A 57030-nucleotide genomic window follows, 5' to 3' on the forward strand; every position below is an offset into this window, starting at 1 on the left:
CCGGGGGGGGCGTCGCCCGCGCCCCGCGGGGGGGGGGGGGGGGGGGGGGGGGTTTTGGGGGGGGGGGGGGGGGGCCCCCCCCCCCAGGAACGGGAATGGGCAGGGACGGCGAGGGCGCGAAACCCTCGGCTCAGCCCTCCGTCAGGCCCTCCACCAGCGTGTCCGCGGCCCGGTACGGGTCGAGTTCCCCCGCCACGATCCGCTCCGCGAGCGCGCTGAGGCGACGGTCGCCGTGCAGGTCGCCGATGCGCTGGCGCAGGGCGGTGACGGCGATCGTCTCGACCTCCTGGGAGGCCCGGGCCAGGCGCCGCTCGCCGAGCACACCGTGCTCCTCCATCCAAGCCCGGTGCTTCTCCAGCGCCTCGACGACCTCGTCGATCCCCTCGCCGCGGGCGGCAACCGTCTTGACGATCGGCGGCCGCCAGTCGCCCGGACCGCGGGATTCGCCCAGCCCGAGCATGTGGTTCAGCTCACGCGCCGTCGCGTCGGCGCCGTCCCGGTCGGCCTTGTTGACCACATACACATCGCCGATCTCCAGGATTCCGGCCTTGGCCGCCTGGATCCCGTCGCCCATCCCGGGGGCGAGCAGCACGACCGAGGTGTCCGCCTGGGACGCGATCTCGACCTCGGACTGGCCGACACCCACCGTCTCCACCAGCACCACATCGCAGCCCGCCGCGTCCAGGACGCGGATCGCCTGCGGCGCGGCCCACGCGAGCCCGCCCAGATGGCCGCGCGTCGCCATCGAGCGGATGTACACCCCGGGGTCGGACGCGTGCTCGGACATGCGCACGCGGTCGCCGAGCAGCGCGCCGCCGGAGAACGGCGAGGAGGGGTCGACGGCCAGCACTCCGACGCGCTTGCCCTGCCGCCGGTACGCCGTCACCAGCGCCGAGGTCGACGTCGACTTGCCGACGCCCGGCGACCCCGTCAGCCCCACCACATACGCGTTGCCGGCCAACGGCGCCAGCGCCGCCATGACCTCACGGAGCTGCGGTGCCGCCCCCTCCACCAGGGAGATCAGCCGGGCCACGGCCCGCGGCCGCCCTTCCCTGGCCTGGGCCACCAGCGAGGAGACGTCCTGCATCACAGCTCCGTTCAGTCGAGATTCCGCAAGTGGGGAACGCGTGTCAGGCCTTGGGTACCCGCACGATCAGCGCGTCACCCTGACCGCCGCCACCGCACAGCGCGGCCGCGCCCACACCGCCGCCGCGCCGCTTCAGCTCAAGGGCGAGGTGCAGCACGAGACGTGCGCCCGACATGCCGATCGGGTGACCCAGGGCAATGGCGCCCCCGTTGACGTTCACCTTTTCCGTGGACACCCCGAGGTCCTTCATTGACTGCACGGCGACCGCCGCGAAGGCCTCGTTGATCTCGATCAGGTCGAGGTCCTCGACCTCCAGGCCCTCCTTCTTGAGGGCGTGCACGATCGCGTTCGAGGGCTGCGACTGCAGAGAGTTGTCCGGGCCCGCCACATTCCCGTGCGCGCCGATCTCGGCGATCCACTCCAGGCCCAGTTCCAGCGCCTTGGCCTTGCTCATCACGACCACGGCGGCCGCGCCGTCCGAGATCTGCGACGAGGTGCCGGCGGTGATCGTGCCGTCCCTGGTGAAGGCGGGGCGCAGCTTGCCGAGCGACTCGACCGTCGTCTCGGCGCGGATGCCCTCGTCCTTGCTGAAGACGACGGGCTCGCCCTTGCGCTGCGGAATCTCGATCGGCGTGATCTCCGCCTCGAAGATGCCGTTCTTCTGGGCGGCGGCCGCACGCTGGTGCGAGAGGGCCGCCACCTCGTCCTGCTCCGGACGGGCGAGGCCGAGCCGCACGTTGTGCTTCTCCGTCGATTCGCCCATGGCGATGTTCTCGAAAGCGTCCGTCAGACCGTCGTACGCCATGGCGTCGAGCATCTCGATCGCCCCGTACTTGTAGCCCTCACGGGACTTGGGGAGCAGGTGCGGCGCGTTCGTCATCGACTCCTGGCCACCGGCGACCACGACATCGAATTCGCCCGCTCGGATCAGCTGGTCGGCGAGCGCGATCGCGTCCAGGCCCGACAGACACACCTTGTTGATGGTGAGCGCCGGGACACTCATCGGGATGCCCGCCTTGACCGCGGCCTGGCGTGCCGGGATCTGCCCTGCCCCGGCTTGGAGCACCTGGCCCATGATCACGTACTGCACCTGGTCGCCACCGATCCCCGCACGGTCGAGGGCGGCCTTGATCGCGAAGCCTCCTAGGTCGGCTCCGGAGAAGGACTTCAGGGAGCCGAGCAACCGCCCCATCGGGGTGCGGGCACCCGCGACGATCACGGAAGTCGTGCTGTTCGTTCCAGACATGAGGTGCGATCCCCTTCCAGCTTGCACAGCTGAGGAGTGAACGAGGGTTTACTTGAATGTACTGAGCGGTAGGCCACCCGTCATCCGGCCGCGAGTGTGATCGCGCGCACGTTGCGTAACCACCTCCGGAGCGCTGCACTGAATCCATGCTGACGCGAATCGACCACATTGGGATCGCCTGTTTCGACCTCGACAAGACCGTCGAGTTCTACCGGGCCACGTACGGCTTCGAAATCTTCCACTCCGAGGTCAACGAGGAGCAGGGCGTACGCGAGGCCATGCTCAAGATCAACGAGACGTCCGACGGCGGCGCCTCCTACCTCCAGCTGCTCGAACCCACTCGCGAGGACTCCACCGTCGCGAAGTGGCTGGCCAAGAACGGTGAGGGCGTCCACCACATCGCCTTCGGCACGGCGGACGTCGACGCCGACGCCGCCGACATCAAGGACAAGGGCGTACGCGTGCTCTACGACGAGCCCCGGCGCGGGTCCATGGGCTCCCGAATCACGTTCCTGCATCCAAAGGATTGCCATGGAGTCCTGACAGAACTGGTCACTTCGGCTGCTGTTGAGTCACCTGAGCACTGACCTCCGTATATCTGGGCCGGTAGGGTTGGGGGCGGTCGTCTCCTTTTATCGGGGACGGCCGAGGTCCTGCCGCATTCCAACGAGCAGGACCGAGGGCCGGGGTCCAGGTTTCGGGGGACGAGCGTCGGGGCAGCAGCCCATGCTCCGCCGTTGATCTGACACCATTCCCCCGGGGGCCCCGTTCGGCGGATGGACGGAGCTCGTTTGGAGAGACTTGCGACCAGGGGACGGATGGGACCGCGCAGTGCGGGGCTACGAACGCCAGGAGCGAGAGCCGGCGGCTGACGTCGACCACCTCTCTCGGTTCGAGGCCGAGATGGAACGGCTGAAGACCGAGCGGGAGAAGGCCGTCCAGCACGCCGAGGACCTCGGCTATCAGGTCGAGGTGCTGCGCGCCAAGCTGCACGAGGCGCGGCGCAGTCTGGCGACCCGTCCTGCCTACGACGGCGGCGACATCGGGTACCAGGCCGAGCAGCTGCTCCGCAATGCCCAGATCCAGGCCGACCAGCTGCGCGCGGACGCCGAGCGCGAGCTGAGCCAGGCCCGCGCGCAGACCCAGCGGATCCTGCAGGAGCACGCCGAGCAGGCCGCGCGCCTGCAGGCGGAGCTGCACCAGGAAGCGGTCTCGCGCCGACAGCAGCTCGACCAGGAGCTGGCCGAGCGCCGGCAGACCGTCGAGTCGCACGTCAACGAGAACGTGGCCTGGGCGGAACAGCTGCGCGCCCGTACCGAGTCGCAGGCCCGCCGTCTCCTGGAGGAGTCGCGCGCCGAGGCCGACCAGGCACTGGCCGCCGCCCGCGCGGAGGCCGAGCGGGTCGCCGCCGAGGCGCGGCAGCGGCTCACCACCGACGCCGAGGCGGCCCGCGCGGAGGCCGAGCAGTTGCTGCGCCGGGCCCGCACGGACGCCGAGCGGCTGCTGAACGCGGCGTCCACCCAGGCCCAGGAGGCCACCGACCACGCCGAGCAGCTGCGCAGCTCCACGGCGACCGAGTCGGACGCCGCCCGCCGCCAGGCGACCGAACTGAGCCGGGCCGCCGAGCAGCGTATGACCGAGGCGGAGGCGGCGCTGCGCGAGGCGCGGACCGAGGCCGACAAGGTCGTCGCGGAGGCGAAGGAGACCGCGGCCAAGGCCCTCTCCAGCGCGGAGTCGGCGAACGAGCAGCGCACGCGTACGGCGAAGGAGCAGGTCGCCCGGCTGGTCAGCGAGGCCACCAAGGAGGCCGAGGCCACCAAGTCCGAGGCCGAACAGGTCGTCGCGGAGGCGCGCACCAAGGCCGAGAAGATCATCGCGGAGGCCGAGGAGAACGCCCGCAGCCTCACCGCCGAGGAGACCGCGTCCCAGCTCTCCAAGGCGGCCCGTACCGCCGAGGACGTGCTCAACAAGGCGTCCGAGGAAGCCAAGACGACCACCAAGGCCGCCGCCGAGGAGGCCGAGCGGATCCGCACCGAGGCGGAGGCCGAGGCCGACCGGCTGCGCGCCGAGGCGCACGACATCGCCGAGCAGCTCAAGGGCACGGCGAAGGACGACACCAAGGAGTACCGCGCCAAGACGGTCGAGCTGCAGGAGGAGGCGCGCCGACTGCGCGGCGAGGCCGAGCAGCTGCGGGCCGACGCGGTCTCCGAGGGCGAGCGCATCCGCGCCGAGGCCCGCCGCGAGGCCGTCCAGCAGATCGAGGAGGCGGCCAAGACCGCCGAGGACCTGCTCGCCAAGGCGAAGGCCGACGCGGACGAGCTGCGTACGGCGGCCACGACGGACAGCGAGAAGGTCCGCACCGAGGCCATCGAGCGCGCCACCACGCTGCGCCGGCAGGCCGAGGAGACCCTGGAGCGCACCCGCGCCGAGGCCGAGCGGCATCGGGCGGAGGCGGTCGAGCAGTCCGAGGAGATCAAGGCGGACGCCGAGCGCGCGGCCGAGCTGCTGCGCGAGGAGACCGAGCGCGCCCTGGCGGCTCGCCAGGCCGAGGCCGCCGAGGAACTGACCCGTCGCCACTCGGAGGCCGAGGAGCGCCTGGCCGCCGCCGAGCAGGCGCTGACGGACGCGCGCGCGGAGGCCGAGCGGATCCGCCGCGAGGCCGCCGAGGAGACGGACCGGCTGCGCACGGAGGCCGCCGAACGGATCCGCACGCTCCAGGCACAGGCCGAGGCCGAGGCCGAGCGGCTGCGCAACGAAGCGGCCGCGGACGCGTCCACCTCACGCGCCGAGGGCGAGGCCATCGCCGTACGACTGCGTTCGGAGGCCGCGGCGGAGGCCGAGCGGCTGAAGTCGGAGGCCCAGGACAGCGCCGATCGCGTACGGGCGGAGGCGCAGGCCGCGGCCGAGCGGCTGGCGACGGAGGGCGCCGAGACCCTGGCCGCCGCGCAGGAGGAGGCCGCCCGGCGCCGCCGCGAGGCCGAGGAACTTCTCGGCTCCGCGCGCCAGGAGGCCGACCAGGAGCGTGAGCGGGCCCGCGAACAGAGCGAGGAGCTGCTGGCTTCCGCGCGCAACCGCGTCGACGAGGCGCAGGCCGAGGCCGTACGCCTGGTCGAGGAGGCCGACCGGCGGGCGACCGAGATGGTCTCCAACGCCGAGCAGACCGCGCAGCAGGTGCGCGACTCCGTGGCCGGGCTGCACGAGCAGGCCCAGGAGGAGATCGCGGGTCTGCGCAGCGCCGCCGAGCACGTGGCGGACCGTACGCGGACCGAGGCGCAGGAGGAGGCGGACCGGGTCCGCGCCGACGCGTACGCGGAGCGGGAGCGGGCGTCCGAGGACGCGGGGCGCATCCGGCGGGAGGCGGCCGCGGAGACGGAGGCCGCCAAGTCGCTCGCGGAGCGCACGGTTTCCGAGGCCATCGCCGAGTCCGAGCGGCTGCGCTCGGACGCCGCCGAGCACGCCCAGCGCGTCCGCACCGAGGCGTCCGACACCATCGCGAATGCCGAGCAGGATGCCTCGCGGACCCGCGCGGACGCCCGGGAGGACGCCAACCGGATCCGTTCGGACGCGGCCACGCAGGCGGACACCCTCATCACCGAGACGGCGGCGGAGGCCGAGCGGCTCACGAACGAGACCGCCGCCGCGGCCGAGCGCGTACGGGCCGAGTCCGTGGCCAAGGCCGAGCAGCTCATCTCGGACGCGACCGGAGACGCGGAGCGACTGCGGGCCGAGGCCGCCGAGACGGTCGGTTCCGCGCAGCAGCACGCCGAGCGGATCCGCACCGAGGCGGAGCGCGTCAAGGCAGAGGCGGCGGCGGAGGCCGAGCGGCTCACCTCGTCGGCGCGCGAGGAGGCCGAGCGCACGCTGGACGAGGCGCGCCAGGAGTCCAACAAGCGGCGCTCCGAGGCGGCCGAGCAGGTCGACACCCTCATCTCGGAGACCGCGTCCGAGGCGGACAAGCTGCTCTCCGAGGCGCAGCAGAGCGCGCAGAAGACGACGGCGGAAGCCGAGTCGCAGGCCGACACGATGGTCGGTGCGGCGCGCAACGAGGCCGAGCGACTGGTCTCCGAGGCGACCGTGGAGGGCAACTCGCTGGTGGAGCGGGCCCGTACGGACGCGGACGAGCTGCTGGTCGGCGCGCGCCGGGACGCGACGGCGATAAGGGAGCGTGCGGAGGAGCTGCGCGACCGCATCACCACGGAGATCGAGGAGCTGCACGCCCGGGCCCGCCGCGAGTCGGCCGAGGCGATGAAGACGGCCGGCGAGCGCTGCGACGCGCTCGTGAAGGCGGCCGAGGACCAGCTCGCCGAGGCCGAGGCGAAGGCGAAGGACCTGGTGTCGGAGGCCAACTCCGAGGCGAGCAAGGTACGTATCGCCGCGGTCAAGAAGGCGGAGGGGCTCCTCAAGGAGGCCGAGCAGAAGAAGACCTCGCTCGTCGCCGAGGCCGAGAAGATCAGGTCCGAGGCGATCCAGGAGGCGAAGGCCGCGGTCGAGGAGGGCAAGCGCGACCTGGAGGTCCTGGTGCGCCGCCGCGAGGACATCAACGCGGAGATCTCCCGTGTCCAGGACGTCCTGGAGGCGTTGGAGTCGTTTGAGGCCCCGTCCGGCAACAAGGACGGTGGGGTCAAGGCGGGCGCCGCCGCGGGCGCAACTCGTTCGGGTGGCAAGTCAGCAGAGGGCTAGCCAGAAGCACCGATTCCATGCTTTGCAGGGACCTTTGGCACAGGCTCTGGCAAGCCCTCCGACAGTTAGCCACCCAAAAGGAGTGTCATTCTCCAGATCAAACACGTATCCGCTCGATGACACACCGCTTTGACCCCTAGGATTCCCCCTATCACCTCACCGGTCTCATTCGACAGGAACCCCATGAGCGACACTTCCCCCTACGGCTTCGAGCTTGTGCGGCGTGGGTACGACCGCGCTCAGGTGGACGAACGCATCTCGAAGCTCGTCTCCGACCGTGACAGCGCTCTGGCCCGTATCACTGCTCTGGAAAAGCGCATCGAGGAGCTCCATCTCGAGACGCAGAACGCCCAGGCCCAGGTCAGCGACGCCGAGCCGTCGTACGCGGGTCTCGGCGCACGCGTCGAGAAGATCCTCCGCCTCGCCGAGGAGGAGGCGAAGGACCTGCGCGAGGAGGCCCGTCGCGCGGCCGAGCAGCACCGCGAGCTCGCCGAGTCGGCGGCCCAGCAGGTGCGCAACGACGCAGAATCGTTCGCTGCGGACCGCAAGGCCAAGGCGGAGGACGAGGGCGTCCGGATCGTCGAGAAGGCCAAGAGCGACGCCTCGCAGCTGCGCTCCGAGGCGCAGAAGGACGCGCAGTCCAAGCGCGAGGAGGCGGACGCCCTCTTCGAGGAGACCCGTGCCAAGGCCGCTCAGGCCGCCGCCGACTTCGAGACGAACCTCGCCAAGCGCCGCGAGCAGTCCGAGCGCGACCTGGCCTCGCGGCAGGCCAAGGCCGAGAAGCGCCTCGCGGAGATCGAGCACCGCGCGGAGCAGCTCCGCCTGGAGGCCGAGAAGCTGCGCACCGACGCCGAGCGCCGCGCCCGCCAGACGGTCGAGACGGCTCAGCGCCAGGCCGAGGACATCGTGGCCGACGCGAACGCCAAGGCCGACCGCATCCGTTCGGAATCCGAGCGCGAGCTCGCGGCCCTCACCAACCGCCGCGACTCGATCAACGCCCAGCTCACGAACGTCCGCGAGATGCTCGCGACGCTCACGGGCGCCGCGGTGGCCGCCGCCGGCACGCCGGCCGAGGACGAGCCGATCTCCCGTGGGGTTCCGGCCCAGCAGTCCCGGTAATCACCGAGCACCGTCAAAGGCCCGCACCCTCCGCCGGGGGCGCGGGCCTTTGTCGTGCCCTACAGGGCGCGCGGGGTTGGGACATCGTGCGGCCGCGTAGGTGCGACCAGCCACAGCGGCGCAGCAGCCGGCCCTGGCTGACGAGCGGCTCAACCCCCTGCTCAAGTGGCACAGCCAAACCGCCCGACTTAGCGTGGCCGCATGATTGAGCTCGAGGGGCTGACCAAGCGGTATGGCGAGAAGGTGGCGGTGAACAACCTCACCTTCGCGGTCAGACCCGGCATCGTGACCGGCTTCCTCGGCCCCAACGGCGCCGGAAAGTCCACGACGATGCGGATGATGCTCGGGCTCGACCACCCGACCGCGGGCGATGTCCGGATCGACGGTCAGCACTACAACCATCTGAGGGAGCCGCTCAAATACATCGGTGCCCTGCTGGACGCCAAGGCCATGCACGGCGGCCGCAGCGCGTTCAACCACCTCCTCTGCCTCGCCCAGAGCAACGGCATCCCCAAGGCACGCGTCCACGAGGTCCTCGACACGGTGGGGCTCACCCCGGTGGCGAACAAGAAGGCCAAAGGGTTCTCACTCGGCATGGGCCAGCGGCTCGGCATCGCGGGCGCGCTGCTCGGCGACCCGCGGATCCTGATGTTCGACGAGCCGGTCAACGGTCTGGACCCCGAGGGCATCCACTGGATCCGCAACCTCATGAAGTCGCTCGCCGCGCAGGGCCGTACGGTCTTCGTCTCCTCCCACCTCATGAGCGAGATGGCGCTGACCGCCGACCACCTCGTCGTCATCGGCCAGGGCAGACTCCTCGCCGACACCTCGATGGCCGACTTCATCCAGCAGAACTCGCGGTCGTACGTCCGTATCCGCTCTCCCCAGCGCGAGCGGCTCCTCGATGTGTTGCACGGCGCCGGGATCACCGTCGTCGAGACGGGCAGCGGCACCCTCGATGTGGACGGCGGCAAGCCGGAGCACATCGGCGAGCTGGCTGCCCAGCACCAGATCGTGCTGCACGAGCTCAGTCCGCAACAGGCCTCCCTGGAGGAGGCCTTCATGCAGCTGACCGCGGAGTCGGTGGAGTACCACGCGCACGCCGACACCCCGCACACACCGACCCCGCGGCCGGCCCCGCAATGGGGCGGCGACTGGAAGAGGGGCTGATCATGGCGGCCACCCAGGTTCTCAAGTCGGAGTGGACCAAGATCCGGTCCGTCGCGTCCACCGTCTGGACGCTCAGTCTCGCGGCGGTCGTCACGATCGCCCTCGGCATCCTGATCTCGCTGCTGTCGAAGAACGAGTTCGACAACATGCCCGTGCGGGAGCGGCTCTCCTTCGACCCGACATTCATCAGCTTCGCGGGCATGACCCTCGGTCAGCTCGCGATGATCGTATTCGGGGTGCTGGTCGTGGGCAACGAGTACAGCACCGGCATGATCCGCACCTCACTCGCCGCGGTCCCGCAGCGCGGCACGTTCCTGTTCAGCAAGATCGCGGTGGCGACGGGCCTCGCCCTCGTCGTCGGCATGATCACCAGCTTCGTCGCCTTCTTCCTGGGCCAGGCGGTACTCGGCGCGCACAAGGCGTCCATCGGCGACCCGGGCGTGCTGCGCGCGGTGATCGGTGGCGGGCTCTACATGACGCTCATCGCCGTCTTCTCGATGGGCGTCGCGGCGATGCTGCGCAGTCCGATGCTCTCGCTGGGCATCCTGATGCCGTTCTTCTTCCTGATCTCCAACATCCTGGGAGCCGTCTCCGCGACCAAGAAGGTCGGCCGCTACCTGCCCGACCAGGCCGGCAGCAAGATCATGCGGGTCGTGACCCCGATCGGCGACGACACTCCGTACGGACCCTGGGGCGGTCTCGCGATCATGGTGCTGTGGGTGGCCGCGGCGCTCATCGGCGGTTATGCGCTGCTGAAGAAACGGGACGCCTGACATCGCTCGAAAGGCGGAACGCACGACATCGCTCAAGACCCCGGACGTGTGAGCTCACCGTCGTCGGGCGGCAGCCGCTGGATCAGCCCGTCGAAGTCCGTCCAGCCCTCCCAGCGCCATACGTCATTGTCCAGGTCCGGCTGGAGCGGCACGAAACGGCCGAGCTCGAAGTCGCCGCCCTCCAGGTCGAACCAGCGCTCGTCGGCGACCTCGGTGCCGAGACCCACGGTGCGCGCGGTCAGCCGCACGAGCAGCTTCACGCCATACGACCCGGACAGGTCCTTGCCCTGGATGCGCCGGAACGGCAGCTCGGCCACCGGTGCCTCGACCGGTATCCACACGGTGAAGGGTGCCCCGCGCTCGACCGCGAGCCAGGACCGCTCGTCGGCCGGCTCGCCCTTCGCGTCCAGTACCTTCAGCCACTGCTTGTAGATGACGAGGCTGCCGTCGTGCGGTGAGCGTTCCAGGTAGCGCAGATGGGCTCGGGCGCGCAGGTCCACGACCGACAGATTGTCGAAGCGGTTGTAGAAGCGAACAGCGATGATCGCGTCCTCGCTGTTCGCGTGCAGCCGGGAGTAGCCAGGGAAGTCCGCGGTCCAGGCCTGCGAGATGCTGGCCCGCTGCCGCCAGACGAAAGGCCGCAGCGCGAACATCTTGATCAGGACGATGCCCAGGAGCACCGCGGGCACCAGTGAGCCGGTGACCGAGGCGAGGGTGGCGAGCAGCTGGTGCGCGGTGCTGTCCGGTTCGGGTTCGAGGTTGTCCGTGCCGACGCAGGCGCGCAGCACGGTGAGGCTGAGGTCGAAGAGCCGCTCCTCGTTCGAGAACCGCTCGGCCATCGACCGCGGCGAGTGCTCGGTCAGCGTCCAGGCGGTCGCGATGACCAGCGAGAGTCCGGCCAGCGCGCCGAGCGTCATCAGGAGCAGGGCGTGGACGGTGCGTCCGGCGATCCACCAGCGAACGGACGTACGGAAGCGCGGATGCGCCCGGCTCCTCCGCGGCTGCCTCAGTAAATCCAACTCGCCACCCCCGTAACCGACTTCGCTCCCACTCGTACAATGGGACGGCATGATTCCCGGTGTCCGTTCCGGCCAACCCCGTCCAGACGGGGAGACCAGGCCCAGCCCCGGGTACATCTCGCGTGGAAGGCTCAGACACTCCCCAGCCCGTATCGCGCGACCACCCCCGAAGGGCGTCACCGTGACGACGAAGGACCGAAGCCTTGAGGCACTGGGCCTGGACGACGTGCCCGCCAAGAAACCGCTCACCTATCCCGGCCGTCCCACCACCGAGCCCTCCCTGCTGACCGGCGGCGAGCTGCTCCAGCTCGACGTACGGCCGCTCAGGCTCGGCGAGTGGTACGTGGAGGAGCAGGAGGCGCAGCAGCGGCTCGACGAAGCGCTCGCCGACCTCGGCCAGGTGGTCACCGGGCGCCGTCACCCGGTCATCGCGGTCGGCTCGAACGCCTCCCCCGGGCAGGTCGCCCACAAGCTGACCCGGCTCGGCATCCCGGCGACGGTGCCGATGGTGCCGGTGCGCGTGCAGGGCATCGGGGTCGGCTGCTCGGGGCACATCAGCCCGGCGGGCTATGTGGCAGGGACGCCGTACGTCGACCGGGGCGCCGAGACCACGCTCGTGGTGACCTGGCTGGATTCGACGCAGTTGAAGGCGGTCGACGACACCGAGTTCCCCGACTACCGGCGGGCGATACTCCCGGGCGACACGTTCGCGATGACCATGCCCTCCGGGGAGCGGCTCGGCGGCGCGTACATCTACTTCAGCGCGCACGGCGTGCTGGCCGACCCGGTCACGGGACAGCCCCGCCCCGGGGGCGGCGACCAGTCCGAGCTGCTCGCCTCGCTGCTCGCCGACTCCGCGCGGCTGCGCGAGCTGCTCGGCCCCGACCCGGCCAGCTGGGTGCGGCGCGCCGGGGGCGAGCGGTCACTGCGCGAGCGGGGCACGCTGGTCTTCGGCGAGGAGGGCTGGGTGCTGCCCCAGACCGACTTCCTGCCGTACGTCGACGAATCGGCGGAGCTGCGGCTGTACGACGACCTGCCGCCGCTGGACGACTCGTTGCCGTATCGGGTGTGAGGGTTCCGTTTCCGGCCTGACCAGGCGCGACGGGTACCTGACAAAGGCAGCAGTGCGGGTAAGAGTTCTTACCCGATCTCTCCCCCCGTATGACCTGCGCTGTTTTACTTTCTCTTGAGTGGAACCGTCAGCGCCCCGATATCCTCCTAACCCTTACGGGGGCGTGCGCCCCGACGTCCTGAACCTTTCGATGGGTGCGGAGCATGATCGAGGCAGTCGGCCTGACGAAGCGCTACGGCGACAAGACAGCCGTGTACAACCTTTCCTTCCAGGTGCGGCCGGGCGCCGTCACCGGCTTCCTCGGGCCCAACGGCTCGGGCAAGTCGACCACGATGCGGATGATCCTCGGTCTGGACAACCCCACCTCGGGGCAGGTGACCATCGGCGGCTTCCCCTACCGCAAGCTGCCGAACGCGCCCCGCCAGGTCGGCGCGCTCCTCGACGCCAAGGCCGTGCACGGTGGCCGGCACGCCCGCAACCACCTGCTGTGCCTCGCCCAGCTGTCGGGCATCCCGGCCCGCCGCGTGGACGAGGTGCTCGGTGTCGTCGGCCTCCAGGACGTGGCCAGGAAGCGCTCGAAGGGTTTCTCACTCGGCATGGGCCAGCGGCTCGGCATCGCCGCCGCGCTCCTCGGCGACCCGCAGGTGCTGCTCTTCGACGAGCCGGTCAACGGCCTCGACCCCGAGGGCATCCTCTGGGTCCGCAACCTGATGAAGTCGCTCGCGGCGGAGGGCCGTACGGTCTTCGTCTCCTCGCACCTGATGAGCGAGATGGCGCTGACCGCCGACCACCTGATCGTGATCGGCCGCGGCCAGCTGCTCGCCGACATGAACATCAAGGACTTCATTTCGCACAACTCGGCCGACTTCGCCCGGGTCCGCACCCCGGACACCGAGCCGCAGCAGCGCGAGAAGCTCACCGCCGCGCTGACCGAGGCGGGCGGCCAGGTGCTGCCCGAGCAGGACGGCGCGCTGCGCGTCACCGGCCTCCCGCTCCCCCGCATCAGCGACCTCGCGCACTCCGCCGACGTCCGGCTGTGGGAGCTGTCGCCGCACCAGGCCTCGCTGGAGGAGGCGTACATGCGGATGACGCAGGGCGCCGTCGACTACCGCTCGACCATCGACCAGAAGGCCGGGCTCCAGCAGGAGCTGCCGCCCGGTGCCGTGCCGCCGCAGCAGATGCCGGTGGCGGGTCAGGGCCAGCCGGGCTGGTACGCACCGCCGCCGCCCCAGCAGGGCGGGCAGCCGTTCGCGATGCCGCAGGCACAGCCGGGCCCGTACGGCGCTCCCGGCGCCCCCGCCGCGGGTCAGCCGGGCCCGTACGGGTCTCCGGTCGCCCCGGCCGCTCCTGGTACCGCGGACGCCAACCCGTACGCCCAGGCGGCGCCCCAGGCCCCCGCGCAGCCCGCCCAGGCTCCGGCGCAGCCGCCCGCCGCGCCCGCCGCCGCACCCGCCGACCCCGACCTGACCAAGCCCGAGGACGCCCGATGAGCACGCCCCAGCCCCCGATGCCGCAGCAGGCCGTCGTTGCCCCCAACTGGCAGGCGGCGCCCGGCACTTCGTACACCTCGCCGATTCCGATCACCCGCACCCACCTCGGTCACGCGCTCACCTCCGAGTGGACGAAGATCAAGTCGGTGCGCTCCACGATGTGGACGCTCGGCATCTTCCTGCTTCTTGTGATCGGCATCGGCTTCCTGGTCGCCGCGCAGACCACGAACGAAGACTTCAGCGACGTCCCGTACACCATCCCGGCCTTCTTCGGCCTGATGCTCGGGCAGATCTGCCTGATCACGCTGGGCGTCCTGGTGGTCTCCTCCGAGTACGGCACGGGCATGATCCGTACGACGTTCACGGCCTCGCCGCAGCGGCACCGGGTGCTGGCCGCGAAGCTGATCATCTTCTTCGCGGTGGCTTTCGTCGTGTCGGCCTTCGCGATCGGCCTGGTCGGCCTGATGACCTCGGGGATGCACGGCGGCTCCTCGAACGTCTCGTGGGGCGGCACGGTGCTCATGGGCGCGCTGTATGTCTCGCTGCTCGGTGTCCTCGCGCTCGCGGTGGGCTCGATGCTGCGCCACTCGGCCGGCGCGATCACCACGATGCTCGGCGTCGTGCTGGTGCCCGCGATCATGCCCGCGTTCCTGATGATGTCCGACAGCATGCGCACGATCGGCGAGAAGATGCAGGAGTACAACGCTCCCAACGCCCTCGCGCGGATCTTCCGGCTGGACACGGAGAGCGGGCACGGGGGCGCGCAGCTCGGTCTGCTCGCCGGTGTGACGGCGGCGGCGATCGCCGGCGCCTTCGTGCTGCTGGAGCGCCGGGACGTCTGACCTCCACCGGATCGATTTCTGAAGTCGCCCAGGACCTGGGCGCGTTGACCGCCTAGAACCTGGGCGCGTTACGGGACCGCTGCACCCGCGAGGTGCGGCGGTCCTTCGCGTTCCAGCAGGCCTTGTGCCAGTGGCGGCGGTCGTCGACGCCCGAGTGCTCCGGCCAGGCCACCACGTGCGGGACACCGGAGGGGATCATCTGGTCGCAGCCGGGGCAGCGGTAGGTCTTGCCCTCGGCGCTCGCGCCCGCCACATGGCGCACGCTCCACTCCTCGCCCTGCCAGCTCTCCGTGGACTGCCAGCCGCCGTAACGGCCCGAACGGTCCTCGTCCGCGCTCGGACCGGACGAGCCGGCACCCTTCGGACGGTTGCGACGCGGGGACACAGGACACCTCACGGAGCTATACAGGGAGCAGGGGCCATCTCCAGCCTACGCGGCGCGCACAGGGGTACGCGTACTCCACCAACCCGCACAGAACGCCCACCGGGTGGCCCATTTCGCAGACAATCCGCAAATCTCTCCGCCAGGCCGTGACTTCGGCACGTGTCATGCGGTTATGCGGGGTGGGGGAGCTCCGTGTCGGAGCCGAGGAAGCAGGAAGCGCGATGCACGTAGGAAGTTTTGTACTGGCGGCCCAGTTCCCGGGACAGGGCCAGGGGGAGACGCTCCACCGGGCGGTGCGGTCCGCCGAGGTCGCCGAGGAGGCCGGGCTCGACTCGGTTTGGCTGGCCGAGCACCACTTCGTGCCGTACGGCACATGCCCGTCGGCCGTCACGCTCGCCGCGTTCCTGCTCGGCCGCACCAGCCGCATCCGGGTCGGCACGGCGGTCAGCGTCCTGCCCACCGTCCACCCCGTGGCGCTCGGCGAGCAGGCCGCACTGCTGCATCTGACGTCCGCCGGACGGTTCTCGCTGGGCGTCGGGCGCGGTGGCCCCTGGGTCGACCTGGAGGTCTTCGGTTCAGGACTGGAGGCGTACGAGAAAGGGTTCCCGGAATCACTCGATCTACTGGTGCGCTGGCTGCGCGAGCCGTCCGTGCGGGGCACCTCGGAGCGGTTCAGCTTCCGTGAAGTCCCCGTCGTCCCCCGGCCGTCGGAGGCGCTGAGCGGCGCCCCCGGGCCCGAGGTCGTCGTCGCCTGCACCTCACCGGCGAGCGTACGGCTCGCCGCCGAGCGCGGGCTGCCGATGCTCCTCGGGATGCATGTCGGGGACGAGGAGAAGGCCGAAATGGTCGCGCTGTGGCGGCAGTACGCGCGCGCGGCCGGGCATCCGGCGGACTCGATCTTCGCGGCGGCCCATGTGTCCGCCGGCGTCTGCCAGATCGCCGACCGTCGCACCGACGCCGTCGAGATGCTCCTCAAAGCGATGCCCGGCTGGCTCAAGCAGGGGCTGGACGCCCATGTGACGGTCGACGGCCGCGCCCGCTCGATGCGCGACCCACTGGAGTACACCGAACTGCTCTGCGGGCTGCACCCGGTGGGCACCCCCCGGCTGTGCGCCGACCGGCTGGCGGCGACCTCGGAGCGGACCGGCATCTCACGCTTCGCCCTGCTCGTCGAGGGATCGGGGGACCTGGCGGCGACGGAGGAAAACGTACGACGTCTCGGGTCCGAGGTGCTGCCGCACCTCAGGTGACCCGACGCCGCTCGCCCAACGGGCCGTACAGCCCGTTCAACAGGCCGCCCAGCCCCTCCCCCGGGCCGGACGCGCGGGGAGCTTGCCGCCCCGGTACAGATGCACCTCCCGCGTACGGAGCGGCAAGCAATGCGGCATCACGCGTCAGCAGTCCCGGAACTCCGGGGACTGGTTCAGCAGCTGACTGCGGACCGAGGTGAAGCGTGCCAGCGTGTCGTCCACTGAGGCGTCCAGCGGGAACACCGCCACCCGGTGGCAGTTCTGAAAGGCCAGCCGCACTCCGAAGTGCCGCTGCAGCGCGCCGCGTATCGCGTCACTCGCGAGCGCACGCAGCAGCTGGCCACGTGCCTGCTCGTCCGGCGGGGGCGTCTGGTTGTCGGCGAAGTTGCCGCCGTCCACCTTCAGCTGGGCCACCAGGGAGCTGATCATCTCCCACGCGTAGGGCAGGGAGGTCCGGACGCAGTCGACGAAGTCAGCTTCGTCGACCTCGCCTCGCTCGGCCTGTTCGAGTAGGGCCGGTGAGACGTCGAGCGACATGGGTTCTCCTCTCGCACCCCCAGACCTCGGGGGTTGCCGGACAGGGATAGGGAGTTCGCGATATCGAACACGCTGAGTACACGCATCGCGACCTCCCGTTTATACGGTAAGCAACGGGCGGTGACGGCACCAGGAGAATGCGTACATAGCGAACTCCTAGTAGGCACACAATCAGCCACGACCGAACAGGCTTCTACCAGGAAGAAAGGGGCGGGACCAAAGGGCCCTCGGTTGCGGGTGGTGGTGGGAGACGAAGGAGTAAAAGGGGCGAACCGGAGGTTCTCGGTTGAGGGTGGTGGTGGGTGACGGGTGGGAGAATCGCGTGCACCACCGCCCGTCGAGTAGCGTTGCCGACCATGCGTCTCGTCATTGCCCGCTGTTCCGTGGACTACGCGGGCCGGCTCACCGCCCATCTCCCGTCGGCCCCCCGTCTCATCCTCGTGAAGGCGGACGGCAGCGTCTCGATCCACGCGGACGACCGGGCCTACAAGCCCCTCAACTGGATGTCGCCGCCCTGCACGCTGAAGGAGGGTTCCGGCGACGAGGAGGGCGTCTGGACCGTCATCAACAAGGCGGGCGAGAAGCTCATCATCACGATGGAGGAGATCCTCCACGATTCCTCGCACGAATTGGGCGTGGATCCCGGCCTGATCAAGGACGGCGTGGAAGCACACCTTCAGGAGCTCCTCGCGGACCGCATCGAGACGCTCGGCGAGGGCTACTCGCTCATCCGCCGCGAGTACATGACGGCCATCGGCCCGGTCGACATCCTGTGCCGGGACGCCGACGGGCAGACCGTCGCGGTGGAGATCAAGCGGCGCGGTGAGATCGACGGCGTGGAGCAACTCACACGCTATCTGGAGCTGTTGAACCGCGACCCGCACCTCGCCCCCGTTCGCGGCATCTTCGCCGCCCAGGAGATCAAGCCCCAGGCCCGCGTCCTCGCCACCGACCGCGGCATCGGCTGCGCGGTCCTGGACTACAACGCGCTGCGCGGGATCGAGGACGACAAGCTGCGGTTGTTCTGACCGTACGTACGACGACAGCACAGGGCCGGGTCCGCATCATCGGACCCGGCCCTCTTGCGCCGTACGGTCAGATCACCGCGCCGCTCGGCGACGTGGCCGCGCTGCTGCCGGCAGGCACGCTGCTCTGCGGTGCACTGGCGGTGGTGCTCGCCGGGGCACTGCTCGAGGCGGGACCGCTCGCCGAGTCCGAGGTGGACGGCGCCGTCGGAGTGGTGGGCGTCGGCGTCTCGGAAGGCGTGTCCGACGGGGTCGGGGTGGGCGACGTCGAGGTGGTCGGCGGCTTCGACGACGGCGGCTTGGACGAGGACGGCGGCTTCGAAGGCGACTTGGACGGCGACTTCGACGGCGTACCCGAACTGTGCGTCCCGCTCGGATCGTCGGACGGCTCACCGCTGCCCGTGTCCGAAGGCGTCGGATCGTCCGACGTCCCGTACGTGCCGTCGGGCCCCGGATCCGTGGGCGTCGCCACGACCCCCGTGTCGGAGTCGCTGCCCTTCTTCGCCTTGTCCGCGCCCAGGCTGTCCTCGTCGCTGCCCTGGCTGGCCGAGGGATTGACGCCGACCTTCTCGGACGGGGTGTCGCTGTTGTGGTCCGAGGTCGCGCCGAGCGTCACCACGGTGCCGAGCACGGCGGCGAGCAGCGCGCCCGCGCCCGCGGCCACCAGATTGCGCCGGGTACCGCTCACCAAGCGGCCCGCGACGCCCGACCGCTTCGGCGCCGGGCGGCCGGGATCGGCCCGATGGGTGACCAGCGTGGAGGGCTCACCGGGCGGTTCGGCCATCGTGAAGGCGGCCGGCACGCCACCGGGCGGCGATGCCGACTCCTCGTACCGGGCGCCGGACACCTCCTCCCCCGCGGTGGACCCGAAGCCGGGTGTGTCACCGGAGCGGTCGGCGACCAGCGCGAGGGCGCGGCGGCCCGCGACCGTCCCGCGCTTGTCGGCGAGGGCGCCGCGCAGCCCGATGGAGGCCTCCAGCTCGGCGCGGGCCCGGTCCAGCTGGCCGCCGCAGAGCGCGAGGATGCCCAACTCGTGGTGGAAGTAGGCCTGTTCGCCGACCGCGCCGGAGAGCCGGGAGGCCTCGGCGCCGGAGCGCAGGGCGCGCTCCCAGGCGCTCCAGTGCAGGCCCGCGGCGAACGCGGGCGCGGCCGTGCGGGCGAGCCGCACGGCGATGCTCTCGACCTCGTCGCCGAGCGGTGCCGTGGTGAGCGGGACCAGCACGGTGAGCGCGGCGAGCAGCGCGTCGGCCTCGGCGCAGACGCGCTCCGGGGTGACCGAGGGGTGCCCGGCCCACCAGGTGTAGTGCTGGGCCGCGGCGCGGGCCTGCTCCTCGATGTCGTCCGCGTATCCGGCGGCTTCCAGCTGCGCCTGCACTCCGGCGGCGAGCCGGTAGCGCGAGCCGACCGGGGAGACCAGCGCGCAGCTCGCCAGTTCGGCGAGTGCGGCGTCGGCGTGGGTGTCGCCCACGAGGGCGGGCAGGTGCGCCTGGTGCGGCACCTCGCCGCCGAGCGCGACGGCGAACCGCAGCGTGGCGCGGGCCGAGTCGCTCAGCCGGGAGGCGAGCAGCGCGGCGGGCGCGGCCCCTTCGGCGAGCGAGGGCAGCGGTACCTCGTGGCCGTCCTCCGCGTCGAAGGGCGCGTCGACCGGCACTTGCTGGAAGACGCCGAACTCGTCGACGGCGCCTTCGCTGGCCCGCAGCTGGTCGCGCTGCCGCAGCAGCGCCCCGGCCTGCATGAAGCGCAGGGGCAGGCCCTCGGACTCGAACCAGAGGTCACCCGCCCAGTTCGACTCGTCCTCGGTCAGGACGCGTCCGACGGCACGCTCCAGGAGTTCGAGGCCCCCGCTGCGGTCGAGCCCGCCCAGGAACACCTCTTCGAGGAGGGAGTCGGCGGACGGCGCGGGGACGTCGGGCGTCGCGCTGATCAGGAAGGCGCACTCGGGGGTGGCGTCGAGCAGCTCGTCGAGCGCGCTGCCGCCGAACTCCACGTCGTCGAGAACGACGACCGCGCCGATCTCGTGGACGAGACGGTGCAGTTCGTCCCGTTCCGGGCGGTGCAGGGGTGCGTCGTAGACGGCGGCGAACAGGTCGTGCAGCAGATCGCTCGCCGTGCGCCGGTAGCCGGAGAGGCGTACGACGCCGTCGGGAGCGAGGTCCGCGCAGTCCTCGGCGACCGCGTCGAGCAGGCTGGTGCGGCCCGAGCCGGAGGGCCCGGTGAGGCGCACCGAGCGCCCACGCGCGAGGAGGCGCACGAGCCGCTCACGCTCCTCCTGGCGCTCCAGGAGCGGCAGCCGGGGCTGTGCCGGACCCGGCGGGACGGGCGGCTGGGCCGCGCGGGCCAGCTCGACGCGCTCGGCGGCGCTGAACTTCGCCGGCGGTCGCGGCCGCTCGTGCGGCGGGCAGTTCTCGATCTCGCTGCCGTCGACAGGGTTGACGGTGAGCAGGAAGTCGCCCGAGACGAGCTGAACCGTGCGGGCGAGCGTGGGCGAATGCTGGCCCAGGTCGGTGGTGAGCGGGTCGCGCGGCGGGCGCGAGCGAGGCGCCTGGCCGTCGTCGTCATGGCCGTACTCTTCGGGTCCCCGGTTGTTCGGGTCCATGTTCCAAGCCCCCCAAAAGCGTCGTGTGCCGAGCCCCTCCCGGCCTTGCTGCACACCGCGCTGTCGCTTCTGGTCCGGTGCCCGCTCGTAGGGTTTCGGGTGGCGGGCAGCCGAACCCTAAACCTTCGCACAGTATCTACGAACGGGCGGGGTACCGCGCCGTCCGAGACGTCACAGCTTCGTGAGGATTGTGCGCGTGGTGCGTTTCGCACGCCGGTCAGGACGCGTGTACGAGGTCTCACTCCCGAGGCGGTGACACGCCCCCGGTGACTCAGACCCGGGGCAGGGAGTCCACCCCGATGCCGCCCTCGATCGCCAGGATCCGGTGCAGCCGGGTGGCGACCAGCAGGCGCTGCATCTGCGGTGGCACGCCGCGCAGCACGAGCCGTCGGCCGCACCGCCCGGCCCGTCGGTGGGCCCCCATGATGACACCGAGCCCGGTGGCGTCCCAGGAGTCCAGTTCGGACAGGTCCAGCACCAGGTCGCCGACTCCGTCGTCGACGGCCGAGTGCAGGACGGTACGGGCGTCCGCCGCGCTGCGTACGTCGAGGCGGCCCCCGACGACCAGCTCGGCGTGGTCGCCCCTGATGAACATATGCGCTCCCCGAGAGTGCGTTTCGTACTCCGCGTGTGTCTGTTCGCGTTCGCGTCTGTCTGTTGTGCACGGTCTGACTGCCTGAAGGCCGCAGAGGTTGCCGTCTGTAAGCGAACCGATACCGAATTCACCTCATGGGGTGACACTCCAGAGGCGCGTGCGGTTTCCGTGCCAGGTGCGGCGCCCGTGTCGGGGCGCCGCAGAAACCTTCTCAGTGCTTGTAGAAGCCCTGCCCGCTCTTGCGTCCGATGTCACCGGCGTCAACCATCCGGCGCATCAGCTCCGGTGGGGCGAACTTCTCGTCCTGGGTCTCGGTGTAGATGTTGCTGGTGGCGTGCAGCAGGATGTCGACGCCCGTCAGGTCGGCGGTGGACAGGGGGCCCATCGCGTGGCCGAAGCCCAGCTTGCAGGCGAGGTCGATGTCCTCGGCGGTGGCCACGCCCGACTCGTACAGCTTCGTCGCCTCGACGACGAGCGCCGAGATGAGACGGGTCGTCACAAATCCGGCGACGTCGCGGTTGACGACGATGCAGGTCTTGCCGACGGACTCGGCGAACGCGCGCGCGGTGGCGAGCGTTTCGTCGCTCGTCTTGTAGCCGCGCACCAGCTCGACGAGTTGCATCATCGGCACCGGCGAGAAGAAGTGCACGCCGACGACCCGCTCGGGGTGCTCGGTGGCTGCCGCGATCTTGGTGATCGGAATGGCGGAGGTGTTGGAGGCGAGCACGGTGTCGTCGCGGACGATCTTGTCGAGCGTCCGGAAGATCTCGTGCTTGATCTCGAGCTTTTCGAAGACGGCCTCGACGACGACGTCGGCGTCGGCGGCCGCGTCCAGGTCGGTGGTGGCGGTGATGCGCGCGAGCGCCGCGTCCGCGTCCGCGGCTTCCAGCCTGCCCTTGCTCACGAACTTGTCGTACGAAGCCCTGATGCCGTCGAGGCCACGGGTCAGCGCCTCGCCGGTGACATCGCGCAGGACGACGTCCCAGCCCGCCTGGGCGGAGACCTGAGCGATACCGGACCCCATGAGTCCGGCTCCGATGACCGCGAGCTTCCCTGCCACTCCGACTCCCCTTAACACGCCGTTTAAGTTGCCTCTTCGGCGGACCTTAGCGCTCGGGCGTGCCTGTGTGACCGGTAAGTAATGCGCGTCACGTCTCAACTGACGGACATCACACCGGCACGGGTCATTGCACCGCTCGGACTGCGTAGTTGAGGACCTTCTCGCTCAGCAGCTCCTCCATGTCGTCGAGGAGCACAAGTACTTCACGTGACACTTCGTCCGGATTGCGACCGGCCATCATCTCTCGTCCGATGACGGACATGACGGTCTGGTGCACCCAGTTGATCTGGCCCGCGATCAGGCCGGGCAGCGGGTCGCCGGCGGGCGCGCCGGTCTCCTCGCGCAGCGCGTCCTCCAGATTGTCGACGACTTCCTGGGCGATCGCCCACAGCCGCGAGCGCAGCGCGGGGGCCTCATGGATGACCTGCATGAAGCGGGCATAACCGGTCATCAGGCCGAGCCGGGGCGACACCGCCTCGGCCTCGTCGCGCAGTTCGCGCAGTACGGCGACGGCGGCCGACTCCCCCTTCTCGCGGCCGCGCACCCAGCGGGCGAGCCGGTCGACGACCCCCTTGGAACGGTCGAGGAAGAGATCCTCCTTGGCCGGGAAGTAGTTGTAGACGGTGTTCACGGAGACGTTCGCGGCGTCCGCGACCTCCGCGACCGTCACCGCGTCGAAGCCGCGCTCCAGGAACAGGCCCGTGGCGACATCGGAGATGTACTGCCTGGTCTGCCTCTTCTTCCGCTCCCTGAGTCCCTCAGCCATGCCCGCATCGTAACTTTCGCTGGACCTTCTGAAATTTTGGAGTCATTGCAAAATTTCAGGGACTCTGTTTTTCTGAGGACATGGCAATCATCAGTGCGGCCGGTCTGGCCCATACCTTCCGGACGAAGCGCGGCCCGGTGGAGGCGGTGCGCGGTATCGACCTCACCGTGCGGCCGGGCGAGATCCTCGGCTTCCTCGGCCCGAACGGCGCGGGCAAGACGACCACGCTCCGGATGCTCACCACGCTGCTGCCACCCACCGGCGGCGCGGCCACGGTCGCGGGCTGCGACCTGGCCACCGACCCGGGCGGAGTGCGCCGCGCCACCGGCTATGTGGCGCAGGCGGGCGGCGTCGACCCGCACATCGGCGTGCGGGAGGAGTTGGTCACCCAGGGGCGGCTGTACCGCCTGACGAAGACGCAGGCGGCCGAGCGAGCCGAGGAATTGGCGCGCGACCTGGACCTGACGGAATTGCTCGACCGCAGAACAGCCGCGCTCTCCGGCGGCCAGCGGCGCCGTCTCGACATCGCGATGGGGCTCACCCACCGCCCCCAGGTGCTCTTCCTCGACGAGCCGACGACGGGCCTGGACCCCGGCAGCCGGGCCGACCTCTGGGACCTGGTCCGCCGACTGCGCGACGAGTACGGGACCACGGTCTTCCTGACCACCCACTACCTCGACGAGGCGGACGCCCTCGCCGACCGGCTCGTGATCGTCGACAAGGGGGTCGTGGTGAGCGAGGGAACCCCCGGCGCGCTGAAGCTGGAGTACGGCGGCTCGATCGACGCGACGCTCCAGGACACGTTCCTCGCGATCACCGGGCGCGGCCCGGCGTCGGCCGACTCCGCGCCCGTGGCCGTATAGCCGACTCCATCCCCCGTATCCGTAGAGGACCTGGAACGACATGCTGCTCCACGACACCGCGCTGATCTTCGGCCGCTACGCCCGTCAGACCCTGCGCTCCCGTTTCGCGATGCTCTTCGGCGTCCTGATGCCGCTGCTGTACCTCCTCTTCTTCGGCCCTCTTCTGACCGACCTGCCGCTCGGCTCGCAGGGCAGCTCCTGGCAGGTCCTGGTCCCCGGGCTGCTGCTCCAACTCGGGCTGTTCGGAGCGGCGTTCGCCGGGTTCACGGTCATCATCGAGAAGAACCAGGGCGTCGTGGAACGGATGCGGGTCACCCCCGTGAGCCGGCTGGCGCTCCTGCTCGGCAGGGTGCTGCGCGATGCCGCCGTCTTCGTCTTCCAGGCTGCGCTGCTGGTCCTGGCGGCGCTGGCGATGGGCCTGCGCGCCCCGGTCGCCGGCATCCTGATCGGCTTCGCGTTCGTCGCCCTCTTGACGCTCTCGCTCGCCTCCCTCTCGTACGCCCTGGCCATGAAGGTCCGTACACCACAGGAGTTCGGACCCGCGATCAACGCGATGACGATGCCGTCCATGCTGCTGTCGGGCCTGATGCTGCCGATGACCCTGGCGCCGGGCTGGCTGGACGTGCTCTCCCACTTCATGCCGTTCCGCTATCTGGTGGACGCGGTGCGCGACGCGTACGTGGGCTCCTACGCCACGGCCCACATGCTGTACGGCGTCCTGGTCGCCCTCGGGTTCGCGGCGCTCGCCGTGACGGTGGGCACACGAGTCTTCCGGAAGGCCGGAGCGTAACTACGCTGGCCTCATGGTCAATCTGACGCGCATCTACACCAGGACCGGCGACCAGGGCACCACCGCCCTCGGCGACATGAGCAGGGTCGCCAAGACCGACCTGCGGATCTCGGCGTACGCGGACGCCAACGAGGCGAACGCGGTGATCGGGACGGCGATCGCGCTCGGCGGCCTGGACGAGGAGATCGTCAAGGTGCTCACCCGCGTCCAGAACGATCTGTTCGACGTGGGCGCGGACCTGTCGACGCCGGTGGTCGAGAACCCCCAGTTCCCTCCGCTGCGGGTGGAGCAGTTCTACATCGACAAGCTGGAGGCGGACTGCGACAGCTTCAACGAGCGGCTGGAGAAGCTGCGCTCCTTCATCCTGCCCGGCGGCACGCCCGGCGCGGCGCTGCTGCACCAGGCGTGCACGGTCGTCCGGCGTGCCGAGCGCTCCACCTGGGCGGCCTTGGAGGTACACGGCGAGGTCATGAACCCGCTGACGGCGACCTATCTCAACCGGCTATCGGACCTGCTGTTCATCCTGGCCCGTACGGCCAACGGTGAGGTCGGGGACGTGCTGTGGGTCCCGGGCGGGGAGCGCTGACGCCGGGGTCTTCTTCGGCCGGATCACGTAGGTGAGGGCGACGAGGCCGTGGATCGCGGCCGCGCGCAGCGCCACCCACTGGAAGGAGCGCAGCGACTCCGTGTTGCCGTCGCCCACGTACGCGATCGCGGCCTGCAGGAGGGCGCAGGCGACGGTGGCAGCCAGCACCGTACGCAGCCACAGCCTGCCCTCGTGCCCGGCTCGGGCCATCCCGTAACGGGGTGGCCCCGCCGGGGGCGGGCCCCCGGCGAGCCGGTGCGCGGCGTGGCCGTCGAGCCAACGGATCGTGCAGTGGCCGTAGGCCACGGTGAAGCCGATGTACACGGCGGCGAGGCCGTGCTCCCAGCCCGGCGTCGCGCCGTTCTTGAGGTCGACGGCGGTGACCACGAACAGGACCACCTCCAGCAATGGCTCGCACAGCAGCAGCGCCACGCTCGTGCGGCGCCACTTCAGCAGGTACCGGACGGCCAGCCCCGCGGTCAGCAACACCCAGAACCCGACCTCGCACGCGACGATCAACCCGACGATCACGGTTCGCTCCTCTCGATCCCCTTTCCAGCCTCGCGGCGCCCGGCGCTCGAATCGTCGTCGGCGGTGACGACGTCTCGGTACATCGAAAGATGCAGTTCCGGACCCTTCCCGGGAAGCAGGCGGACAGCCCGTGGGCCGTGTTGGATGGACGGCATGGCCGTACGACTCCCGCGCCCGCACCGCGACGATGTGCACATCGCGGTCGGTGGTCTGTTCGGCGGGCTCCTGCTGTGGGTCCTCGGCCTCGGCCCCAGGGAGGCCACGGACAGCCTCGTCCTGCTGCCGCAGCGCTGGGCCCTGCTGGTGCCGCTGTTCGTGACGGCCGGCTGCGAGTTGCTGCGCCGCACCCGGCCCGGGCCGGCCCTGCTGATCGGCACGGCCGCGCTGGTCGCGGACACGGTGACACAGGGCAGCGTGGCCACGGTCGTGATGTTCACCGACCTCATGTACGCGGCCGTCCTGTACGGCACTCCCGCCTCCGCCCGACGCCTGCCGTGGATCACCGGACTGCTCACGGTGATCGGCGCGGTGGTGCCCCTCATGCTCTGGCGCGACCCCCAGGCCCTGCTGATCGGCGTGGGCGTCGGCGTGGTGGCGCTCGCGCCCGCCGCCACCGGCTGGGTGGTCCGCAACCACCGCGACACCGCCATCGCCGAACGCCTGCGCGCCGAACAGACCGCCCTGCTCGCCGAGATGGATCGCGCCCAGGCGGTCACCGCAGAACGGGCGCGCATGGCACGGGAGTTGCACGACATGGTCGCCAACCACCTGTCCGCCATCGCCATCCACTCCACCGCCGCGCTCTCCCTCGACGACCCGAGGACGTCCAGGGAAGCTCTCTCGGTCATCCGCGAGAACAGCGTCGACGGGCTCGCGGAGATGCGCCGGCTGATCGGCATCCTGCGCGACGGCAGCGGCGACCACGAGCCGACCGCGGCCCCCACGCTCGACGGACTCGCCGCGCTGGTGGAGAGCGCCCGCGCCAACGGACTCGATGTCGTGCTGGAGACCGATCACGCCGACGGACTCCCCGCGCCGGTCGAGCTGGCGGCGTACCGCATCGTCCAGGAATCCCTGACCAACGCCCTCAAGCACGCCTGCCCCGGCGCGGTCACGGTGGGCATCGCCCAGCCGGTCGGCTCCCTCACGGTGTGTGTCGCCAGTCCCCACGGCGACCGGGACGGGCCGCGGGCCCCGGGGTCGGGCGCCGGTCTGGTCGGCATGCGGGAGCGGGTCGCGCTGCTGCGCGGCACCTTCGAGGCCGGCCCCGAGGACTCCCCCACAGGCAAGATCTGGGCCGTACGCGCCACCCTGCCCCTGACCCGAGGAGAATCCATATGATCCGGGTGCTCGTCGCCGAGGACCAGTCCGCGGTACGCGCCGGACTCGTCCTCATCCTGCGCAGCGCGCCCGACATCGAGGTGGTCGGCCAGGCGGAGAACGGTGAGCGGGCCGTCGCCCTGGCCCGTGAACTACGGCCGGATCTCGTCCTGATGGACGTCCAGATGCCCCGGCTCGACGGGGTGTCCGCCACCCGCCAGGTCGTCGCCGAGGAGCTCTCCGACGTCCTCGTGCTCACCACCTTCGACCTCGACGAGTACGTCTTCGGGGCGCTGCGCGCGGGCGCCTCCGGCTTCCTGCTGAAGAACACCGAGGCGAAGGATCTGCTGGAGGCGGTACGGACGGTGGCGCGCGGGGAGGGACTCATCGCCCCGGCCGTCACCCGCCGGCTGATCGCGGAGTTCGCCGCGAAGCCCGTCCGCGAGCCGACGGCCGATCCGTCCGTCCTGGACGCCCTCACCCGACGGGAGCGCGAGGTGCTGTCCTGCCTCGGGGAGGGGCTCTCCAACGCGGAGATCGCGGCCCGTCTCGACATGGCGGAGGCGACCGTGAAGACCCACGTCAGCCGCCTGCTGGGAAAGCTGGAGCTGCGGAGCAGGGTTCAAGCAGCAGTGCTGGCACAGGAGTTGGGCGTGTAACAAGTAAGGACAAGCAACCGCCTCACTGGTCTGGACCTATTGACCTATGGTCCAGACCTTTCTATTGTCCACCGCACCTCATCAACTCCCCCGGAGGAGACGCAGGATGCGTTTCAGACACAGAGCCGTCGCAGGGCTCACCACCCTGCTGCTTCCGCTCGCCGCCCTCGTCGGGCTCGCGAGCCCCGCCTCGGCAGCCACCACTGCCACCGCCACGTACACCAAGACCCAGGACTGGGGTACCGGCTTCGAAGGCAAGTGGACCGTCAAGAACACCGGGACCACGGCCATCAGTTCCTGGACCATCGAGTGGGACTTCCCCTCCGGTACGTCCGTCACATCGGCCTGGGACGCCGACGTCACCCATTCCGGCACCCACTGGACCGCCAAGAACAAGTCCTACAACGGCACCCTCGCCGCGGGCGCCTCCGTCTCCTTCGGCTTCAACGGTGCCGGATCGGGATCACCTTCCAACTGCACGCTGAACGGCGGCAGTTGTGACGGCGGCACCACCGTCCCCGGCGACAACGCACCCTCCGCGCCCGGCACACCGACCGCGTCCTCCATCACCGACACCTCGGTGAAGCTCTCCTGGACGGCCGCCTCCGACGACAAGGGCATCAAGAACTACGACGTCCTGCGCGACGGCGCCAAGGTGGCGACGGTGACGACGACCTCGTACTCGGACACCGGCCTGACCGCCGGCACCGACTACTCGTACACCGTCCAGGCCCGCGACACCGCCGACCAGACCGGCCCGGCGAGCGGCGCGGTCGCCGTGCACACCACGGGCGGCGGCACCACTCCCCCGCCCACCGGCAACGCCGTCAAGCTCGGCTACTTCACCGAGTGGGGCATCTACGGCCGCAACTACAACGTCAAGAACCTGGTGACGTCCGGCTCGGCATCGAAGATCACGCACATCAACTACGCCTTCGGCAACGTCACCGGCGGCAAGTGCGCGATCGGTGACTCCTACGCCGACTACGACAAGGCCTTCACCGCCGACCAGTCGGTCAGCGGCGTCGCCGACACCTGGGACCAGCCGCTGCGCGGCAACTTCAACCAGCTGCGCGAGCTGAAGGCCAAGTACCCGAACATCAAGGTCCTCTGGTCCTTCGGCGGCTGGACCTGGTCCGGCGGCTTCGCCGAGGCCGCCGCCAACCCGGCCGCCTTCGCACAGTCCTGCTACGACCTGGTCGAAGACCCGCGCTGGGCGGACGTGTTCGACGGCATCGACATCGACTGGGAGTACCCGAACGCCTGTGGTCTGAGCTGTGACACCAGTGGTGCCGCGGCCTACAAGAACCTGATGTCCGCGCTGCGTTCGAAGTTCGGCAGCGGCAACCTCGTCACCTCGGCCGTCACCGCCGACGGCTCCTCCGGCGGCAAGATCGACGCCGCGGACTACGCGGACGCGGCCCAGTACGTCGACTGGTACAACGTGATGACGTACGACTTCTTCGGCGCCTGGGCGGCCCAGGGACCGACGGCCCCCCACTCCCCGCTCACCTCGTACAGCGGGATCCCGACGGCCGGCTTCACCACGGCCGACGCGATCGCCAAGTACAAGGCGAAGGGCGTACCCGCGAGCAAGCTGCTGATCGGCATCGGCTTCTACGGGCGCGGCTGGACCGGCGTCACACAGGACGCGCCGGGCGGCACGGCGACCGGGCCCGCGGCGGGCACGTACGAGCAGGGCATCGAGGACTACAAGGTCCTCAAGACGTCCTGCCCGGCCACCGGCACGATCGCCGGAACGGCCTACGCGCACTGCGGCAGCAACTGGTGGAGCTACGACACCCCGGCCACCATCGGTACGAAGATGGCCTGGGCCAAGAACCAGGGCCTGGGCGGCGCGTTCTTCTGGGAGTTCAGCGGTGACACCAGCAATGGCGAGCTGGTGAGCGCCATCAACAGCGGGCTCTCGTAAGCGGGATAACCCGACCGCGAGTTGGGCGGACTACGAGTTAGGCGACATTGACGCTCCCCCAGACTTCGTCCGGGGGGACCCCCACCCAGCGAGTGAATGTGGCTACGCCACATTCACTCGCTGTCCGGGCGGGGCTGCTTCCAGCCACGCGAGGAATCCGGTCAGCGCGTCTTCGCTCATCGCCAGTTCGAGCCGTGTCCCACGATGGAGACACGCGAGGATGATCGCGTCGGAGAGCAGCGCCAGCTCCTCCTCGCCCTCGGGAGCCCTGCGGCCCGCCACCTCGATCGCCGAGCGCTCCAGGACGCGGCGCGGGCGGGGGGCGTAGGAGAAGACGCGGTACCACTCGATGCGGTCGCCGTTGTAGCGGGCGACCCCATAGCTCCAGCCCTTGCCGCTGGGGTCGCTCTTCTCGGAGACATCCCAGCGCAGGCTGCAGTCGAACGTGCCGCCGGAACGCTGGATCAGCCGGCGCCGGAGGCCGAAGACGAACAGCCCCACCACCACGAGCGCCACTACCAACCCGCACACAGTCAGAGCGAGGACCATCGACACCGACCTCCTCGTCTCCTAGGTAAAGCAGGTAATGAAACGGAAAAAAGCACCCGCATCGCCTCAGCCGCGGCCCGGTCTGGTTTTATCCAGTCCCGGCCGCGGCTGAGTCACGTCATTCCGTGCGCGCTGGGGTCAGCGCGTCGCCACCGCACGCAGTCGGACGTCCGCGCGACGCTCGGCGGTGGCGTCGCCCTCCGCCTTCGCGCGCTCGAGCTCCCGCTCCGTGCGCTGGACGTCGATCTCGTCCGACAGCTCGGCGATCTCGGCCAGCAGCGACAGCTTGTCGTCGGCGAACGAGATGAAACCGCCGTGCACCGCAGCGACGACCGTTCCACCATCACTCGTACGGATGGTCACCGGGCCCGACTCCAGCACACCGAGCAGCGGCTGGTGACCGGGCATGACGCCGATGTCGCCGGACGTGGTACGCGCGACGACCAGGGTGGCCTCGCCGGACCAGACACTACGGTCCGCGGCGACGAGCTCGACGTGCAGCTCAGCAGCCAAGGTGGGCTCCTCGGGTCACCACCCGGCGTTGCTGCCGGGTGTTGGGTCAAAGTCTAGTAGGCGTACGAAGGGGGGCGGGACGCACCCCGCGAGGTGACACCCCGCCCCTCTTCATGAACACGAGGTTCAGGAGACGCCGAGCTCCTTGGCGTTGGCCTTGAGGTCCTCGAGGCCACCGCACATGAAGAACGCCTGCTCCGGGAAGTGGTCGTACTCGCCGTCGCAGATCGCGTTGAAGGCCGCGATCGACTCGTCCAGCGGAACGTCCGAACCGTCGACGCCGGTGAACTGCTTGGCGGCGTGGGTGTTCTGGGACAGGAAGCGCTCCACGCGACGGGCACGGTGGACGACGAGCTTGTCCTCCTCGCCGAGCTCGTCGATACCGAGGATCGCGATGATGTCCTGGAGGTCCTTGTACTTCTGCAGGATCGTCTTGACGCGCATGGCGGCGTCGTAGTGGTCCTGCGCGATGTAACGCGGGTCCAGGATGCGGGACGTGGAGTCCAGCGGGTCCACGGCCGGGTAGATGCCCTTCTCGGAGATCGGACGGGAGAGAACCGTCGTCGCGTCGAGGTGGGCGAAGGTGGTGGCCGGGGCCGGGTCGGTCAGGTCGTCCGCGGGGACGTAGATCGCCTGCATCGAGGTGATCGAGTGACCACGCGTCGAGGTGATGCGCTCCTGCAGCTGACCCATCTCGTCGGCCAGGTTCGGCTGGTAACCCACCGCGGACGGCATACGGCCGAGCAGGGTGGACACCTCGGAACCGGCCTGGGTGAAGCGGAAGATGTTGTCGATGAAGAACAGCACGTCCTGCTTCTGCACATCGCGGAAGTACTCCGCCATGGTCAGACCGGCCAGGGCGACCCGCAGACGGGTGCCCGGGGGCTCGTCCATCTGGCCGAAGACCAGGGCGGTCTTGTCCAGAACGCCGGACTCTTCCATCTCCGCGATGAGGTCGTTGCCCTCACGGGTGCGCTCACCGACGCCCGCGAAGACGGAGACGCCCTCGTGGAGGTTGGCGACACGCATGATCATTTCCTGGATCAGCACGGTCTTGCCGACACCGGCGCCACCGAACAGACCGATCTTGCCGCCCTTGACGTACGGGGTGAGAAGGTCGACGACCTTCAGGCCGGTCTCGAACATCTCGGTCTTGGACTCGAGCTGGTCGAACGCCGGGGCCTTGCGGTGGATGGACCAGCGCTCGCCCTCGTAGGTCTCGTCGACGTTCAGCACCTCACCGAGGGTGTTGAACACCTTGCCCTTGGTGAAGTCGCCGACCGGGACACTGATGCCCGAGCCGGTGTCGGTCACCGTGGCCTGGCGGACCAGACCGTCGGTGGGCTGCATCGAGATGGTGCGGACCAGGCCGTCACCCAGGTGCTGGGCGACCTCCAGGGTCAGCGTCTTCTTCTCGCCGGCGTTGGCCGGGTCGGCCACCTCGACGTGCAGGGCGTTGTAGATCTCCGGCATGGCGTCGACGGGGAATTCCACGTCGACGACCGGGCCGATGACCCGGGCGACGCGGCCCGTGGCAACGGCCGTCTCAACTGTCGTCGTCATTACCTGTCACTCCCCGCGGTCGCGTCGGCCAGGGCTGCGGAGCCACCGACGATCTCGCTGATTTCCTGGGTGATTTCGGCCTGTCGGGCCGCGTTGGCAAGTCGGGAGAGGCTGGTGATCAGGTCTCCCGCGTTGTCGGTGGCCGACTTCATCGCACGGCGCGTGGCGGCGTGCTTGGAGGCGGCCGACTGGAGCAGCGCGTTGTAGATACGGCTCTCGACGTAGCGCGGCAGCAGGGCGTCGAGGACGTCCTCCGCCGACGGCTCGAAGTCGTACAGCGGAAGGATCTCGCCCTTGGGCGCGACCTCTTCCGCCACCTCTTCGAGGCGAAGCGGCAGCAGGCGGCCGTCGACCGCCGTCTGCGTCATCATCGAGACGAACTCGGTGTAGACGATGTGGAGTTCGTCCACGCCGCCGTCCGCCGTCTCCTTCTCGATGGCCTCGATCAGCGGAACGGCGACCTTCTTCGCGTCCGCGTAGGTGGGCTCGTCGGTGAAGCCCGACCACGACTCCGTGACCTTGCGCTCACGGAAGTTGTAGTGGGCCAGACCGCGGCGGCCGACGATGTAGACGTCGACCTCCTTGCCCTCCGCCTCGAGACGCGCGGTCAGCTGCTCCGCGGCCTTGATGGCGTTGGAGTTGAAGGCGCCGGCCAGTCCGCGGTCGCTCGTGAGGAGCAGCACCGCGGAGCGCGTCGCCGTCTCCGCCTCCGTGGTCAGCGGGTGCTTGGTGTTCGAGCCGGTGCCGACCGCCGTGACCGCGCGGATGAGCTCGGTCGCGTACGGCGTGGAGGCCACCACCTTGCGCTGCGCCTTGACGACGCGCGAGGCGGCGATCATCTCCATCGCCTTGGTGATCTTCTTGGTCGCGGTGACGGATTTGATGCGACGCTTGTAGACCCGGAGCTGGGCTCCCATGAGTCAGGTCCCTTCCGTCGTCACTTACCGGCGGCGGCCGGAGCGTCCTCGCCGAGAAGCTTCCCGTCCGAGGTCTCGAACTGCTTCTTGAAGTCCGCGATGGCGTCGGCGATGGCCTGCAGCGTGTCGTCCGACATCTTGGCGCCCTCCTTGATGGAGGTCATGAGGCCCTGCTCCTTGCGGTGCAGGTACTCCAGGAGCTCCTTCTCGAAGCGGCGGATGTCCTTGACCGGTACGTCGTCCATCTTGCCGGTGGTACCGGCCCACACGGAGACGACCTGGTCCTCGGTCGGCATCGGCTGGTACTGCGGCTGCTTGAGCAGCTCGACCATGCGCTGACCGCGCTCCAGCTGGGCCTTCGACGCGGCGTCCAGGTCGGAACCGAAGGCGGCGAACGCCTCCAGCTCACGGAACTGGGCGAGGTCCACGCGGAGACGACCGGAGACCTGGCGCATCGCCTTGTGCTGGGCGGAGCCACCGACGCGGGAGACCGAGATACCGACGTTCAGAGCCGGACGCTGGCCGGCGTTGAACAGGTCGGACTCCAGGAAGCACTGGCCGTCGGTGATGGAGATGACGTTGGTCGGGATGAACGCCGACACGTCGTTCGCCTTGGTCTCGACGATCGGCAGACCCGTCATCGAACCGGCGCCCATGTCGTCGGAGAGCTTCGCGCAGCGCTCCAGCAGACGGGAGTGCAGGTAGAAGACGTCACCCGGGTAGGCCTCGCGGCCCGGCGGGCGGCGCAGCAGCAGGGACACGGCGCGGTAGGCGTCGGCCTGCTTCGAGAGGTCGTCGAAGATGATGAGGACGTGCTTGCCGTCGTACATCCACTGCTGGCCGATGGCCGAACCGGTGTACGGCGCAAGGTACTTGAAGCCGGCCGGGTCGGACGCCGGGGCGGCGACGATGGTCGTGTACTCGAGCGCGCCGGCCTCTTCCAGGGCACCACGCACGGAGGCGATGGTGGAACCCTTCTGACCGATGGCGACGTAGATGCAGCGGACCTGCTTCTTCGGGTCGCCGGTGCGCCAGTTGTCGCGCTGGTTGATGATCGTGTCGACGGCCAGGGCGGTCTTGCCGGTCTGACGGTCACCGATGATCAGCTGACGCTGGCCACGGCCGATCGGGGTCATCGCGTCGACGGCCTTGTAGCCGGTCTCCATCGGCTCGTGCACCGACTTCCGGACCATGACGCCCGGTGCCTGCAGCTCGAGGGCGCGGCGGCCGGTGGTCTCGATCTCGCCGAGGCCATCGATCGGGTTGCCGAGCGGGTCGACAACGCGGCCGAGGTAGCCCTCGCCGACGGCGACGGACAGCACCTCACCGGTGCGCTGCACCGGCTGGCCCTCCTCGACGCCGCTGAACTCGCCGAGGACGATGGCGCCGATCTCGCGCTCTTCCAGGTTGAGCGCGAGGCCGAGGGTGCCGTCCTCGAACTTCAGCAGTTCGTTGGCCATGGCCGAGGGCAGGCCCTCGACCTTCGCGATGCCGTCGCCGGCAAGGGTGACCGTACCGACCTCCTCGCGCGAGGCCGCGTCCGGCTTGTACGACTGGACAAAGTTCTCCAGCGCGTCCCGGATCTCCTCCGGCCGGATCGTGAGCTCCGCCATCTGGGTTCCCTGCTCTCCTTGTTGGGCCCGAAGTTTCACTTTGGGGGTCTGGGGGCGACCCCCAGGAATCCTCTGCACGGCCCAACGAGGGCCGTAAGTACGTACTGCGTATTGAGTTGCTGCTAGCCGGCCATGCGGCGGCTGGCGTCCTCAAGCCGGTCCGCGATGGAACCGTTGATGACCTCGTCGCCGACCTGCACCCGGATCCCGCCGACGACATCGGGGTCGACGTCGAGGTTGAGGTGCATCTGACGGCCGTAGAGCTTCGCCAGAGCGGCACCGAGGCGCTGCTTCTGTCCGTCGCTCAGCGCGACCGCCGAGGTGACCACGGCGACCGTGCGGTTGCGGCGCTCGGCGGCGAGCTTGGACAGGGACTCGAGTCCCGCCTCCAGGCTACGTCCACGCGGCGCGGTCACAAGGCGTGTCACCAGACGCTCGGTCGTCGCATCGGCCCGGCCGCCGAGCAGGCTGCGCAGCAGCTCGCTCTTGGCCGCCTTCGAGGCGGCGCGGTCGGTCAGCGCGGCACGCAGCTCGGTGTTCGAAGAGACGATCCGGCCGAACCGGAACAGCTCGTCCTCCACGTCGTCGAGCACGTTCGTCCGCTGGGCGGCCGTGAGGTCGGCGGTGGCGGCCAGCTCCTCGATGGAGTCCACCAGGTCACGCGAGCGCGACCAGCGGGAGCGCACCATGCCGGCCACCAGATCGGCGGTCGACCCGCTGACCTGACCGCCGAACAGGCGCTGGGCCAGTTCGGCCTTGGCCTCGCCGGGCTGCGCCGGGTCGGTGAGGACCCGACGCAGGGACACCTCACGGTCGAGCAGCGCGGTGACGGCGGCCAGCTCGTCGGCGAGCTGCGCCGCGTCCACGGACGTCGAGTCCGTCAGCGCGTCGAGACGCTCACGTGCGGCTGCCAGGGCCTCGCGGCTCGCTCCGTTCATCGCGCGGCCTCGGCCTTCTCCTCGAGATCAGCGAGGAAGCGGTCGATGACGCGGCTCTGCCGGGCGTGGTCCTCGAGGGACTCGCCGACGAGCTTGCCGGCCAGGTCGGTGGCCAGGTGGCCGACGTCCTGACGCAGCGCCTGAGCGGCGGACTTGCGGTCTGCCTCGATCTGCGCGTGACCGGCGGCGATGATCTCCTCACGCTGCCGCTGGCCTTCCGCGCGCATCTCGGCGATGAGCGTGGCGCCCTGCTCCTGCGCCTCCTGGCGCAGGCGCGCGGCCTCGTGCCGGGCCTCGGCGAGCTGAGCCTTGTACTGCTCAAGAACGCTCTGTGCCTCGGTCTGAGCGGCCTCGGCCTTCTCGATACCGCCCTCGATGGCCTCGCGACGCTGCTCCAGAACCTTGTTGATGTTCGGGAGGAGCTTCTTGGCGAGGAAGCCGAAGACGATGACGAAGGCGATCAGGCCGATGACAAGCTCGGGGATCGGCGGGACGAGAGGGTTCTCTTTCTCGGCCGCCAGAATGAGCAAGTGGCTCATGTCAGTGCCTTCCGTCTAGTGGGCTGTTGCTGATCGGTCGATCAGGTGCCGTAGACGAACGGCATGACCAGACCGATGAGGGCGAGCGCCTCACAGAAGGCGAAGCCGAGGATCTGGTTGGCGCGGATCAGACCGGCGGCCTCAGGCTGGCGGGCGAGCGCCTGGGTGCCGTTACCGAAGATGATGCCGACGCCGACGCCGGGGCCGATGGCCGCGAGGCCGTAACCGATCGAGCCGAGCGAGCCGGAGACAGCGGCAAGGGTCTGGGACATGCCAGTTCTTCCTTTTCTTTACGGACCGGTGGGGGTTGGCCACCGGACGACTGCGGGGTGGAGACGGGGGCGCTCAGTGGTGCTCGGCCAGCGCGCCCTGGATGAAGGTGCAGGTCAGCAGCACGAACACGTATGCCTGCAGGGCCTGGATGAACAGCTCGAAGGCCGTCATGACGATCACCATGATGAACGAGACGCCCGCGTAGGCGATCCCGATGCCGTTGAGCAGGTACCAGCTGGCGATCGTGAAGAGCAGCAGCAGCGTGTGGCCCGCGAACATGTTCGCGAAGAGTCGCACCGCGTGCGTGAAGGGCCGGACGATCAGGTTCGAGAGGAGCTCGATGAACATGGCCAGCGGGAGAACCGGGCCCAGCGACTTGTCGTAGCCGGTGAAGTTCTTGAAGGCGCCGACGAATCCGTGCCGCTTGAACGTCAGCGAGACCCAGGTGATGTAGACGATCGCCGCGAGAACGATGGGATACGCGATGATCGACGTCACCGGGAACTGGGCGACCGGAATGATCGACCAGAGGTTCATCATCCAGATGAAGAAGAACAGCGAGACGACCAGCGGTACGTACTTCTCGCCTTCCTTCTTGCCGATCGTCTCGTAGACGACACCGCGGCGGATGAAGTCGTAGCCGGACTCGGCGACCATCTGCAGCTTGCCGGGAACGACCTTCGGCTTGCGGAAGGCGGCCCAGAAGAAGCCGACGACGATGACCGAGCCGATCAGCGCCAGCAGCATCGGCTTGTTGAAGTACACGTTGCTGTCGCCGTCCCCGAGAAGGGGCTTGAACAGGAACGAGTGCAGGCCGGGAGCCGGGAAGCCACAGCCGTCGAAGATGTGGCAATCGGTCTCGAAGGCGAGCACCTGCGTCGGGTCAGCACTCACCGCGGGCTCCTTCAGCGTGGCGCATAGGTACGGCAACCTCGTTGTGTCGGCGCGGCGCGCAGCCGCGGTTCGGCACTGGACTGGTGTTACGGATGTGGGGGCGGCTGTGGGGCATCAAGCCTCGCGATTGAGCAGGCGTCAGCTCAGATGCCCGCGCCCGCGATGCCGCAGTTGGCACCGGACGATAGCAGGATCTCTTACGCGCCTTTATCCCGGCCCTACCCCTCACGACGAGTGCCCCGTCTTCTCGGGCTTGTCGCCGTTCGAGGAGTCGGGTTCGACGTAAAGGATCTTGGCCTTCATGTGGGCACGCGCCTGTGCGCCGATCCACACGAGCGTGGTGGCGACGAGCGTGAGCGCGAAGGCCTTGGGGTTGAACAGCGAGGTGTTCTTGAACGCGGCGACAAAGATGAACAGCAGAAGAATCTGTGCCGCGTAGAGCATGAGGCCCATCGCCTGGAACAGGTGCGGAAGCGATTTGGCGGTGCGCTGCAGAACGTAGAGCCCGATACCCATGAAGAGGATCACGACCAGCGTCGCGACGATCGCCCCGATGGCTCCCTTGCCGCCCGCGACCACACCACTGACGACGGCGGCAATCGCGCCGACGGCAGCTGTGGGCACAGCGGCCTGAAGGAGAATCCGGGCGTCATTGGACGGCATGGCGGCAACTCCGCTTGCTAAGGGGGGCGTGTCGTCATGGACGAGCGTAGTCCCGGGATGAGAGAGAACCTCACGCCAAGGGACCGTCGCACTACGGTCCTTCGGCTCTGTCCCGGGTTCTCGTGAACCGTATCACAAACTATTTGATGCGGTCTTTACCTAGAAGGTGTGCTTGCTATCACACATGAGAGTGACGTTGCGCGTCTGTGCACTGAGCGGGCCAAGTTGTCTGGTATTAGGGCGCTTTGCACCCCCACGACTTGGCAACGCGTTAGTCAGATTCTTACCTTGCGTCAGCGCGACGATCCGGCTTTGCGCCGATCCAGGAAGCGCGAACGGGCGCCAATTGCCGTCGCTCCGTTGACTCCTGAGACGCCGGCCGCGACCGGCGCGCGGTGCTCGCGGGCCTCCTCCGGCTCCTCGGCCTCCGCCGTCCCGTGGGTGACGGACGGCTCGGCCTCGGCCGCGGAGGCGGCCCTGCGGCGGCGGTAGCGCGGCGGCACCAGGTGCTCGGCCCAGCGCGGGGCACGCGGCGTGAAGCGCGGCAGCAGGAGCAGGACCAGGCCCACGGCGCTGAGCATCGCGATGCCGAGGACGATCCACATCGATGCCGAGTTGACCGAGAAGGCCAGGGCACCGAAGGCGATCAGCGCCGACCAGAAGTACATGATCAGCACGGCGCGGCTGTGCGAGTGGCCGACCTCCAGCAGACGGTGGTGCAGATGTCCGCGGTCGGCGGCGAAGGGGGACTGTCCGCGCCAGGTGCGCCGCACGATGGCCAGCACCAGGTCGGCGGCCGGCACCGCGATGATCGTCAGCGGCAGCAGCAGCGGGATGTAGACGGGCACCATCTGGTGCACGGTGTTGCGCTCCGAACCGGAGAACAGGTTCATCGCGTCCGGGTCGACCTGTCCGGTGATGGAGATCGCACCGGCGGCGAGCACCAGGCCGATGAGCATCGAGCCGGAGTCGCCCATGAAGATCCGCGCGGGGTGCATGTTGTGCGGCAGGAAGCCCAGGCACATGCCCATGAGGATCGCCGCGAACAGCGTCGCCGGGGCGGCGGCCTCGATGCCGTAGCTGTACCAGATGCGGTACGCGTACAGGAACGACGCGGCGGAGGCGATGCACACCATGCCGGCGGCGAGGCCGTCGAGGCCGTCGACGAAGTTCACCGCGTTGATGCTGATCACGACGAGCGCGACGGTGAGCAGGGTGCCCTGCCACTGGGTGAGCGCGACGAGGCCGACGCCCGGAATCGGCAGCCACAGGATCGTCAGACCCTGCATGACCATGACGCCCGCGGCGATCATCTGGCCGCCCAGCTTGATCAGCGCGTCGATCTCGAACTTGTCGTCCAGGACACCGATCAGCCAGATCAGCGCCGCCCCGGAGAGCAGCGCGCGCGGTTCGTTCGAATTCGAGAACACCGCGTTGAGGTTCTTCAGGTGATCGGCGACCAGCAGGCCCGCGCACAGCCCGAAGAACATCGCGATGCCGCCGAGCCGTGGAGTCGGTTCCCGGTGCACATCGCGCGCACGGATTTCCGGCATGGCTCCGGCCACGATCGCGAACTTCCGTACCGGCCCTGTCAGCAGATACGTCACCGCGGCCGTGATGCAGAGCGTCAGCAGGTATTCACGCACGGGCTTCCCCACAGGTCTCGCTGGCCATCTCAGCCCCACACCCTAGCGATGCGCGCATATGGTTGGGGACTTCCGGGTAGCGACGATGGTTGCACGAGTGGCTGTGTACAAGGGCGCGCATACCCCTCTCTAGCCGGGATAGGGCGGAAATCTTCCGGTCAGCTCCCGCACTTCTTCACGCGCCTTCTTGCCTTCGATGTCCTCCCGCAGCACCCCCGCGAAGAGTACGGCGATCCGCGCCATCTCCGCCTCGCCCATCCCCTGCGTGGTCAGGGCCGCCGTACCGAGCCGCAGGCCACGGGCGTCCCCGTGGGGCAGCGCACAGCAGTCCAGCACCATCCCGGCGGCGGCGAGCCGGCCCCGGGCGGTCCGCCCGTCGACGCGCAGCGGCGCGGGGTCGACGGTCAGCAGATGGGTGTCGGTACCACCGGTGATGACCGCGAGCCCCTCGTCGGCCAGTTCCTCGGCCAGCACCCGGGCATTGGCGACCACCTGATGGGCGTACGCCGTGAAGGCCGGGGTCGCCGCCTCGCCGAACGCGACGGCCTTGGCGGCGATGGTGTGCATCTGTGCGCCGCCCTGGGTGAAGGGGAAGACGGCCCGGTCGACGCGCTCGGCCAGTTCGCTCCCGCACAGGATCATGCCGCCGCGCGGCCCGCGCAGCACCTTGTGCGTCGTCGCGCACACGACATCGGCGTACGGGACCGGATTGGGCGCCGCGCCGCCCGCGACCAGCCCGATGGGGTGGGCGGCGTCCGCGATGAGGTAGGCGCCCACCCTGTCGGCGATCTCCCGGAAGGCGGCGTAGTCGATGTGCCGGGGGTAGGAGATGGAACCGCAGACGATGGCTTTCGGCCGGTGCGTACGAGCGAGGGTGTGCACCTGCTCGTAGTCGATGAGCCCGGTCTCCGCGTCCACGCCGTAGCCGACGAAGTCGAACCAGCGGCCCGAGAAGTTCGCGGGCGACCCGTGCGTGAGGTGGCCGCCGAAGGACAGCCCCATCGCCAGCACGGTGTCACCGGGGCGCAGCAGGGCGGCGTACGCGGCCAGGACGGCCGAAGACCCGGAGTGCGACTGGACGTTGGCGTGGTCGGCACCGAAGAGGGCCTTGGCCCGCTCCACCGCGAGCCGCTCCGCGACGTCGACGATCTCGCAGCCGCCGTGATGACGGGCGCCCGGATACCCCTCGGCGTACTTGTTCGCCAGCGGCGACCCGAGCGCGGCCAGCACGGCCGGCGAGGTGAAGTTCTCGGCCGCGATCAACTGCAACGTCGTCGACTGCCGGTCCAGCTCCCCGAGGAGAATCTCGGCGAGTTCCGGGTCCTGACGCCGCAGGACATCCGCTTCCAGCGTTTGTGTGACCGGCATGGTGGACTCCGGACCTCGGCGGGGGTGCGCTACGTCCAATGTAGAACCGAGACCGTTGGGACGCCCGGTGTTACGCGCTGCCGGGGGACTGAACCGAGCCGCACCGCTACTGCCGTGAAAGGAAACCCGGGCGGGGGCTACGTACGCGCACGCACCCCGGTCAGCGCAGTCACCACCGGGTCCAACGCCTCGTTGATCTCGTCCCCGATCGACCGGAAGAACGGAAGCGGCGCCCCGTACGGGTCGTACACCTCGTCCGCCTCCGCGGTGGGCGCGAGAAGCCACCCGCGTAGAGCCGCGGCAGCCTGTACCAGCGCGCGGGCGCGTTCGATCACGCCCTCGTCCAGGGGCGGAAGCGTCGCCGGGTCTATGGCCCGTACGAGCCGCGTGAACTCCTTCAGGGTGAAGGTGCGCAGCCCCGCCGAGTGCCCCATGGAGATGACCTGGGCCCGGTGGTCGCGGGTGGCCGTCAGGACGAGATCGGCGCGGATGACATGGTCGTCGAGGAGCTCGCGGCCGACGAAGCCGGACGGGTCCGCGCCGAAGTCCGTGAGGACCGTCGCGGCGTTGGCCTCCATGGGTGCCCCCTCGTGCCCCCAGGTGCCCGCGCTCTCCACGATGAGGCCGCCCCACAGGGGATCGCCGAGCCGGTCCGCCAGGGCATGCCGGGTCAGCCGCTCGGTGATCGGCGAGCGGCACACGTTGCCGGTGCTGACGTGGAGGATGCGGAAGGACCCCCTGGAGGACCCATTGGCCCCCGTGATCCCCGTGCCTATGCCACGCCCCGCGTCAGGGGCTGTCAATTCGCCACCTCGAGGTCGGGTACGACCTTCCGGAGCTCCTCCGCCGACAGTGCCCCCTCGCGCAGCAGCACGGGCACCTTGCCGGTCACGTCGACGATCGAGGACGGGACGATGCCCGGGGTCGGGCCGCCGTCCAGGTAGACCGAGATGGAGTCGCCGAGCATCTCCTGCGCGGCGTCACAGTCCTCCGGAGCCGGGTGTCCCGTGAGGTTCGCGGAGGAGACGGCCATCGGGCCGACCTCGGTGAGCAGTTCGATGGCCACCGGGTGCAGCGGCATGCGCACGGCGACGGTGCCACGGGTGTCCCCCAGGTCCCACTGCAGGGACGGCTGGTGCTTGGCGACGAGCGTGAGCGCGCCCGGCCAGAAGGCGTCGACGAGCTCCCAGGCCATCTCGGAGAAGTCCGTGACGAGGCCGTGCAGCGTGTTCGGGGAGCCGATGAGGACGGGGGTGGGCATGTTGCGGCCCCGTCCCTTGGCCTCCAGCAGATCGGCGACGGCCTCCGAGGAGAACGCGTCGGCGCCGACGCCGTACACGGTGTCGGTCGGGAGGACCACCAGCTCGCCACGGCGGACGGCGGACGCGGCCTCACGCAGACCGGTGATGCGGTCGGTCGCGTCGTTGGTGTCGTATCGCCGTGCCATTTAGCGGGCCTCCTCGTACACGTACTGCTGGCTGGGGGTCGCGATGCGCGTACTCACGGCATCGCCTTGCGTGCGGTCGCGAACCGCGGCCGGTTGTTGAGGTCCGGGTGGTCGGCCGCGTCGGCCCAGCCCCGCTCCTCGGTGAAGATCCACGGCACCTGCCCGCCCTGGGTGTCGGCGTGCTCGATGACGACGACGCCACCGGGGCGCAGCAGCCGGTGCGCGGTGCGCTCGATGCCGCGGATGAGGTCGAGTCCGTCCTCCCCCGAGAACAGGGCGAGTTGAGGATCGTAGTCCCGGGCCTCCGGCGCCACGTACTCCCATTCCGTGAGCGGGATGTACGGCGGGTTGGAGATGACCAGGTCCACCTGGCCGTCGAGGTCCGGGAAGGCCTCCAGGGCGTCTCCCTGGCGCAGGTCGACCCTGGACCCCTCGACGTTCTTGCGCGTCCACTGGAGGGCGTCCTCGGACAGCTCCACGGCGTGCACACGGGAGCGCGGGACCTCCTGCGCGAGGGCGAGCGCGATGGCGCCCGAGCCGGTGCAGAGGTCGACGATCAGCGGCTCGACGACGTCCATCGCGCGTACGGCGTCTATGGCCCAGCCGACCACGGACTCGGTCTCGGGCCGGGGCACGAACACCCCTGGCCCGACCTGGAGTTCCAGGTAGCGGAAGTAGGCCCGCCCGGTGATGTGCTGGAGCGGCTCGCGGGCCTCGCGGCGCGCGATCACCTCCCAGTAGCGGGCGTCGAAGTCCGCGTCCTTGACGGTGTGCAGCTCGCCCCGCTTCACGCCGTGCACGAAGGCGGCGAGCTCCTCCGCGTCGTTGCGCGGCGAGGGCACGCCGGCGTCGGCCAGCCGCTGGGTGGCCTGGGCCACTTCCGCGAGCAGCAGGTTCACGCTGGTCCTCCGGGGCTGAGCTGTTGTCGTGTGCTGGGTACCGCTGTTACGCGGCCTGCTCTCAGGCGGCCGCGAGCTTGGCCGCCGAGTCCGCGTCGACGCAGGCCTGGATGACCGCGTCGAGCTCCCCGTCGAGCACCTGGTCCAAGTTGTACGCCTTGAAGCCGACTCGGTGGTCCGAGATGCGATTCTCCGGGAAGTTGTACGTACGGATCTTCTCGGAGCGGTCGACGGTACGGACCTGGCTGCGACGGGCGTCAGCGGCTTCTCGCTCCGCTTCCTCCTGTGCCGCCGCGAGGAGCCTGGAGCGCAGGATACGCATCGCCTGCTCCTTGTTCTGCAGCTGGCTCTTCTCGTTCTGGCACGAGGCGACGACTCCGGTGGGAATGTGCGTGATGCGCACCGCGGAATCGGTGGTGTTGACGGACTGGCCGCCGGGGCCCGACGAGCGGTAGACGTCGATGCGCAGATCGTTCGCGTGGATCTCGACGTCGACCTCCTCGGCCTCGGGCGTGACAAGGACACCGGCCGCCGACGTGTGGATCCGGCCCTGCGACTCGGTCGACGGCACGCGCTGCACGCGGTGCACACCGCCCTCGTACTTCAGGCGCGCCCAGACACCCTGGCCGGGCTCGGTGGCACCCTGGCCGCCCTTGGTCTTCACGGCGACCTGGACGTCCTTGTAGCCGCCGAGCTCGGACTCGGTGGAGTCGATGATCTCGGTCTTCCAGCCCACACGCTCGGCGTAGCGCAGGTACATGCGCAGCAGGTCGCCCGCGAAGAGGGCGGACTCGTCGCCACCGGCGCCCGCCTTGATCTCGAGGATGACGTCCTTGTCGTCGCTGGGGTCGCGCGGGACCAGCAGCAGACGGAGCTTCTCGGTGAGCTCCTCGCGCTGCTTCTCCAGGTCCTTGACCTCGGCGGCGAAGTCCGGGTCGTCGGCGGCGAACTCCTTCGCCGTCTCGATGTCGTCCCCGGTCTGCTTCCAGGAGCGGTACGTCGCGACGATCGGGGTCAGCTCGGCGTAGCGCTTGTTCAGCTTGCGCGCGTTGGCCTGGTCGGCGTGGACCGACGGGTCAGCGAGCTTCTTCTCCAGATCGGCGTGCTCGCCGATGAGTTCCTCGACCGCCTCGAACATCTCCGGCTCCAATGGGCTGTCCCCCGCTCCAGTGTGGGCTCGGGGACGTGGGTAAGACGAATGGGGGCTGCACCGCAAAGCGCCGGTCCCGGCGCCCCCGGCATGGGGGCACCGGAGACCGGCGCTGTGGGCTCGCTACTTCTTGGCAGCGGCAGCCTTGCCGAAGCGGGCCTCGAAGCGGGCCACACGGCCACCGGTGTCGAGGATCTTCTGCTTGCCCGTGTAGAACGGGTGGCACTCGGAGCAGACCTCGGCGCGGATGGTGCCGCTGGAGATCGTGCTACGGGTGGTGAACGACGCGCCACAGGTGCAGCTGACCTGCGTCTCGACGTACTCGGGGTGGATGTCGCGCTTCAAGGTGTCTCCTAGTTTCGGGAGGGCGCCGGGTCGCCGCCGCGGATTGCGGGAGCGTGAACCGGAGCCGACGTACCAGTCTGCCAGGACTGACCGCATCCCCCAAAACCGGGGGGCGCGGTGATCTATTCCCCGAGGGTTCTCCTATCGCTCAGCCGGAGCTGACGACGCCCTTCGCGGTGCCCGTGGCCGTGCCCTCGGTGGCCGCCTTCGGGATCGGCCGGTCGCCCTTCAGCGCCTTCCAGACCAGCTCGGACTTGGCCTTGTCGACGAGGACGCGGTTCGCGTTGGCGGCGTCGTACTGGACCGGCATCGTCACCATGTGCATGTTGGACGAGCTGATGCCCTTGAGGCCGTTGGCGAAGGACGCGAGGTCGGAGACCGAGCCGATCTCGGAGTCGGTGGTGACGGCCTTGGTCGCGGTGTCGGCGAGGTCGTACAGCTTCTTGGGGTTGGACAGGACGCCGATGTGCTTGACCTGGTCGACCAGGGCCTTGATGAACGCCTGCTGGAGCTGGATGCGGCCGAGGTCGGAGCCGTCGCCGACGCCGTGCCGGGTGCGGACCAGGCCGAGCGCCTGCTTGCCGTCGAGCGTGTGCGTGCCGGCCGCCAGGTTCAGGTGGCTGTCGGGGTCCTTGATGTCCTTGGTCGTGGTGACCGAGACACCGCCCAGGTCGTCGATGAGCTTCTCGAAGCCGCTGAAGTCGACCTCGAGGTAATGGTCCATGCGGATACCCGTGATGGACTCCACGGTCTTCACCGCACAGGCGGCGCCCCCGGTGGAGTACGCGGAGTTGAACATCACGCCGGAGGCCGCGTCGTGCGTCACGCCCTTGGTGTCGGTGCACGAGGGCCGCTGGACGAGGGTGTCGCGGGGTATGGAGACCACGCTGGCCTTCTTGTGCCCCTTGTACACGTGCACGATCATCGCCGTGTCGGAGCGGGCGCTGCCGTCGTCGGTGCCGCCGCCCAGCTTCTTGTTGCTGCCGGAGCGCGTGTCGGAGCCCAGGACCAGGATGTTCTCGGAACCGTTGTCGACCTTCGTCGGCCGGTCGGTGCCAAGGGCCTGGTTGATGTCGACGTTCTTCAGGTTGCTGTTGAGCTTGAAGTAGACAATCCCGGCGCCCGTGCCCCCCAGCACGACGATGCCCGCAGCGGTCCAGGCCGTGATGAGGAGTGCCTTGCGGCGCGTGCTGCGCGTCTTGCGGCGGCGGCCCTTCGCGCGGCGACGCGGGGCGCTGGTGCCGGACTCTCCGGGTATGCCGGGTTCCGGCGTGCTCTCGGCAGACATCTGCTCCTCAGTCCCTCTGCGGTCGGTTACCCCCTGCTTTCAGGGCCAAGCCCGGCTGGCCGTGACGATGCGTACCGCTTCATGGTCACTGCGTACGGTCAGACGGGGAAACTCGGGAAAGGGTTGCACAACGCAGCGTGCCCACCGCGTGAAGCGATGGGCACGTTGCGTCATCGGTGAAGCCGGGGAGACCCCGTTCACCTGCGATTTCAGCCGAAGATGTCGTACTGCTGGAAACCGGTACCGACGGAGACCCTTGTGGCAAAGATCTCGCTGGTCGCCTTGCCGGTGCCCTTGTACAGGTAGAGCGTGCCGCCGGGCGTACGGGCCAGGAAGTCGGCCTTGCCGTCGCCGGTGATGTCACCGACCGCGTCGAAGGCGTTGTAGCCGGTCCAGGCGCTGCGCACCTTGATCCGCGAGGAGAAGGCCTCGGAGCCGGACTTGCCGGTGCCCTTGTACAGGTAAAGGTCGCCGGTGCTGGACTGGCGGGCGAGCAGGTCGGCCTTGCCGTCACCGGTGAGGTCGCCGTGGCCGCGCACGGAGTTGTACTGGTTCCAGCCGGTGCGGACCGAGAAGCGGGAGCCGAAGGTGCCGTTGCCCTTGCCCGGGTAGATCCACAGTGTCCCGCCGGAGTCCACCGACAGGATGTCGGGCAGGTAGTCGCCGGTGACGTCGCCCGGGGCGATGATCCGGGTGCGGGTCTTCCAGCCGGTGAAGATCTGGTCGGTGGACCAGCTCTGGCTCGCCAGCACGTAGTGCGTCCAGTAGACGTTGCCGGTGGCGCTGTCGCGCACCACGAGGTCCTGGAAGCCGTCCCGGTTCAGGTCGGTCTGCAGCACGACGTTGACGCCGTTCCAGTCGCCCCACGACTGGCGCGCGGCGAACGCGGAGCGCGTGGAGTCCTTCTCGTAGCCGGTCTTGGTGGAAGAGTTGCGCACCCACAGGTCGGCCTTGTGGTCACGGCTCAGGTTGGCGTCTTCAACGCGCGGGTACGCGGCGCCCACGTATGTGCTGACCTTCGAGAAGACGCTGTACGCGCCCTGCGCGACGCAGTCCTCCACACCCCAGGAGACGACACCGACGATACGGCCGCCGACGATCAGCGGGCCGCCGGAGTCGCCGTTGCACGCAGTGGTGGTGCCGGTGTCGCTGCCGGTCGCCGGCTTGCCGGCGCAGACCATGTGGCCCTTGATGAACTCGCTGCCGTAGGCGCCGGCACAGGTGGTGTCGGAGTTGATCGGCAGCGTGGCCGTCTTCAGGGTCTCCGAGATGTCCTGAGTGGTGGAGCTGGTACGGCCCCAGCCGTAGAGCGTCGCAGTGGTGCCGGCCGCGTACGAGGCGGTGTCACCCGACGTCGTCATACGGATCGGCTTGGCCTTGACGGCGGTGTCCAGCGTGAGGACCGCGATGTCGTTGTCGATGGTCGTCGAGTTGTACGACGGGTGGTTCCACTGCCGCAGGGGCAGGGAGACCGTGCCGCCGTGCAGGTCGGTGTTGCCGGAACTGTCGCTGGTGGGCAGCTGGGCGGTGCCGGTGACGACGGCGCCGTACTTGTACCAGTTGTAGCCCTTGACGCAGTGCGCGGCGGTGAGGATCTTCGTCGGCGACACGACGGAGCCGCCGCAGAAGAAGCCGAGGTCGTCGCTCTCGTCGGTGGTGCCCTTGTCGTCGTAGTACCAGAGCTGGGCCATCCACGGGGCCGTGCTGATGGTGGTCTCGGTGCCGCCGATGATCTTCGGATCGACGGTTGCGGTGTCCGTACTGGCGCTCAGCGACGACTTCGTGGTCGTCCGACCCGCCGTGTCGTCACCCGCGAGGCCGCCCGCGACGCGCCTCTCCAGCTCGGCCAGGCCGGGCGAGGAAGTGCTGGGCTTGACGCTCGGCGTCGGCGGCGTGGTGGCCGCGTTCGCGGACGACATCAGGAGCGCGCCGGCGACGGCGGCCGCAAGGCCTGCCGCCGCGACAGGCACGGCGATGCGTATCCGGCGTCTGTGACGACCACGGCCGGATATGGATGTATCCACTCAAGTCCCCCCTGAGACAGGCGAATTCAATGAACGCTGAAAGAAGCGCGATCGTACACCTGTCTCCGGCAGCGCAAAGGGCCGCCCCCGTCACTTGCGTGACGGGGGCGGCCCTTGTCCTGCTTGCCCTACCGGACTCAGTCGTTGCCGTTGCCCGGCATCGGCGTCGTCTTCTGGATCTGGAGCAGGAACTCGGCGTTCGACTTCGTCTGCTTCATCTTGTCGAGCAGCAGCTCGATCGCCTGCTGCTGGTCGAGCGCGTGCAGCACGCGGCGCAGCTTCCAGGTGATGGCGAGCTCGTCGCTGCCGAGCAGGATCTCTTCCTTACGGGTGCCGGACGCGTCGACGTCCACCGCCGGGAAAATGCGCTTGTCGGCGAGCTTCCGGTCGAGCTTGAGCTCGGCGTTGCCGGTGCCCTTGAACTCCTCGAAGATGACCTCGTCCATGCGGGACCCGGTGTCGACGAGCGCGGTGGCGAGGATGGTCAGCGAGCCGCCGTCCTCGATGTTGCGCGCGGCACCGAAGAAGCGCTTCGGCGGGTAGAGGGCCGTCGAGTCGACACCACCGGACAGGATGCGGCCGGAGGCCGGGGCGGCGAGGTTGTACGCACGACCCAGACGCGTGATCGAGTCGAGCAGCACGACGACGTCGTGACCCAGCTCCACCAGGCGCTTGGCGCGCTCGATGGCGAGCTCCGCGACCGTGGTGTGGTCCTCGGCCGGACGGTCGAAGGTCGAGGAGATGACCTCGCCCTTGACCGACCGCTGCATGTCGGTGACCTCTTCCGGACGCTCGTCGACCAGGACGACCATCAGGTGGCACTCGGGGTTGTTGTGCGTGATCGCGTTGGCGATCGCCTGCATGATCATGGTCTTGCCGGTCTTCGGCGGGGCCACGATCAGACCGCGCTGGCCCTTACCGATCGGCGCGACGAGGTCGATGATGCGGGTCGTCAGCACGCCCGGGTCGGTCTCCAGACGGAGCCGGTCCTGCGGGTACAGCGGCGTCAGCTTGTTGAACTCCGGCCGCCCGCGCCCGGATTCGGGTGCCATGCCGTTGACGGAGTCGAGGCGCACGAGCGCGTTGAACTTCTCGCGGCGCTCGCCCTCCTTCGGCTGCCGGACCGCGCCGGTGACGTGGTCACCCTTGCGCAGGCCGTTCTTGCGGACCTGGGCGAGGGAGACGTACACGTCGTTGGGACCCGGCAGGTAGCCCGACGTACGGATGAAGGCGTAGTTGTCGAGGATGTCCAGGATGCCCGCGACGGGGATCAGGACGTCGTCCTCGGCGAGCTGCGGCTCGGCGATCTCGTCGCGGCCACGACGGCCACGACGGTCACGGTAGCGCCCGCGACGGCCGCGACGGCCACCCTCGAAGTCGTCGTCGTCCTGCGGACCGTTGTCGCGCTGCTGCTGGCGGTCCTGGCGGCCGCCGCCCTGCTGCTGACGGTCCTGACGCTCTTGGCGGTCCTGGCGCTGCTGGCCACCACCCTGGCCGCCCTGCTGCTCGTCGCCCTTGCCGCGGCGGTCACGGTCCCGGCCACCGCGGTCACCGCGGTCACGGTCGCGACGGTCACGGCGGCCCTGACGGCCGTCGGCGCCTTCGGCGGTGTCGCCCTTGGACTCGCCCTGCGCCTGGACCGGCGTCTCGGCCTTCGGCTCGGTCTTCGCCTCGGCGGCGACCGTTTCCGGGCTGCCGGCCTCGGCGGTCGCACGGCGACGACGGCGCTCAGCGGGGGCGTCGTCTCCCCCATCGCGGGAGGGGCCCCCGGCGGGCTGGCCGGGGATCTCGATCTGCTGCTGGGCCACGGCCTTCTCGGCGGCGACCTTCTCGGCCTTCTTCTCGGCCGGAGCGGCGGTCTCGTCGCCCGTACGGGCCTTCGAGGTGGCCCGGCGCTTCGGCTTGGTCTCGGTGGCGGCCTCGGCAGTCTTCGCCGGGGCTCCCCCGCCCGCCTGCGCCTCCTTGATGACCTCGATCAGCTGGCTCTTGCGCATGCGCGCGGTGCCCCTGATGCCGAGGCCGGATGCGACCTGCTGCAGCTCGGCCAGCACCATGCCCTCGAGGCCGGTACCGCGGCGCCGCCGGGAGCCGGCACCGGTGGCAGGCGCGGAGGCGTCCGTGGCGGGCGCGGCAGCGGTCTCCTCGACACGTGCGCCCATCAGATCGGTGGTGTCGCTCACGAAGGGTCCTTCCCTGGAGCGGACGTCGGCCTGTCTGGCTCGGCGACCGGTTGTGCTGTCCGGCTTTGGTCCTTGCTGTGTGGACCGTGCCGGGGCGGTGGTCCGCCAAAGAGGCGGAAGAAATATCTGGTGATGACGATTCCGGAGCCGTGGCACTGATTTGCGGTGTCATCGGCACGGTCACGCCGGTTCCGGAGCGTGCTCAGTACTGCTCAGCGCATAGCACCCAATGCATGGCACAAAGCAGTTTGGGAGGCTCCCGGAAGAATGGTTGTCCCGGACGGGGACACGAAGCACCTCGACATGGTGGGTTCGGGTGCAGACTTGAGGTTAACACTACCGGATCCAACAAACATTCCCCCTCTCCAAATCCGGCAACCGTGCGCCGCTAATTGACCCCGAGGGGTGCGAGCGGCAGCACGCTCGCCCCTTGGGCATCGAGGTCCAGCCGGTTGGCGGCCCAGCCCTGACCTGCGAGATCGGCCACCTTGTCGGCCGACGCCCGGTCCGCAAGGGCGAGGACAGTGGGGCCCGCGCCGGAGATCACCGCGGGAATGCCGTCGGCTCGCAGCCGCTCCACGAGAGCCGCGCTCTCCGGCATGGCCGGGGCGCGGTACTCCTGGTGCAGCCGGTCCTCGGTGGCGGGCAGCAACAGCTCGGGGCGCCGGGTCAGGGCCTCGACGAGCAGTGCGGCGCGGCCCGCATTGGCGGCTGCGTCGACATGCGGCACGGTGCGCGGCAGCAGTCCGCGCGCGGTCTCGGTGAGCACCGGCTTTCCCGGTACGAAAACCACCGGAACGATGGAATCGGCGGGCTCCATCCTGATCGCCCGCGCCGCGCCGGCCTCCATCCAGGAGAGCGTGAAGCCGCCGAGCAGACAGGCCGCGACATTGTCGGGGTGTCCCTCGATCTCGGTGGCGAGCTCCAGGAGCGCGGTGTCGTCAAGCTTGGTATCCCCGCCTATGGTCACGGCGCGCGCGGCGACGATGCCGGCGCAGATGGCGGCGGAGGAGGAGCCGAGGCCCCGCCCGTGCGGGATGCGGTTGGCGCAGACGATCTCGAGGCCGCGCGGCTGTCCGCCCAGCAGATCGAAGGCGGTGCGCAGGGAGCGTACGAGCAGGTGACTCTCGTCGCGCGGGAGCGTCTCGCTGCCCTCACCTGCGATGTCGATGTGCAACCCGGAGTCGGCCACCCGGACGACCACGTCGTCGTACAAACCCAGTGACAGGCCGAGGGCGTCGAAGCCCGGGCCGAGATTGGCACTGGTGGCGGGGACGCGCACCCGGACGGCGGCGGCGCGGAACGCTGGACCGGCCATCGCTCGATGACTCTCCTTGAGCTGCGTGATGTACGAGATCTTCGATGAATTGAGATGAACTGCGATGAGTTGCGATACGTGCGGAAGCCCCGGAGGCCGTAATGACGGCGCGGCACCGCGGCATATGCGGCGGGCGGGTTCGGTACAGCCTATCGAAGGAAGGTTCTGTGGCGACATAGGGCGCACAGGAGGCGCACGATGCGTGTCGTAAGCCCCCTGTGCACCCCCCGTCAGGTTGCCGTAGGGGCGACCCCGGAGTCGGGCGGTTTTCGTCGCCTTCTGGCGATTTTCCGCCCGCTCCCGACGAGGTTTTCCCCTGCCTGAGACAAGGTCGGCCTGTCGTCGGCCGACTCTGGCGGGTTTACGCCAGGCGGCTTTACGCCAGGCCGAGCCGCTCGGCTTTGCGTCAGGCCGACCCGCTCCGCTGTGCGCCAGGCCGCCTTCCGCCTCAGGCCAGGCCGAGCCGCTCCGCCGCCGTCACCGCGTCCACCGGGACCGTGACCGGCTGCGGGGCGCCCGCGACGGCCCAGTCGGGGTCCTTGAGGCCGTTGCCGGTGACCGTGCAGACGATCGTCTGGCCCGGGTCGACCTTGCCCTGCTCGGCGGCCTTCAGCAGACCGGCGACGGACGCGGCGGAGGCGGGCTCGACGAAGACGCCCTCCTGCGCGGCCAACAGCCGGTAGGCGCGCAGAATCTCACGGTCCGTCACCTCGTCGATGAGACCGCCCGATTCGTCCCGCGCGGCCAGTGCGAACTGCCACGAGGCCGGGTTGCCGATACGGATCGCGGTGGCGATGGTCGAGGGGTCCTTGACGACCTCGCCGCGCACGATGGGAGCGGACCCGGAGGCCTGGAAGCCCCACATGCGGGGCGTCCGCTTGGCGATGCCGTCGGCGGCGTACTCGGTGTAGCCCTTCCAGTACGCGGTGATGTTGCCCGCGTTGCCCACCGGCAGGACGTGGATGTCGGGCGCGTCGCCGAGCATGTCCACGATCTCGAAGGCGGCGGTCTTCTGGCCCTCGATGCGCACCGGGTTGACCGAATTGACCAGCGCCACCGGGTAGTTGTCGGACAGCGCGCGCGCCAGCGTCAGACAGTCGTCGAAGTTGCCGTCGACCTGGAGGATCTTCGCGCCGTGCACGAGGGCCTGGCCCATCTTGCCGAGCGCGATCTTGCCCTGCGGGACGAGGACGGCGGAGACCATCCCGGCCCGTACGGCGTAGGCGGCCGCGGAGGCCGACGTGTTGCCGGTGGAGGCGCAGATGACGGCCTTCGCGCCCTCCTCCTTGGCCTTCGTGATGGCCATGGTCATACCGCGGTCCTTGAAGGACCCGGTCGGGTTGGCACCCTCCACCTTCAGGTGGACCTCGCAGCCCGTGCGCTCGGAGAGCACCTGCGCGGGCACGAGCGGCGTGCCGCCCTCACGGAGCGTCACGATCTGCGTGCTGTCGGATACCGGCAGCCGATCCCGGTACTCCTCGATGATTCCGCGCCACTGGTGGGTCATTGCTGGTTACTCTCCTTCAACCCGCATGATGCTGGCGACACCCCGCACGGTGTCGAGGCTGCGCAGCGCCTCGACGGTCCCGTTCAGGGACGCGTCGGACGCACGGTGGGTGACGACGACGAGGGAGGCCTCGCCGCCTCCGTCTTGTCGTCCTTGCTGGCGCACCGTATCGATGGACACGCCGTGCTCGGCGAAGACGGTGGCCACCTGGGCGAGAACACCCGGTTTGTCTGCCACGTCGAGGCTGATGTGGTAGCGCGTCACGACGTCACCCATGGGCGATACGGGCAATTGGGTGTACGCGGAGTCGCCGGGCCCGGTCGCACCGCTGAGCTTGTTGCGGCAGACGGCGACGAGGTCGCCGAGGACGGCGGAGGCCGTCGGGGAGCCGCCGGCGCCCGGCCCGTAGAACATGAGCTGCCCGGCGGCATCCGACTCCACGAACACGGCGTTGTACGCGCCGCGCACGGAGGCGAGCGGGTGGCTCAGCGGAATCATCGCCGGGTGCACGCGCGCCGTGACCGAGCCCCCGTCGGCGGCCCGCTCACAGATGGCGAGCAGCTTGATGGTGCAGCCCATCGCCTTCGCCGAGGCGAAGTCGGCGGAGGTGACCTCGCTCATGCCCTCGCGGTAGACGTCGTCGAGGCGCACGCGCGTGTGGAAGGCGATTCCGGCCAGGATCGCGGCCTTGGCGGCGGCGTCGAAGCCTTCGACGTCGGCGGTCGGGTCGGCCTCGGCGTATCCCAGGGCGGTGGCCTCGTCGAGGGCCTCCTGGTAGCCGGCCCCCGTGGAGTCCATCTTGTCGAGGATGAAGTTCGTCGTCCCGTTGACGATACCCATCACGCGGTTGATCTTGTCGCCCGCCAGGGATTCGCGCAGCGGCCTGAGCAGCGGGATGGCACCGGCGACGGCGGCCTCGTAGTAGAGGTCCTTGTCGTTCTCTACCGCTGCCGCGTGCAGCGCGGCCCCGTCCTGGGCGAGCAGCGCCTTGTTGGCGGAGACCACGGAGGCGCCGTGCTCGAAGGCGGTGGTGATGAGGGAGCGGGCGGGCTCGATGCCGCCGATGACCTCGATGACGACGTCGATGTCGCCGCGTTTGACGAGGGCGGTGGCGTCGGTGGTGATGAGGTCGGCCGGGATGCCCTCGCGGACCCTGGAGGGCCGCCGGACGGCGACACCGGCCAGCTCGACGGGGGCTCCGATGCGCGCGGCGAGGTCATCGGCGTGCGTCGTCATGATGCGCGCCACCTCTGAGCCGACAACCCCACAGCCCAGCAGCGCCACCTTCAGCGGACGCGTACGCATCATCCGACCTCGTTTCCTCATACCGTCTTCGGTTGGACCAGTCTCACTCACCGGACGGGAGTTTCTATCCCTCGTCCGGATCGTGAGATGTCTATTTCATTTTTCCAGGGGCGACGCGCAGGAGATCTTTCGTCGCCCCTGGGGCTTCTTCGAGCCCGCGTCGGGGGGCTTGTTCGAGCCCGCCTCGGAGGCTTGTTCGAGCCCGCCTCGCGGGGCTGCTTCCAGCCCTCCGCAGAGGGCCTGTTTCAGCCGACGTCGAGACGCAGGAGATCCTCCTCCGTCTCACGGCGGACGATGACCCGGGCCTCGCCGTCGTTGACGGCGACGACGGGCGGGCGCAGCGCGTGGTTGTAGTTGCTGGCCATCGAGCGGCAGTACGCACCGGTCGCCGGGACCGCGATGAGGTCGCCGGCGGCCAGGTCGGCGGGCAGGAAGGCGTCCTTCACCACGATGTCGCCGCTCTCGCAGTGCTTGCCGACGACGCGGACGAGCATGGGCTCGGCGTCGGACGTACGCGACACCAGGGCGACGCTGTACTCGGCGTCGTACAGGGCGGTGCGGATGTTGTCCGACATGCCGCCGTCCACGGAGACGTACGTGCGCAGCCCGTCGAGCGGCTTGATGGTGCCGACTTCGTACAGGGTGAAGGCGGTCGGGCCCACGATGGCGCGCCCGGGCTCCACGGAGATCCGAGGCGTCCGCAGCTTGGCGGCTTCGCACTCACGCGTGACGATCTCGCTGAGGGCCTTGGCGATCTCGTGCGGCTCACTCGGATCGTCGTCACTCGTGTACGCGATGCCCAGACCGCCGCCGAGGTCGATCTCGGGCAGCTCGACACCGTGCTCGTCACGGATGGCGGCGAGCAGCGACACCACACGCCGGGCGGCGACCTCGAAGCCGGCCATGTCGAAGATCTGCGACCCGATGTGCGAGTGAATCCCCACGAGCTCCAGCCCGTCGAGGGCGAGCGCCCGCCGTACGGCCTCCGCGGCCTGGCCGTCGGCCAGCGCGATCCCGAACTTCTGGTCTTCGTGGGCGGTGGCGATGAACTCGTGCGTGTGTGCCTCGACGCCGACCGTCACACGGATCTGCACGCGCTGCCGCTTGCCCAGGGACTGGGCGATGTGGGCGACGCGGACGATCTCCTGGAAGGAGTCGAGCACGATGCGCCCGACGCCCGCCTCGATGGCCGTACGAATCTCGACTTCGGACTTGTTGTTGCCGTGGAAGGCGATGCGGTCGGCGGGCATCCCGGCGGACAGGGCGGTGGCGAGCTCACCACCGGAACACACATCCAGGTTGAGGCCTTCGTCGTGCAGCCAGCGCACGATGGCGCGCGACAGGAACGCCTTGCCGGCGTAGAAGACGTCGGCGTCGTGCCCGAAGGCGGTACGCCAGGCGCGCGCCCGGGCACGGAAGTCGACCTCGTCGACGAAGTAGGCGGGAGTGCCGAACTCCTCGGCGAGCCGGGTGACTTCAATCCCTCCGACACTGACCACACCGTCCTGGTCACGGGTGACGGTGTGCGCCCAGACCTTCGGGTCGAGGGCGTTGAGGTCGGCGGGCGGGGCGGTGTAGTGGCCCTCCGGGAGGACGTCGGCGTGACGGGGCCCGGCGGGGTGTGCGGAACGGCTCATTCTTCTCTCACAGATAGTCAGGGGCACTGATGCCGAGCAGGGACAGGCCGCCGGCCAGCACCGTCCCGGCGGCTTCGGCGAGCGCGAGCCGGGCGCGGTGGGCGGCCGAGGGTTTCTCGTCGCCGAGCGGCAGCACGGTGTGCTGGTGGGCGAGGAAGGCGTCGGCGGTGACGACGAGGTGCCGGGCGAGCCGGTCGGGCGTGCGCTGGGTCGCGGCGACGCGCAGGGCGTGCGGGTACTCGGCCAGGGCTCCGACGAGATCGAGGGGCTCGCTCTCATGGCGTACGTCACTGGGGTCGCCGACGTAGCCGAGCGCGTCTGCATTGCGGCGCAGGGCCCGGGTGCGGGCGTGGGCGTACCGGATGCGGAAGAGCGGGTTGCTCTCGCGCTGAACGAGGTGGTCGGCGCTGATCCGGGGCCGGTCGTGGGGTGCGGGGTGCAGCAGAGCCCAGCGGGCGGCGTCGGGCCCGAGCGGCGCGGGGTCCTCCGGCGCCGGCACGGGCCGCAGATTCACCGGCTCGGCGTGCCGCACCTCGGCGCGGCCACCCTGGCCTGCGACGATCCGCACCAGGGCGTCGGCGACGACCTCGGCCCGGGTGTCGTACGGCACACGCAGCTCGACGACCTGCCCGGCGAGCGCGTCACCGTGCCCGTACGACGGACCCTGCCGCAGGACGTCTGCCACAAGGGCGGCGGACGCCCCGCCGCCGAGGCTGATGTTCAAGAACCCGGGTCCGGTGATCGCGACGTCCGCAACACCGGGGGCGCCGCTGATGTGCGGCCGCAGGATCTCGGCGACCTGCAGGGGCGGCCGCCCGGCCGGACGCGCCAACTGAAGGGCGATGTTCGTGGCGTAATCCCCACACCCACCCGGCCCCGGCAACGCGACCACGGCCCGTGCGGGCACGGGAACACTCAGCTCCCCCGCATCGACAGCACGACGCACCGCGCACAGCACGGTACGGGAGAGCTCGACGGGGGTCACGGGACAAGCGTAGGGGAGGAGGGGGGTGGGTAGGCGAGTCGGTTTGGGGGACGGTCCGGGATATGGACGGGGCCG

51 protein-coding genes are annotated in these 57030 nt (G+C 69.7%); 16 read left to right on the forward strand and 35 right to left on the reverse strand.

Features of this window, described 5'->3' with window-relative positions; all coding sequences use genetic code 11:
- Window positions 1-130 precede the first annotated feature (130 nt).
- Both meaB and ACIBK0_RS20225 read right to left on the reverse strand, forming a co-directional pair.
- Window positions 131-1087, reverse strand: coding sequence for a methylmalonyl Co-A mutase-associated GTPase MeaB (meaB, locus tag ACIBK0_RS20220; RefSeq protein WP_399081516.1), 957 nt, complete (start codon window positions 1085-1087; stop codon window positions 131-133).
- A gap of 43 nt (window positions 1088-1130) precedes the next feature.
- Window positions 1131-2333, reverse strand: a complete 1203-nt coding sequence (locus tag ACIBK0_RS20225; RefSeq protein WP_399081519.1) for an acetyl-CoA C-acetyltransferase — start codon at window positions 2331-2333, stop codon at window positions 1131-1133.
- A gap of 146 nt (window positions 2334-2479) precedes the next feature.
- Here ACIBK0_RS20225 and mce point away from each other — a divergent pair, with 146 nt between their 5' ends.
- From mce to ACIBK0_RS20250, 5 genes are all read left to right on the forward strand, one after another.
- Window positions 2480-2920: a methylmalonyl-CoA epimerase gene (gene mce, locus ACIBK0_RS20230; protein ID WP_399081521.1), complete on the forward strand. Its 441-nt coding sequence runs from the start codon at window positions 2480-2482 to the stop codon at window positions 2918-2920.
- Between the two features lie 244 nt (window positions 2921-3164).
- Window positions 3165-7013 carry a polarized growth protein Scy gene (gene scy, locus ACIBK0_RS20235; protein WP_399081523.1) on the forward strand — a complete coding sequence of 1283 codons (3849 nt, stop codon included), beginning with the start codon at window positions 3165-3167 and terminating at the stop codon, window positions 7011-7013.
- Between the two features lie 183 nt (window positions 7014-7196).
- Complete coding sequence (locus ACIBK0_RS20240) at window positions 7197-8132, forward strand: cellulose-binding protein (RefSeq protein ID WP_399081525.1); 936 nt, start codon at window positions 7197-7199, stop codon at window positions 8130-8132.
- A gap of 201 nt (window positions 8133-8333) precedes the next feature.
- Window positions 8334-9302: an ABC transporter ATP-binding protein gene (locus tag ACIBK0_RS20245; RefSeq protein ID WP_399081527.1), complete on the forward strand. Its 969-nt coding sequence runs from the start codon at window positions 8334-8336 to the stop codon at window positions 9300-9302.
- A gap of 2 nt (window positions 9303-9304) precedes the next feature.
- A complete protein-coding gene (locus ACIBK0_RS20250) occupies window positions 9305-10075 on the forward strand; it encodes an ABC transporter permease (RefSeq protein ID WP_399081529.1) in 771 nt (256 codons plus the stop codon).
- Between the two features lie 32 nt (window positions 10076-10107).
- Here the strand turns inward: ACIBK0_RS20250 and ACIBK0_RS20255 are convergent, their stop codons facing one another.
- Window positions 10108-11094 (reverse strand): hypothetical protein, encoded by a 987-nt coding sequence (locus ACIBK0_RS20255; protein WP_399081531.1) that lies wholly within the window; start codon window positions 11092-11094, stop codon window positions 10108-10110.
- Window positions 11095-11275: 181 nt separating this feature from the next.
- Between ACIBK0_RS20255 and ACIBK0_RS20260 the strand changes: the two genes are divergently transcribed.
- The 3 genes from ACIBK0_RS20260 (at window position 11276) to ACIBK0_RS20270 (ending at window position 14498) form a co-directional block, all read left to right on the forward strand.
- Entirely contained in the window at window positions 11276-12166 is an 891-nt protein-coding gene (locus ACIBK0_RS20260) for a hypothetical protein (RefSeq protein ID WP_399081533.1), read from the forward strand.
- A 203-nt stretch (window positions 12167-12369) separates the two neighbouring features.
- A complete protein-coding gene (locus ACIBK0_RS20265) occupies window positions 12370-13656 on the forward strand; it encodes an ATP-binding cassette domain-containing protein (protein WP_399081535.1) in 1287 nt (428 codons plus the stop codon).
- Window positions 13653-14498, forward strand: a complete 846-nt coding sequence (locus ACIBK0_RS20270; protein ID WP_399081537.1) for an ABC transporter permease — start codon at window positions 13653-13655, stop codon at window positions 14496-14498. Before ACIBK0_RS20265 ends, ACIBK0_RS20270 begins: the two co-directional genes overlap by 4 nt.
- A gap of 52 nt (window positions 14499-14550) precedes the next feature.
- On the opposite strand, the gene ACIBK0_RS20275 is transcribed toward ACIBK0_RS20270, so the two are convergent.
- The gene (locus ACIBK0_RS20275; protein ID WP_399081539.1) at window positions 14551-14883 is read right to left on the reverse strand and encodes an ATP/GTP-binding protein; all 333 of its coding nucleotides are present in this window, start codon (window positions 14881-14883) and stop codon (window positions 14551-14553) included.
- Between the two features lie 221 nt (window positions 14884-15104).
- On the opposite strand from ACIBK0_RS20275, the gene ACIBK0_RS20280 reads away from it, so the two are divergent.
- Window positions 15105-16133 carry an LLM class flavin-dependent oxidoreductase gene (locus ACIBK0_RS20280; RefSeq protein WP_399081541.1) on the forward strand — a complete coding sequence of 343 codons (1029 nt, stop codon included), beginning with the start codon at window positions 15105-15107 and terminating at the stop codon, window positions 16131-16133.
- A gap of 144 nt (window positions 16134-16277) precedes the next feature.
- On the opposite strand, the gene ACIBK0_RS20285 is transcribed toward ACIBK0_RS20280, so the two are convergent.
- Complete coding sequence (locus ACIBK0_RS20285) at window positions 16278-16670, reverse strand: SCO5389 family protein (RefSeq protein ID WP_362024148.1); 393 nt, start codon at window positions 16668-16670, stop codon at window positions 16278-16280.
- A 356-nt stretch (window positions 16671-17026) separates the two neighbouring features.
- Here ACIBK0_RS20285 and nucS point away from each other — a divergent pair, with 356 nt between their 5' ends.
- Window positions 17027-17698 (forward strand): endonuclease NucS, encoded by a 672-nt coding sequence (nucS, locus tag ACIBK0_RS20290; protein WP_399081543.1) that lies wholly within the window; start codon window positions 17027-17029, stop codon window positions 17696-17698.
- Between the two features lie 67 nt (window positions 17699-17765).
- Here the strand turns inward: nucS and ACIBK0_RS20295 are convergent, their stop codons facing one another.
- The 4 genes from ACIBK0_RS20295 to ACIBK0_RS20310 all read right to left on the reverse strand — a co-directional run bounded on the left by ACIBK0_RS20295 (window position 17766) and on the right by ACIBK0_RS20310 (window position 22712).
- Window positions 17766-20291, reverse strand: coding sequence for an ATP-binding protein (locus tag ACIBK0_RS20295; RefSeq protein ID WP_399081545.1), 2526 nt, complete (start codon window positions 20289-20291; stop codon window positions 17766-17768).
- A gap of 271 nt (window positions 20292-20562) precedes the next feature.
- The gene (locus tag ACIBK0_RS20300; RefSeq protein ID WP_399081547.1) at window positions 20563-20886 is read right to left on the reverse strand and encodes an STAS domain-containing protein; all 324 of its coding nucleotides are present in this window, start codon (window positions 20884-20886) and stop codon (window positions 20563-20565) included.
- A 211-nt stretch (window positions 20887-21097) separates the two neighbouring features.
- Entirely contained in the window at window positions 21098-21946 is an 849-nt protein-coding gene (locus ACIBK0_RS20305) for a 3-hydroxyacyl-CoA dehydrogenase family protein (protein ID WP_399081549.1), read from the reverse strand.
- A gap of 124 nt (window positions 21947-22070) precedes the next feature.
- Window positions 22071-22712, reverse strand: coding sequence for a TetR/AcrR family transcriptional regulator (locus tag ACIBK0_RS20310; protein ID WP_399081551.1), 642 nt, complete (start codon window positions 22710-22712; stop codon window positions 22071-22073).
- A gap of 80 nt (window positions 22713-22792) precedes the next feature.
- Between ACIBK0_RS20310 and ACIBK0_RS20315 the strand changes: the two genes are divergently transcribed.
- From ACIBK0_RS20315 to ACIBK0_RS20325, 3 genes are read left to right on the forward strand one after another with little or no spacing between them, the layout of a single operon-like run.
- Window positions 22793-23575, forward strand: a complete 783-nt coding sequence (locus ACIBK0_RS20315; protein ID WP_399081553.1) for an ABC transporter ATP-binding protein — start codon at window positions 22793-22795, stop codon at window positions 23573-23575.
- A 40-nt stretch (window positions 23576-23615) separates the two neighbouring features.
- The gene (locus tag ACIBK0_RS20320) at window positions 23616-24365 is read left to right on the forward strand and encodes an ABC transporter permease (RefSeq protein ID WP_399081555.1); all 750 of its coding nucleotides are present in this window, start codon (window positions 23616-23618) and stop codon (window positions 24363-24365) included.
- 13 nt (window positions 24366-24378) lie between these two features.
- Window positions 24379-24951 (forward strand): cob(I)yrinic acid a,c-diamide adenosyltransferase, encoded by a 573-nt coding sequence (locus tag ACIBK0_RS20325; protein WP_399081557.1) that lies wholly within the window; start codon window positions 24379-24381, stop codon window positions 24949-24951.
- On the opposite strand, the gene ACIBK0_RS20330 is transcribed toward ACIBK0_RS20325, so the two are convergent.
- A complete protein-coding gene (locus ACIBK0_RS20330; protein WP_399081559.1) occupies window positions 24868-25482 on the reverse strand; it encodes a hypothetical protein in 615 nt (204 codons plus the stop codon). The two genes, ACIBK0_RS20325 and ACIBK0_RS20330, sit on opposite strands and share 84 nt — an antisense overlap.
- Before the next feature lie 153 nt (window positions 25483-25635).
- Between ACIBK0_RS20330 and ACIBK0_RS20335 the strand changes: the two genes are divergently transcribed.
- From ACIBK0_RS20335 to ACIBK0_RS20345, 3 genes are all read left to right on the forward strand, one after another.
- Window positions 25636-26823: a sensor histidine kinase gene (locus tag ACIBK0_RS20335; RefSeq protein WP_399081561.1), complete on the forward strand. Its 1188-nt coding sequence runs from the start codon at window positions 25636-25638 to the stop codon at window positions 26821-26823.
- A complete protein-coding gene (locus ACIBK0_RS20340) occupies window positions 26820-27461 on the forward strand; it encodes a response regulator (RefSeq protein WP_399081563.1) in 642 nt (213 codons plus the stop codon). The genes ACIBK0_RS20335 and ACIBK0_RS20340 overlap by 4 nt, the downstream gene beginning before the upstream one ends.
- Window positions 27462-27567: 106 nt before the next feature.
- Entirely contained in the window at window positions 27568-29394 is a 1827-nt protein-coding gene (locus ACIBK0_RS20345; protein WP_399081565.1) for a glycosyl hydrolase family 18 protein, read from the forward strand.
- A gap of 102 nt (window positions 29395-29496) precedes the next feature.
- On the opposite strand, the gene ACIBK0_RS20350 is transcribed toward ACIBK0_RS20345, so the two are convergent.
- The 25 genes from ACIBK0_RS20350 to nrtL all read right to left on the reverse strand — a co-directional run bounded on the left by ACIBK0_RS20350 (window position 29497) and on the right by nrtL (window position 56955).
- A complete protein-coding gene (locus ACIBK0_RS20350) occupies window positions 29497-29943 on the reverse strand; it encodes a DUF2550 domain-containing protein (RefSeq protein ID WP_399081567.1) in 447 nt (148 codons plus the stop codon).
- A gap of 138 nt (window positions 29944-30081) precedes the next feature.
- Entirely contained in the window at window positions 30082-30456 is a 375-nt protein-coding gene (locus ACIBK0_RS20355) for a F0F1 ATP synthase subunit epsilon (protein WP_399081569.1), read from the reverse strand.
- Window positions 30457-30582: 126 nt separating this feature from the next.
- On the reverse strand, window positions 30583-32019 hold the full coding sequence (gene atpD / locus ACIBK0_RS20360; protein ID WP_399081571.1) for a F0F1 ATP synthase subunit beta: 1437 nt from the start codon (window positions 32017-32019) through the stop codon (window positions 30583-30585).
- On the reverse strand, window positions 32019-32936 hold the full coding sequence (locus ACIBK0_RS20365) for a F0F1 ATP synthase subunit gamma (protein ID WP_399081573.1): 918 nt from the start codon (window positions 32934-32936) through the stop codon (window positions 32019-32021). Before ACIBK0_RS20365 ends, atpD begins: the two co-directional genes overlap by 1 nt.
- A 20-nt stretch (window positions 32937-32956) precedes the next feature.
- Complete coding sequence (gene atpA / locus ACIBK0_RS20370) at window positions 32957-34549, reverse strand: F0F1 ATP synthase subunit alpha (protein ID WP_399081575.1); 1593 nt, start codon at window positions 34547-34549, stop codon at window positions 32957-32959.
- A gap of 122 nt (window positions 34550-34671) precedes the next feature.
- Window positions 34672-35487 carry a F0F1 ATP synthase subunit delta gene (locus ACIBK0_RS20375; RefSeq protein WP_399081577.1) on the reverse strand — a complete coding sequence of 272 codons (816 nt, stop codon included), beginning with the start codon at window positions 35485-35487 and terminating at the stop codon, window positions 34672-34674.
- Window positions 35484-36026: a F0F1 ATP synthase subunit B gene (locus tag ACIBK0_RS20380; protein WP_399081579.1), complete on the reverse strand. Its 543-nt coding sequence runs from the start codon at window positions 36024-36026 to the stop codon at window positions 35484-35486. The genes ACIBK0_RS20375 and ACIBK0_RS20380 overlap by 4 nt, the downstream gene beginning before the upstream one ends.
- Before the next feature lie 41 nt (window positions 36027-36067).
- Window positions 36068-36298, reverse strand: coding sequence for an ATP synthase F0 subunit C (gene atpE / locus ACIBK0_RS20385; protein ID WP_028804225.1), 231 nt, complete (start codon window positions 36296-36298; stop codon window positions 36068-36070).
- 73 nt (window positions 36299-36371) lie between these two features.
- The gene (gene atpB / locus ACIBK0_RS20390) at window positions 36372-37193 is read right to left on the reverse strand and encodes a F0F1 ATP synthase subunit A (protein WP_399081581.1); all 822 of its coding nucleotides are present in this window, start codon (window positions 37191-37193) and stop codon (window positions 36372-36374) included.
- 225 nt (window positions 37194-37418) lie between these two features.
- The gene (locus tag ACIBK0_RS20395) at window positions 37419-37856 is read right to left on the reverse strand and encodes a hypothetical protein (RefSeq protein WP_399081583.1); all 438 of its coding nucleotides are present in this window, start codon (window positions 37854-37856) and stop codon (window positions 37419-37421) included.
- A gap of 293 nt (window positions 37857-38149) precedes the next feature.
- The gene (locus ACIBK0_RS20400; protein ID WP_399081585.1) at window positions 38150-39502 is read right to left on the reverse strand and encodes an MraY family glycosyltransferase; all 1353 of its coding nucleotides are present in this window, start codon (window positions 39500-39502) and stop codon (window positions 38150-38152) included.
- Between the two features lie 129 nt (window positions 39503-39631).
- Window positions 39632-40870, reverse strand: a complete 1239-nt coding sequence (glyA, locus tag ACIBK0_RS20405) for a serine hydroxymethyltransferase (protein WP_399081587.1) — start codon at window positions 40868-40870, stop codon at window positions 39632-39634.
- A gap of 137 nt (window positions 40871-41007) precedes the next feature.
- Window positions 41008-41673, reverse strand: a complete 666-nt coding sequence (locus ACIBK0_RS20410) for a protein-tyrosine-phosphatase (RefSeq protein ID WP_399081589.1) — start codon at window positions 41671-41673, stop codon at window positions 41008-41010.
- Entirely contained in the window at window positions 41670-42317 is a 648-nt protein-coding gene (locus tag ACIBK0_RS20415) for an L-threonylcarbamoyladenylate synthase (protein WP_399081590.1), read from the reverse strand. The genes ACIBK0_RS20410 and ACIBK0_RS20415 overlap by 4 nt, the downstream gene beginning before the upstream one ends.
- A 53-nt stretch (window positions 42318-42370) precedes the next feature.
- Window positions 42371-43216, reverse strand: coding sequence for a peptide chain release factor N(5)-glutamine methyltransferase (gene prmC / locus ACIBK0_RS20420; protein WP_399081591.1), 846 nt, complete (start codon window positions 43214-43216; stop codon window positions 42371-42373).
- Window positions 43217-43277: 61 nt separating this feature from the next.
- The gene (gene prfA, locus ACIBK0_RS20425) at window positions 43278-44354 is read right to left on the reverse strand and encodes a peptide chain release factor 1 (protein WP_399081593.1); all 1077 of its coding nucleotides are present in this window, start codon (window positions 44352-44354) and stop codon (window positions 43278-43280) included.
- Window positions 44355-44489: 135 nt separating this feature from the next.
- Window positions 44490-44711, reverse strand: a complete 222-nt coding sequence (gene rpmE, locus ACIBK0_RS20430) for a 50S ribosomal protein L31 (protein ID WP_030574381.1) — start codon at window positions 44709-44711, stop codon at window positions 44490-44492.
- Between the two features lie 148 nt (window positions 44712-44859).
- Entirely contained in the window at window positions 44860-45999 is a 1140-nt protein-coding gene (locus tag ACIBK0_RS20435; RefSeq protein WP_399081595.1) for an LCP family protein, read from the reverse strand.
- Window positions 46000-46208: 209 nt separating this feature from the next.
- On the reverse strand, window positions 46209-47918 hold the full coding sequence (locus tag ACIBK0_RS20440) for a trypsin-like serine protease (protein WP_399081909.1): 1710 nt from the start codon (window positions 47916-47918) through the stop codon (window positions 46209-46211).
- A gap of 242 nt (window positions 47919-48160) precedes the next feature.
- Entirely contained in the window at window positions 48161-50203 is a 2043-nt protein-coding gene (gene rho / locus ACIBK0_RS20445) for a transcription termination factor Rho (protein ID WP_399081597.1), read from the reverse strand.
- A 388-nt stretch (window positions 50204-50591) separates the two neighbouring features.
- The gene (gene thrB / locus ACIBK0_RS20450; RefSeq protein WP_369249203.1) at window positions 50592-51521 is read right to left on the reverse strand and encodes a homoserine kinase; all 930 of its coding nucleotides are present in this window, start codon (window positions 51519-51521) and stop codon (window positions 50592-50594) included.
- A gap of 448 nt (window positions 51522-51969) precedes the next feature.
- Entirely contained in the window at window positions 51970-53028 is a 1059-nt protein-coding gene (gene thrC / locus ACIBK0_RS20455; protein WP_399081599.1) for a threonine synthase, read from the reverse strand.
- Window positions 53029-53034: 6 nt separating this feature from the next.
- Complete coding sequence (locus tag ACIBK0_RS20460; RefSeq protein ID WP_399081911.1) at window positions 53035-54333, reverse strand: homoserine dehydrogenase; 1299 nt, start codon at window positions 54331-54333, stop codon at window positions 53035-53037.
- Window positions 54334-54578: 245 nt separating this feature from the next.
- Window positions 54579-55970: a diaminopimelate decarboxylase gene (lysA, locus tag ACIBK0_RS20465; protein ID WP_399081601.1), complete on the reverse strand. Its 1392-nt coding sequence runs from the start codon at window positions 55968-55970 to the stop codon at window positions 54579-54581.
- A 7-nt stretch (window positions 55971-55977) separates the two neighbouring features.
- Window positions 55978-56955 (reverse strand): ArgS-related anticodon-binding protein NrtL, encoded by a 978-nt coding sequence (gene nrtL, locus ACIBK0_RS20470; RefSeq protein WP_399081603.1) that lies wholly within the window; start codon window positions 56953-56955, stop codon window positions 55978-55980.
- Window positions 56956-57030 lie beyond the last annotated feature (75 nt).

Source organism: Streptomyces sp. NPDC050564 (genome assembly GCF_044457265.1).
GTDB lineage: Bacteria > Actinomycetota > Actinomycetes > Streptomycetales > Streptomycetaceae > Streptomyces.

Excerpts from the sequence above, each read along its gene's own strand:
- thrB (WP_369249203.1), bottom strand. The coding sequence starts at position 51,521 with ATGGCCGGTCCAGCGTTCCGCGCCGCCGCCGTCCGGGTGCGCGTCCCC.
- lysA (WP_399081601.1), bottom strand. The coding sequence starts at position 55,970 with ATGAGCCGTTCCGCACACCCCGCCGGGCCCCGTCACGCCGACGTCCTC.
- ACIBK0_RS20285 (WP_362024148.1), bottom strand. The coding sequence starts at position 16,670 with ATGTCGCTCGACGTCTCACCGGCCCTACTCGAACAGGCCGAGCGAGGC.
- ACIBK0_RS20350 (WP_399081567.1), bottom strand. The coding sequence starts at position 29,943 with ATGGTCCTCGCTCTGACTGTGTGCGGGTTGGTAGTGGCGCTCGTGGTG.
- ACIBK0_RS20240 (WP_399081525.1), top strand. The coding sequence starts at position 7,197 with ATGAGCGACACTTCCCCCTACGGCTTCGAGCTTGTGCGGCGTGGGTAC.
- ACIBK0_RS20460 (WP_399081911.1), bottom strand. The coding sequence starts at position 54,333 with ATGCGTACGCGTCCGCTGAAGGTGGCGCTGCTGGGCTGTGGGGTTGTC.
- ACIBK0_RS20435 (WP_399081595.1), bottom strand. The coding sequence starts at position 45,999 with ATGTCTGCCGAGAGCACGCCGGAACCCGGCATACCCGGAGAGTCCGGC.
- ACIBK0_RS20295 (WP_399081545.1), bottom strand. The coding sequence starts at position 20,291 with ATGGACCCGAACAACCGGGGACCCGAAGAGTACGGCCATGACGACGAC.
- atpA (WP_399081575.1), bottom strand. The coding sequence starts at position 34,549 with ATGGCGGAGCTCACGATCCGGCCGGAGGAGATCCGGGACGCGCTGGAG.
- ACIBK0_RS20310 (WP_399081551.1), bottom strand. The coding sequence starts at position 22,712 with ATGGCTGAGGGACTCAGGGAGCGGAAGAAGAGGCAGACCAGGCAGTAC.
- meaB (WP_399081516.1), bottom strand. The coding sequence starts at position 1,087 with ATGCAGGACGTCTCCTCGCTGGTGGCCCAGGCCAGGGAAGGGCGGCCG.
- atpE (WP_028804225.1), bottom strand. The coding sequence starts at position 36,298 with ATGTCCCAGACCCTTGCCGCTGTCTCCGGCTCGCTCGGCTCGATCGGT.
- ACIBK0_RS20265 (WP_399081535.1), top strand. The coding sequence starts at position 12,370 with ATGATCGAGGCAGTCGGCCTGACGAAGCGCTACGGCGACAAGACAGCC.
- ACIBK0_RS20380 (WP_399081579.1), bottom strand. The coding sequence starts at position 36,026 with ATGAGCCACTTGCTCATTCTGGCGGCCGAGAAAGAGAACCCTCTCGTC.
- thrC (WP_399081599.1), bottom strand. The coding sequence starts at position 53,028 with ATGACCCACCAGTGGCGCGGAATCATCGAGGAGTACCGGGATCGGCTG.
- prfA (WP_399081593.1), bottom strand. The coding sequence starts at position 44,354 with ATGTTCGAGGCGGTCGAGGAACTCATCGGCGAGCACGCCGATCTGGAG.
- ACIBK0_RS20250 (WP_399081529.1), top strand. The coding sequence starts at position 9,305 with ATGGCGGCCACCCAGGTTCTCAAGTCGGAGTGGACCAAGATCCGGTCC.
- ACIBK0_RS20415 (WP_399081590.1), bottom strand. The coding sequence starts at position 42,317 with ATGGCACGGCGATACGACACCAACGACGCGACCGACCGCATCACCGGT.
- ACIBK0_RS20270 (WP_399081537.1), top strand. The coding sequence starts at position 13,653 with ATGAGCACGCCCCAGCCCCCGATGCCGCAGCAGGCCGTCGTTGCCCCC.
- ACIBK0_RS20345 (WP_399081565.1), top strand. The coding sequence starts at position 27,568 with ATGCGTTTCAGACACAGAGCCGTCGCAGGGCTCACCACCCTGCTGCTT.
- nucS (WP_399081543.1), top strand. The coding sequence starts at position 17,027 with ATGCGTCTCGTCATTGCCCGCTGTTCCGTGGACTACGCGGGCCGGCTC.
- ACIBK0_RS20440 (WP_399081909.1), bottom strand. The coding sequence starts at position 47,918 with ATGTCGTCCGCGAACGCGGCCACCACGCCGCCGACGCCGAGCGTCAAG.
- ACIBK0_RS20325 (WP_399081557.1), top strand. The coding sequence starts at position 24,379 with ATGGTCAATCTGACGCGCATCTACACCAGGACCGGCGACCAGGGCACC.
- ACIBK0_RS20280 (WP_399081541.1), top strand. The coding sequence starts at position 15,105 with ATGCACGTAGGAAGTTTTGTACTGGCGGCCCAGTTCCCGGGACAGGGC.
- mce (WP_399081521.1), top strand. The coding sequence starts at position 2,480 with ATGCTGACGCGAATCGACCACATTGGGATCGCCTGTTTCGACCTCGAC.
- ACIBK0_RS20335 (WP_399081561.1), top strand. The coding sequence starts at position 25,636 with ATGGCCGTACGACTCCCGCGCCCGCACCGCGACGATGTGCACATCGCG.
- ACIBK0_RS20375 (WP_399081577.1), bottom strand. The coding sequence starts at position 35,487 with ATGAACGGAGCGAGCCGCGAGGCCCTGGCAGCCGCACGTGAGCGTCTC.
- ACIBK0_RS20300 (WP_399081547.1), bottom strand. The coding sequence starts at position 20,886 with ATGTTCATCAGGGGCGACCACGCCGAGCTGGTCGTCGGGGGCCGCCTC.
- ACIBK0_RS20340 (WP_399081563.1), top strand. The coding sequence starts at position 26,820 with ATGATCCGGGTGCTCGTCGCCGAGGACCAGTCCGCGGTACGCGCCGGA.
- atpD (WP_399081571.1), bottom strand. The coding sequence starts at position 32,019 with ATGACGACGACAGTTGAGACGGCCGTTGCCACGGGCCGCGTCGCCCGG.
- glyA (WP_399081587.1), bottom strand. The coding sequence starts at position 40,870 with ATGCCGGTCACACAAACGCTGGAAGCGGATGTCCTGCGGCGTCAGGAC.
- ACIBK0_RS20315 (WP_399081553.1), top strand. The coding sequence starts at position 22,793 with ATGGCAATCATCAGTGCGGCCGGTCTGGCCCATACCTTCCGGACGAAG.
- ACIBK0_RS20225 (WP_399081519.1), bottom strand. The coding sequence starts at position 2,333 with ATGTCTGGAACGAACAGCACGACTTCCGTGATCGTCGCGGGTGCCCGC.
- ACIBK0_RS20365 (WP_399081573.1), bottom strand. The coding sequence starts at position 32,936 with ATGGGAGCCCAGCTCCGGGTCTACAAGCGTCGCATCAAATCCGTCACC.
- ACIBK0_RS20395 (WP_399081583.1), bottom strand. The coding sequence starts at position 37,856 with ATGCCGTCCAATGACGCCCGGATTCTCCTTCAGGCCGCTGTGCCCACA.
- ACIBK0_RS20245 (WP_399081527.1), top strand. The coding sequence starts at position 8,334 with ATGATTGAGCTCGAGGGGCTGACCAAGCGGTATGGCGAGAAGGTGGCG.
- ACIBK0_RS20320 (WP_399081555.1), top strand. The coding sequence starts at position 23,616 with ATGCTGCTCCACGACACCGCGCTGATCTTCGGCCGCTACGCCCGTCAG.